At 63.0% G+C, this 56,226-nt stretch carries 54 protein-coding genes and 1 pseudogene (1 of these 55 only partly in view); 25 read left to right on the top strand and 30 right to left on the bottom strand.

The window, feature by feature from the left end; translation table 11 throughout:
• Positions 1-715 carry the 3' portion of a cryptochrome/photolyase family protein gene (locus tag ABEA12_RS13360; protein WP_345468597.1) on the top strand. The gene continues 689 nt to the left of window position 1, outside the view, so only the last 715 of its 1,404 coding nucleotides appear in the window; its start codon lies beyond the left edge, outside the window; its stop codon occupies positions 713-715.
• Positions 716-761: 46 nt separating this feature from the next.
• Here ABEA12_RS13360 and ABEA12_RS13355 read toward each other — a convergent pair.
• The 9 genes and pseudogenes from ABEA12_RS13355 to hemE all read right to left on the bottom strand — a co-directional run bounded on the left by ABEA12_RS13355 (position 762) and on the right by hemE (position 11,908).
• Positions 762-2,237, bottom strand: a pseudogene (locus tag ABEA12_RS13355) (APC family permease).
• A gap of 365 nt (positions 2,238-2,602) precedes the next feature.
• Positions 2,603-3,916, bottom strand: a complete 1,314-nt coding sequence (gene hemL, locus ABEA12_RS13350; protein WP_210100307.1) for a glutamate-1-semialdehyde 2,1-aminomutase — start codon at positions 3,914-3,916, stop codon at positions 2,603-2,605.
• Complete coding sequence (gene hemB, locus ABEA12_RS13345) at positions 3,916-4,899, bottom strand: porphobilinogen synthase (protein WP_210100306.1); 984 nt, start codon at positions 4,897-4,899, stop codon at positions 3,916-3,918. Before hemB ends, hemL begins: the two co-directional genes overlap by 1 nt.
• 68 nt (positions 4,900-4,967) lie before the next feature.
• Complete coding sequence (locus tag ABEA12_RS13340; protein WP_210100305.1) at positions 4,968-5,870, bottom strand: uroporphyrinogen-III synthase; 903 nt, start codon at positions 5,868-5,870, stop codon at positions 4,968-4,970.
• Positions 5,871-5,876: 6 nt separating this feature from the next.
• Entirely contained in the window at positions 5,877-6,851 is a 975-nt protein-coding gene (hemC, locus tag ABEA12_RS13335) for a hydroxymethylbilane synthase (RefSeq protein ID WP_210100304.1), read from the bottom strand.
• The gene (locus ABEA12_RS13330; protein ID WP_210100303.1) at positions 6,848-8,053 is read right to left on the bottom strand and encodes a ferrochelatase; all 1,206 of its coding nucleotides are present in this window, start codon (positions 8,051-8,053) and stop codon (positions 6,848-6,850) included. Before ABEA12_RS13330 ends, hemC begins: the two co-directional genes overlap by 4 nt.
• A complete protein-coding gene (gene hemQ, locus ABEA12_RS13325; RefSeq protein WP_210100302.1) occupies positions 8,050-8,763 on the bottom strand; it encodes a hydrogen peroxide-dependent heme synthase in 714 nt (237 codons plus the stop codon). Before hemQ ends, ABEA12_RS13330 begins: the two co-directional genes overlap by 4 nt.
• Before the next feature lie 120 nt (positions 8,764-8,883).
• On the bottom strand, positions 8,884-10,704 hold the full coding sequence (locus tag ABEA12_RS13320) for a protoporphyrinogen/coproporphyrinogen oxidase (RefSeq protein ID WP_345468593.1): 1,821 nt from the start codon (positions 10,702-10,704) through the stop codon (positions 8,884-8,886).
• A gap of 133 nt (positions 10,705-10,837) precedes the next feature.
• Positions 10,838-11,908 carry a uroporphyrinogen decarboxylase gene (gene hemE, locus ABEA12_RS13315; RefSeq protein WP_210100301.1) on the bottom strand — a complete coding sequence of 357 codons (1,071 nt, stop codon included), beginning with the start codon at positions 11,906-11,908 and terminating at the stop codon, positions 10,838-10,840.
• A 136-nt stretch (positions 11,909-12,044) separates the two neighbouring features.
• Between hemE and ABEA12_RS13310 the strand changes: the two genes are divergently transcribed.
• Positions 12,045-13,376 carry a glutamyl-tRNA reductase gene (locus ABEA12_RS13310; RefSeq protein WP_210100300.1) on the top strand — a complete coding sequence of 444 codons (1,332 nt, stop codon included), beginning with the start codon at positions 12,045-12,047 and terminating at the stop codon, positions 13,374-13,376.
• A 129-nt stretch (positions 13,377-13,505) separates the two neighbouring features.
• Here ABEA12_RS13310 and moeB read toward each other — a convergent pair whose 3' ends face one another.
• The gene (moeB, locus tag ABEA12_RS13305; protein WP_210100299.1) at positions 13,506-14,729 is read right to left on the bottom strand and encodes a molybdopterin-synthase adenylyltransferase MoeB; all 1,224 of its coding nucleotides are present in this window, start codon (positions 14,727-14,729) and stop codon (positions 13,506-13,508) included.
• 164 nt (positions 14,730-14,893) lie between these two features.
• Between moeB and ABEA12_RS13300 the strand changes: the two genes are divergently transcribed.
• Positions 14,894-15,475 (top strand): TetR/AcrR family transcriptional regulator, encoded by a 582-nt coding sequence (locus ABEA12_RS13300; RefSeq protein ID WP_210100298.1) that lies wholly within the window; start codon positions 14,894-14,896, stop codon positions 15,473-15,475.
• A gap of 70 nt (positions 15,476-15,545) precedes the next feature.
• A complete protein-coding gene (locus tag ABEA12_RS13295; protein ID WP_210100297.1) occupies positions 15,546-15,767 on the top strand; it encodes a DUF3107 domain-containing protein in 222 nt (73 codons plus the stop codon).
• Between the two features lie 76 nt (positions 15,768-15,843).
• Here ABEA12_RS13295 and ABEA12_RS13290 read toward each other — a convergent pair whose 3' ends face one another.
• Positions 15,844-16,527, bottom strand: coding sequence for a 4a-hydroxytetrahydrobiopterin dehydratase (locus ABEA12_RS13290; RefSeq protein ID WP_210100296.1), 684 nt, complete (start codon positions 16,525-16,527; stop codon positions 15,844-15,846).
• Positions 16,528-16,606: 79 nt separating this feature from the next.
• Complete coding sequence (locus tag ABEA12_RS13285) at positions 16,607-17,287, bottom strand: ferritin-like fold-containing protein (RefSeq protein ID WP_210100295.1); 681 nt, start codon at positions 17,285-17,287, stop codon at positions 16,607-16,609.
• A gap of 74 nt (positions 17,288-17,361) precedes the next feature.
• Between ABEA12_RS13285 and ABEA12_RS13280 the strand changes: the two genes are divergently transcribed.
• From ABEA12_RS13280 to ABEA12_RS13260, 5 genes are all read left to right on the top strand, one after another.
• Positions 17,362-18,810: an RNB domain-containing ribonuclease gene (locus ABEA12_RS13280; RefSeq protein WP_210100294.1), complete on the top strand. Its 1,449-nt coding sequence runs from the start codon at positions 17,362-17,364 to the stop codon at positions 18,808-18,810.
• A gap of 337 nt (positions 18,811-19,147) precedes the next feature.
• Positions 19,148-20,803, top strand: a complete 1,656-nt coding sequence (locus ABEA12_RS13275; RefSeq protein WP_345468589.1) for a DEAD/DEAH box helicase — start codon at positions 19,148-19,150, stop codon at positions 20,801-20,803.
• A 5-nt stretch (positions 20,804-20,808) separates the two neighbouring features.
• Positions 20,809-21,786, top strand: a complete 978-nt coding sequence (locus ABEA12_RS13270; RefSeq protein ID WP_345468587.1) for a DNA-methyltransferase — start codon at positions 20,809-20,811, stop codon at positions 21,784-21,786.
• Positions 21,787-22,130: 344 nt separating this feature from the next.
• A complete protein-coding gene (locus ABEA12_RS13265) occupies positions 22,131-22,790 on the top strand; it encodes a DUF6318 family protein (RefSeq protein WP_210100292.1) in 660 nt (219 codons plus the stop codon).
• Positions 22,791-22,804: 14 nt separating this feature from the next.
• Positions 22,805-23,743, top strand: a complete 939-nt coding sequence (locus tag ABEA12_RS13260) for a hypothetical protein (RefSeq protein ID WP_210100291.1) — start codon at positions 22,805-22,807, stop codon at positions 23,741-23,743.
• Between the two features lie 249 nt (positions 23,744-23,992).
• Here the strand turns inward: ABEA12_RS13260 and ABEA12_RS13255 are convergent, their stop codons facing one another.
• The 3 genes from ABEA12_RS13255 to ABEA12_RS13245 form a co-directional block, all read right to left on the bottom strand.
• Positions 23,993-24,124, bottom strand: coding sequence for a putative transporter small subunit (locus ABEA12_RS13255; RefSeq protein WP_210100290.1), 132 nt, complete (start codon positions 24,122-24,124; stop codon positions 23,993-23,995).
• A gap of 22 nt (positions 24,125-24,146) precedes the next feature.
• Positions 24,147-25,829 (bottom strand): sodium:solute symporter family protein, encoded by a 1,683-nt coding sequence (locus ABEA12_RS13250; protein ID WP_210102499.1) that lies wholly within the window; start codon positions 25,827-25,829, stop codon positions 24,147-24,149.
• A 635-nt stretch (positions 25,830-26,464) separates the two neighbouring features.
• Positions 26,465-27,325 carry a PHP domain-containing protein gene (locus ABEA12_RS13245; RefSeq protein ID WP_210100289.1) on the bottom strand — a complete coding sequence of 287 codons (861 nt, stop codon included), beginning with the start codon at positions 27,323-27,325 and terminating at the stop codon, positions 26,465-26,467.
• A 219-nt stretch (positions 27,326-27,544) separates the two neighbouring features.
• Between ABEA12_RS13245 and ABEA12_RS13240 the strand changes: the two genes are divergently transcribed.
• Positions 27,545-29,095 (top strand): aminopeptidase P family protein, encoded by a 1,551-nt coding sequence (locus ABEA12_RS13240; RefSeq protein WP_210100288.1) that lies wholly within the window; start codon positions 27,545-27,547, stop codon positions 29,093-29,095.
• A gap of 174 nt (positions 29,096-29,269) precedes the next feature.
• On the opposite strand, the gene ABEA12_RS13235 is transcribed toward ABEA12_RS13240, so the two are convergent.
• The gene (locus ABEA12_RS13235) at positions 29,270-30,181 is read right to left on the bottom strand and encodes a YflT domain-containing protein (protein WP_210100287.1); all 912 of its coding nucleotides are present in this window, start codon (positions 30,179-30,181) and stop codon (positions 29,270-29,272) included.
• A 150-nt stretch (positions 30,182-30,331) separates the two neighbouring features.
• On the opposite strand from ABEA12_RS13235, the gene ABEA12_RS13230 reads away from it, so the two are divergent.
• Genes ABEA12_RS13230 through ABEA12_RS13220 form a run of 3 tightly spaced genes read left to right on the top strand, consistent with a single transcriptional unit; the run spans position 30,332 to position 33,382 of the window.
• Positions 30,332-31,657, top strand: coding sequence for a magnesium transporter MgtE N-terminal domain-containing protein (locus ABEA12_RS13230; RefSeq protein ID WP_345468583.1), 1,326 nt, complete (start codon positions 30,332-30,334; stop codon positions 31,655-31,657).
• Positions 31,650-32,276 (top strand): DUF1003 domain-containing protein, encoded by a 627-nt coding sequence (locus ABEA12_RS13225; RefSeq protein ID WP_210100285.1) that lies wholly within the window; start codon positions 31,650-31,652, stop codon positions 32,274-32,276. Before ABEA12_RS13230 ends, ABEA12_RS13225 begins: the two co-directional genes overlap by 8 nt.
• Entirely contained in the window at positions 32,273-33,382 is a 1,110-nt protein-coding gene (locus ABEA12_RS13220) for an Mrp/NBP35 family ATP-binding protein (protein ID WP_210100284.1), read from the top strand. The genes ABEA12_RS13225 and ABEA12_RS13220 overlap by 4 nt, the downstream gene beginning before the upstream one ends.
• Before the next feature lie 75 nt (positions 33,383-33,457).
• Here the strand turns inward: ABEA12_RS13220 and ABEA12_RS13215 are convergent, their stop codons facing one another.
• From ABEA12_RS13215 to sigE, 3 genes are read right to left on the bottom strand one after another with little or no spacing between them, the layout of a single operon-like run.
• Positions 33,458-33,835 carry a sec-independent translocase gene (locus tag ABEA12_RS13215; protein WP_210100283.1) on the bottom strand — a complete coding sequence of 126 codons (378 nt, stop codon included), beginning with the start codon at positions 33,833-33,835 and terminating at the stop codon, positions 33,458-33,460.
• A gap of 42 nt (positions 33,836-33,877) precedes the next feature.
• The gene (locus ABEA12_RS13210) at positions 33,878-34,786 is read right to left on the bottom strand and encodes a zf-HC2 domain-containing protein (RefSeq protein WP_210100282.1); all 909 of its coding nucleotides are present in this window, start codon (positions 34,784-34,786) and stop codon (positions 33,878-33,880) included.
• A 3-nt stretch (positions 34,787-34,789) separates the two neighbouring features.
• The gene (sigE, locus tag ABEA12_RS13205) at positions 34,790-35,398 is read right to left on the bottom strand and encodes an RNA polymerase sigma factor SigE (protein WP_210102498.1); all 609 of its coding nucleotides are present in this window, start codon (positions 35,396-35,398) and stop codon (positions 34,790-34,792) included.
• Between the two features lie 228 nt (positions 35,399-35,626).
• Between sigE and ABEA12_RS13200 the strand changes: the two genes are divergently transcribed.
• Positions 35,627-36,262 carry an O-methyltransferase gene (locus tag ABEA12_RS13200; protein ID WP_210100281.1) on the top strand — a complete coding sequence of 212 codons (636 nt, stop codon included), beginning with the start codon at positions 35,627-35,629 and terminating at the stop codon, positions 36,260-36,262.
• 124 nt (positions 36,263-36,386) lie between these two features.
• Here ABEA12_RS13200 and ABEA12_RS13195 read toward each other — a convergent pair whose 3' ends face one another.
• From ABEA12_RS13195 to ABEA12_RS13185, 3 genes are all read right to left on the bottom strand, one after another.
• Positions 36,387-36,554 (bottom strand): DUF3117 domain-containing protein, encoded by a 168-nt coding sequence (locus tag ABEA12_RS13195; RefSeq protein WP_210100280.1) that lies wholly within the window; start codon positions 36,552-36,554, stop codon positions 36,387-36,389.
• A gap of 112 nt (positions 36,555-36,666) precedes the next feature.
• Positions 36,667-37,023, bottom strand: a complete 357-nt coding sequence (locus tag ABEA12_RS13190; protein ID WP_345468578.1) for a DivIVA domain-containing protein — start codon at positions 37,021-37,023, stop codon at positions 36,667-36,669.
• A 38-nt stretch (positions 37,024-37,061) separates the two neighbouring features.
• A complete protein-coding gene (locus ABEA12_RS13185) occupies positions 37,062-37,787 on the bottom strand; it encodes an LOG family protein (protein WP_345468633.1) in 726 nt (241 codons plus the stop codon).
• Here ABEA12_RS13185 and ABEA12_RS13180 point away from each other — a divergent pair.
• The 5 genes from ABEA12_RS13180 to ABEA12_RS13160 all read left to right on the top strand — a co-directional run bounded on the left by ABEA12_RS13180 (position 37,698) and on the right by ABEA12_RS13160 (position 41,358).
• A complete protein-coding gene (locus ABEA12_RS13180) occupies positions 37,698-37,919 on the top strand; it encodes a hypothetical protein (protein WP_345468639.1) in 222 nt (73 codons plus the stop codon). The two genes, ABEA12_RS13185 and ABEA12_RS13180, sit on opposite strands and share 90 nt — an antisense overlap.
• Before the next feature lie 67 nt (positions 37,920-37,986).
• Positions 37,987-38,763 (top strand): amino acid ABC transporter ATP-binding protein, encoded by a 777-nt coding sequence (locus ABEA12_RS13175; RefSeq protein WP_345468576.1) that lies wholly within the window; start codon positions 37,987-37,989, stop codon positions 38,761-38,763.
• Between the two features lie 70 nt (positions 38,764-38,833).
• Positions 38,834-39,691, top strand: a complete 858-nt coding sequence (locus ABEA12_RS13170; protein ID WP_210100278.1) for a glutamate ABC transporter substrate-binding protein — start codon at positions 38,834-38,836, stop codon at positions 39,689-39,691.
• A gap of 87 nt (positions 39,692-39,778) precedes the next feature.
• Complete coding sequence (locus ABEA12_RS13165; protein ID WP_345468573.1) at positions 39,779-40,459, top strand: amino acid ABC transporter permease; 681 nt, start codon at positions 39,779-39,781, stop codon at positions 40,457-40,459.
• Complete coding sequence (locus tag ABEA12_RS13160; RefSeq protein ID WP_210100277.1) at positions 40,456-41,358, top strand: amino acid ABC transporter permease; 903 nt, start codon at positions 40,456-40,458, stop codon at positions 41,356-41,358. Before ABEA12_RS13165 ends, ABEA12_RS13160 begins: the two co-directional genes overlap by 4 nt.
• Positions 41,359-41,480: 122 nt before the next feature.
• Here ABEA12_RS13160 and dapE read toward each other — a convergent pair whose 3' ends face one another.
• A complete protein-coding gene (gene dapE / locus ABEA12_RS13155; RefSeq protein ID WP_210102494.1) occupies positions 41,481-42,644 on the bottom strand; it encodes a succinyl-diaminopimelate desuccinylase in 1,164 nt (387 codons plus the stop codon).
• 37 nt (positions 42,645-42,681) lie between these two features.
• Here dapE and dapD point away from each other — a divergent pair, with 37 nt between their 5' ends.
• Both dapD and ABEA12_RS13145 read left to right on the top strand, forming a co-directional pair.
• Positions 42,682-43,644, top strand: a complete 963-nt coding sequence (gene dapD, locus ABEA12_RS13150) for a 2,3,4,5-tetrahydropyridine-2,6-dicarboxylate N-succinyltransferase (protein WP_210100276.1) — start codon at positions 42,682-42,684, stop codon at positions 43,642-43,644.
• Positions 43,634-44,551, top strand: coding sequence for a hypothetical protein (locus tag ABEA12_RS13145; RefSeq protein WP_210100275.1), 918 nt, complete (start codon positions 43,634-43,636; stop codon positions 44,549-44,551). The genes dapD and ABEA12_RS13145 overlap by 11 nt, the downstream gene beginning before the upstream one ends.
• Here ABEA12_RS13145 and ABEA12_RS13140 read toward each other — a convergent pair.
• The 4 genes from ABEA12_RS13140 to fdxA form a co-directional block, all read right to left on the bottom strand.
• A complete protein-coding gene (locus ABEA12_RS13140) occupies positions 44,548-45,165 on the bottom strand; it encodes a hypothetical protein (RefSeq protein ID WP_210100274.1) in 618 nt (205 codons plus the stop codon). The genes ABEA12_RS13145 and ABEA12_RS13140 overlap by 4 nt on opposite strands.
• A 234-nt stretch (positions 45,166-45,399) precedes the next feature.
• A complete protein-coding gene (locus ABEA12_RS13135) occupies positions 45,400-46,683 on the bottom strand; it encodes a citrate synthase (RefSeq protein WP_210100273.1) in 1,284 nt (427 codons plus the stop codon).
• A 103-nt stretch (positions 46,684-46,786) separates the two neighbouring features.
• Complete coding sequence (dapC, locus tag ABEA12_RS13130; protein ID WP_210100272.1) at positions 46,787-47,896, bottom strand: succinyldiaminopimelate transaminase; 1,110 nt, start codon at positions 47,894-47,896, stop codon at positions 46,787-46,789.
• Positions 47,897-47,907: 11 nt separating this feature from the next.
• Positions 47,908-48,231 (bottom strand): ferredoxin, encoded by a 324-nt coding sequence (gene fdxA, locus ABEA12_RS13125; protein ID WP_210100271.1) that lies wholly within the window; start codon positions 48,229-48,231, stop codon positions 47,908-47,910.
• A 201-nt stretch (positions 48,232-48,432) separates the two neighbouring features.
• Between fdxA and ABEA12_RS13120 the strand changes: the two genes are divergently transcribed.
• Together ABEA12_RS13120 and ABEA12_RS13115 are read left to right on the top strand one after the other, a co-directional pair.
• Positions 48,433-48,675, top strand: coding sequence for a putative acetyltransferase (locus ABEA12_RS13120; RefSeq protein ID WP_210100270.1), 243 nt, complete (start codon positions 48,433-48,435; stop codon positions 48,673-48,675).
• A 77-nt stretch (positions 48,676-48,752) separates the two neighbouring features.
• Positions 48,753-49,247: a helix-turn-helix domain-containing protein gene (locus ABEA12_RS13115; RefSeq protein WP_210100269.1), complete on the top strand. Its 495-nt coding sequence runs from the start codon at positions 48,753-48,755 to the stop codon at positions 49,245-49,247.
• Positions 49,248-49,333: 86 nt separating this feature from the next.
• On the opposite strand, the gene ABEA12_RS13110 is transcribed toward ABEA12_RS13115, so the two are convergent.
• Positions 49,334-49,774: a hypothetical protein gene (locus ABEA12_RS13110; protein WP_210100268.1), complete on the bottom strand. Its 441-nt coding sequence runs from the start codon at positions 49,772-49,774 to the stop codon at positions 49,334-49,336.
• A complete protein-coding gene (gene typA, locus ABEA12_RS13105; RefSeq protein ID WP_210100267.1) occupies positions 49,755-51,665 on the bottom strand; it encodes a translational GTPase TypA in 1,911 nt (636 codons plus the stop codon). Before typA ends, ABEA12_RS13110 begins: the two co-directional genes overlap by 20 nt.
• A gap of 1,111 nt (positions 51,666-52,776) precedes the next feature.
• Between typA and ABEA12_RS13100 the strand changes: the two genes are divergently transcribed.
• Positions 52,777-53,271, top strand: coding sequence for a nucleoside deaminase (locus ABEA12_RS13100; RefSeq protein WP_210100266.1), 495 nt, complete (start codon positions 52,777-52,779; stop codon positions 53,269-53,271).
• 418 nt (positions 53,272-53,689) lie between these two features.
• Here the strand turns inward: ABEA12_RS13100 and ABEA12_RS13095 are convergent, their stop codons facing one another.
• Entirely contained in the window at positions 53,690-54,526 is an 837-nt protein-coding gene (locus ABEA12_RS13095) for an endonuclease/exonuclease/phosphatase family protein (protein WP_210100265.1), read from the bottom strand.
• Positions 54,527-55,312: 786 nt separating this feature from the next.
• Between ABEA12_RS13095 and ABEA12_RS13090 the strand changes: the two genes are divergently transcribed.
• On the top strand, positions 55,313-56,068 hold the full coding sequence (locus ABEA12_RS13090; RefSeq protein ID WP_210100264.1) for a YqjF family protein: 756 nt from the start codon (positions 55,313-55,315) through the stop codon (positions 56,066-56,068).
• Positions 56,069-56,226: the final 158 nt, after the last annotated feature.

Genomic DNA, 56,226 nt, shown 5'->3' with positions numbered 1-56,226 from the left:
CGAGGGACGCAACCGCCCCGATGTTGACGGCACCTCAAGGCTTTCCCCCGCCTTGCGGTGGGGCCACTTGAGCCCGGTGCAGGTCTGGGAGTCACTCAGTGCCACCATCGCGGCGTATCCGGAGCGGGCCGAGGGAGCCCGTGCGATGATGCGCCAGCTGGTGTGGCGGGACTTCTGCTGGAACCTGCTTTACCACCACCCTGATCTGCCGACCCAAAACCTGCGCCCCGAATTTGACGCCTTCGACTGGGCGTGGCCCGCAGAGGGCGCCGGCCAGGATGCCTCGGAAGCGCTCCTGGTGCAGCACCTGGCGGCCTGGCGCGGTGGCGAGACGGGCTACGGGATGGTAGATGCAGGGATGAAGCAGCTGTGGGAGACCGGTTGGATGCACAACCGGGTGCGCATGGTCACCGCAAGCTTCCTGATCAAGAACCTCGGAATCCATTGGCGGATCGGCGAGGAATGGTTCTGGGACACGTTGGTGGATGCCGACGCCGCATCCAACCCCGCCAATTGGCAGTGGGTTGCCGGGTGCGGAGCCGATGCCTCCCCGTTCTTCAGGGTCTTCAACCCCGAGCTGCAGGCCAAGAAGTTCGACCCGCGCGGATCCTACATATCGCGCTTCGCTCCGCTGCCGTCCCCGGATCCCGTGGTGGATTTGAAGATCTCGCGTGCCGCGGCGCTGGAGACCTATGCACAGATGAAGGAACGCTGACCGCTGCGAAGCTCTCGCACCACGGGCCGGCACCGGTGCCGCTGGGCTACTTGGTCTTCAGGAGTTCGGCCTCGGCCGGCTCCTGGAAGCCCTCCATCCGTGGAGCAAGATTCTGGTTCAAGCGCGAGTGGCTGCGTCCGTACCCGAAGTAGATCTCCACACCGAAGAGAAACCAGACCCCGAAGAAGAGCCAGGTCTCCACGGCAAGGTTGAGCATCAGGATAGGTGCACAGAAGTGCCGAGATGAGCGGCCCGAACGGCACACGGAACAGCGGCTGGAGGTCGGGACGCTTGCGGCGCAGCACGATGATTCCACAGCTCACTACCCCGAAGGCGGAGAGGGTCCCGATGTTGATCATTTCCTCGAGCACGTCCAGGCGGGTGAAGCCGGCGGCCACCGCCACCAGGGATCCACACGGGATCTGGATCCGCACCGGGGTACCGCGGCTCGGACCGGTCACCGAGAGCTTGGGCGGCAGCAATCCGTCCCGGCTCATCGCCAGCACGACCCGTGAGAGTCCCCTCAACAGCACCATCACAACGGTACTCAGCCCGATGAGGGATCCCACCGTGATGACCGAGGCCGCCCCCTCGTTGCCCACCAGAGAAAACGCGGTGGCCAGGTTCGGGTTTTCGACGCCGGCCAGGTCCTCGTAGGAGGGCATTCCGCCCAGGGCCAGCGAGACCCCGACACAGAGCACGGTGGTCAACGCCAGGCCGGCAAATATGCCTCGTGGCAACGTTTCGTTCGGGTCCTTGACTTCCTCGGCACTGGTGGCCACGACATCAATAACCAACGAAGGCAAAGAGCGATTGCTTGAGCACATCGGTGGTGTCCTGCCCCGAAGCCGGGATGGTTTCGGGGATGCAGGGCGCATATTTTTCGGCCATCACATAGGAGAAACCGGCCACGATCACGAAGAGTACAACACCGATGTTGATGACGGTGACGATGTTTCCGACGGTTGCGGACAACTTCGCGCCTCTGACCAGCAGGATCGTGAACAGGGCCACGATCAGCAAGGGCCCCCAGCTCATGGTGACGATGCCTAAATCAATAGTGGGTGAAAGGTGTACTCCCACGAGCTGGAAGAATTCGGTGAGGTAGATACCCCCAATATTTTGCGATCACTGCCACCGCGGTGAACAGCTCGAAGATCAGGTTCCATCCAATGATCCACGCGCCCAGTTCGCCCATTCTTGCCTGGCTGAACACGTAAGGCGAGCCTGCAACGGGGATGGCCGTGGCAAATCCGGCGTGACACATGATCGCCATCGCACACGTCAACGCGGCCATCACGAATGGCAACGTGACAGTCGGGCCCGAGAAATTGGCGGCGGCCCGTGCCCCCACGGAGAAACTGCCGGCGCCAACGGCAACCGCCCCACCCATGATCATCGGATCCCAGGTGGTCAGCGACCGATCGAGAGCCCGAGCGGGCTCCGCGGCGTCCGCCAGGAAGCTCTGCACGGGTTGGCACAAAAATTTCCCGCTGGATTCCTCGGCGGCAACGAAATACAAAAACTCACCGACCCAGACTAGCCCCGTTGCCTTGTGGGCCCCACGGGCCACGTAGTGCCCCGTGGGATCGTTCCGGCGAAGAAATCATCACCGAAACACCCCCGGACCAACGCTTGACTAACTTCCATAAACAAATCCTGACGTGGCTTTATGCACTGAATCGCATAAGCGTCCAGGAACAATCACACGATCCCCAGGGCCCCGGCCGCACGAAGGAAGCGAACGTGTCAAAAGTGGCTTAGCCCTCACCAAGTCGTTCGCGGGCAAGCCGAAACAGGTCGCCGGCGAAGCCAAATGGCCTTCATCCGTGCCCCATCAAGCTGCTGAGGCGGCACGGATCGAGGGCCAAGAACTTCCTTGCGAAGCTATGCGGAAGGAACTGCGGAGGCTGCTGCGCGTGCTGCGCCCGGAAGCGCATCGAAGATCTTGTTCATCGCCGCGTCGTCGTGCGCCGAGGAAATGAACCAGGCCTCGAAGACGCTCGGCGGCAGGTAGACCCCGGAGTCCAGCATCTGGTGGAAGAACGGTGCGTAGCGGTACGCTTCCTGCCCCTGGGCCTGGGCGTAGTTGTGCACTCCGTGCTCGGAGGTGCCGAAGGCCACCGAGAACAGGTTGCCGGCAACCTGGATCGAGTAATCCACCCCGGCGGCGGTCAGCGCATCGGCCAGTGCGCCCTGCAATGCCAGCGACTTCTCGTCGATGTGCGCATAGACCTCGTCGGTGGCATGGGAAAGCTGCGCGATCCCGGCGGCCATCGCCACGGGGTTTCCCGAGAGGGTGCCGGCCTGGTAGACCGGGCCCAGCGGTGCGAGGTAGTCCATCACCTCGGCGCGGCCGCCCAGCGCGGCGGCGGGCAGTCCACCGCCGATGACCTTGCCGAAGGTATACAGATCCGGGACCCAGCCCTCGGTGCGGCCGGTCAATCCCCAGTAGCCGGCATCGGATGCACGGAAGCCGGTGAGCACCTCGTCAAGGATCAGCAGGGAGCCATGCGCGGTGGTGGTCTCGGAAAGGAACTTGTTGAAGCCGGCCTCCGGAGTGACCACGCCCATGTTGCAGGGAGCGGATTCGGTGATGACTGCGGCGATCTTGTCTCCGTGCCGGGCGAACGCGGCGGTGATGGCCTCGGGGTCGTTGTAGGGCAGCACCAGGGTCTCGGCGGCGGTGGCCGCGGTGACCCCTGCGGAGCCCGGCAGCGACAGCGTCGCCAGGCCGGAACCGGCGGCTGCGAGCAGCCCATCGAGGTGGCCGTGGTAGCAGCCGGCGAACTTCACGATCAAATCGCGTCCGGTGTAGCCGCGGGCCAGGCGCACCGCGGTCATGGTGGCCTCGGTACCGGTGGAGACCATGCGCATGCGCTCGACCCCGCCGAAGCGGTCCATCACCAGCTGGGCGAGCTTGCCCTCATCCGGGGTGGAGGCCCCGAAGGACAGTCCGCGGTCCACCGCCGCGTGCACGGCATCCTGGATCGCGGGGTGGGCGTGGCCCAGCAGCGCCGGGCCCCAGGAACACACCAGGTCGACGTAGTCGTTCCCGTCGGCGTCGTGCAGGTAGGGGCCCTTGGCGCCGACCATGAACGGGGGCACCCCGCCGACCGAGCCGAAGGCGCGCACCGGGGAGTTCACCCCGCCGGGCATGAGCTTTTGGGCGGTGGCAAAGAGTTCAGCTGAGCTGGTCATTATTTTCCTTCTTTCAGCCACTGGGCCAGTTCAGAGGCCCAGTAGGTCAACACGGTGTCTGCGCCGGCGCGGCGGATGCCCAGTACTGATTCGGTGATGGCACCGCGGCGATCGATCCAGCCGTTGGCGGCGGCGGCCTCGATCATCGCGTACTCCCCGGAGATCTGGTAGGCGGAGACGGGAACAGGGGACATGGCGGCCACGTCGGCCAGTACGTCGAGGTAGCTCATGGCCGGCTTGACCATGACCATGTCCGCGCCCTCGGCCAGATCGAGTTCGACCTCGAGCATGGCCTCGCGGCGGTTCGCTGCATCCATTTGGTAGGTGCGGCGGTCCCCGGTGAGCTGGGAATCCACTGCCTCGCGGAAGGGGCCGTAGAACGCGGAGGCGTACTTCGCTGCGTAGGCCAGGATCGAGACGTCCTGGTGCCCCGCCTCGTCCAGGGCCTGGCGGATCACCGCCACCTGGCCGTCCATCATGCCCGAGGGGCCGAGCATGTGCGCCCCGGCATCGGCCTGGGCAACGGCCATCGCACCGTAGATTTCCAGTGTGGCATCGTTGTCCACGCGACCGTGCGCATCAAGCACGCCGCAGTGGCCGTGGTCGGTGAATTCGTCCAGGCAGACATCGGACATGATCACCAGTTCATCGCCCACCTCCGCGCGCACGGCCTCGATGCCGCGGTTCAGGATCCCGGCCGGATCCACACCTGCGCTGCCGCGTGCGTCGCGGGTCTCGGGGACGCCGAATAACATGATGCCGCCCAGGCCAAGCTCGACGGCCTCGGACGCGGCGGCCTTGAGGCTGTCAAGGGTGTGCTGGAAGACCCCGGGCATGGAGGTGATCGGGTTCGGCTCGGTGATCCCCTCGCGCACGAAGGCGGGGAGGATGAGCTGTTGCGGGGCCATGGTCAGCTCGGCAGAGAGCCGGCGCATGGCGGGGGTGGTGCGCAGGCGCCGGGGCCTGCGGGCGGGGAATGACATTGATGGCTCCTTGTGAAGCTCGTAAGCGGTGGTTCGAAAAGGATCGGGGGACGGACGGAATCGCTGGGTCAGGTCGGTGCATGCGGTGCGGCACGCCGGGAATCCTCCCAGGCTGAGACCATTCCCTCTGGCGTCGGGAAGCGGGCAATTGCTGTCGGTGGATGTCCGGCCGTACGCAGGCGGGCCGCGGTGCTGTCACCGATCGCGACCAGTCCAAGGTCCGCCGCCGGTTCCGGGACCGCGGCCAGGAAGGCGTCAACGGTGCTTGGGGAGCTAAAGAAGACGGCGTGCAGCCCGGGCATCGCAGCGGGCAACTGCGCCGGGGCCAGCATGAGGGTATCGGCCCGGAGGAGGGGATCGGGCAATCCGGCGCCGGTACCTGCTGCCCGGCGCAGGGCCCGGTCCGGGTCCGCCGGGGCCCGGACGGTGTTGTATGCGACCTCGATGCGGACGTGCCAGCCGCGGGCGGCGAATCCTTCGCGCAACGTGGCCGAGGCGATGTCCGCCTGCGGCATGAAAACGGTTTGGGTCCCCGGCGTCCCGGTGCCCGAGGCGTCGCGCCCGTTGAGTTCGTCCCATTCGGCGAGCATGCCGCGGGCCGAGTGGTCGTGCACCGGCATGAAAGCGATTGGCGCCCCCAGCTCGGTGAGCGCCCGAGCGGTGGCCTCCCCGACCACCGCGACGCGGGTTGTTGCCGGTATCTCCAAGTCCAGGTCCAGTGCCACGGCACGCAACCCCAGGGCGCGAACGGTGTTCACGCTGGTGAGCACGAGCCAGTCGAACCCGCCGGCCAGCAACATGCGCAGCGAATCGTCAAGACCCTGTGTGCCCACCGGCAGCTCGAAGTCGATGAGACGGCACACCGAGGCGCTCGCGCCGCGGGAGGCCAACGCCGCCACGGTGTCCGCGGCCCGCGCGGGGTCGCGCAGCACTAGGGCCCTGCGGCCGGCGAGCACTGAATCCTTCTCCATGTTTCCCTAGAGTCCGGCCAGCTCTGCGGCGCCTTCGCGCAGCAGCTGTTCGGCCAGGGCGACGCCCAGTGCGTAGGCGCCGTCAACGGTGAGCCTCGAGGTGCGTGCGCTGCGGCGCATGGTGTCGGCGCCCGTCGGATGGCATGCCACCGAATCGAGCACCAGCTCGTGACCGCGCACCGTGCCCAGCGCGCCGATGGGTGCCGCGCAGCCTGCTTCCAGCCGTGCCAGCAGCGCGCGTTCGGCGGTGATCGCCAGGCGCGTGTCGGTGTCATCCATCGCGACCAGGGCCGCATCGACTCCCTCATGTCCGCTGCCGCCGGTGCGGACCTCCACGGCGAGCGAACCCTGCCCGGGCGCCGGGAGCATGATCTCCGGGTCCAGGTACTCGGTGATGTGCGAGCCCATGCCTAGGCGTTCCAGACCGGAGGCGGCCAGCACGATGGCGTCCAAGTCGCCCTGGGCGGTGCGCCCCACTCCCCCGTCGTCCTTTTGCAGGGGTGAGCCCTTGACCCTGCCCAGCCGGGTTCCGACGTTGCCGCGGATGTCCACGATCTTAAGGTCGGGGCGGAAGGCCAGCAGTTGGGCGGCACGCCGCGGCGAGCCGGTTCCCACCGAGGCGCCCTCGGGCAACTCGGCCAGGAACAACCCGTCGCGGGCGCACAGTGCATCACGGAAGTCCGCCCGAGCCGGGGTTGCGGCAATGACCAGGCCCGTCGGCTGTGTGGTGGGCAGGTCCTTGAGCGAGTGCACCGCCAGATCGCAGGTGCCCTCATACAGCGCCTGGCGCAGGGCCGCAGCAAACACACCGGTCCCGCCGAGTTGCGAGAGCGGGCCGGTGGTCACATCGCCCTCGGTCTTGATCAGCACGGTGTCGTAGGGCACCGCGCAGCGCTCCTGCAACTCGCTGGCCACGGTCCCGGTCTGCGTGGTGGCTAGTGCCGAGCCGCGGGTCCCAATGGTGAACAGGGACTGGCTCACGGCGCCGGCACCCCGACCGTTGAATCAACGGCGGCAATGGTGGGCTTTGTGGTTCCGTCGCGCATGACCTTGACGCAGCAGTTGGGCCGGCACACATCGAACCAGGGGCCCAGCTTGGCGGCCGAGACGCGGCCTTCTTTCACCGCTTCCCCCTCGGAGGTTGCCAGGCGCTCGGAGAGCAGGTCGACGAGCCCGGAAACGAACGTGGTGTGGGTCCCGGGGGTCGGCGCGCGGTGGAAGGCCAGGCCCAGCTCGGCGCAGGTTTCCTTGGCTTCGGTGTCCAGGTCCCAGAGGACCTCCATGTGGTCCGAGACGAAGCCGATGGGCATCACCACGACCCCGGCGACGCCGGATTCCTTGTACTTAGCGAGCGCATCGTTGATGTCCGGCTCCAGCCACGGGGTGCCCGGGGCACCGGAGCGCGACTGGAAGACCAGGCAGTGCTCGAGCCCTGCAGCGGAGGGAACCCCGGCCAGGATGGCTTGCGCAACAGCCAGGTGCTGGGCCGAGTAGATGTCGGTGTCCAACGTGGCTGCCAAGTCACGCGGGCCGGCCGCATCGGCATCGGTGGTAGGGATGGAGTGGGTGACGAAGACGATCTTGATCTCCCCGTCGGGGTTTGATGCATCCGCCAGCTGGGAGCGCACCTGGCGAAGCGAGTTCTCCAGTCCTTCCATGAACGGGTTCACAAACCCGGGGGTGTCGAAGTACTGGCGCACCTTGTCCACCTCGAGCTTGCCCTCAAGCCCGGTCTCGCGCAGCGCAACTCCCAGGTCCTCGCGGTACTGGCGGCAGCTGGAGTAGCACGAGTACGCGCTGGTGGAGAGCATCAAGACCGTGCGGTGGCCCGCGGCGTAGATCTCTTCGATGGTGTCGTTGACGTACGGTGCCCAGTTGCGGTTGCCCCAGTACACCGGGACCTCGAGGCCGCGGGAGGCGATCTCGGCTTCCAACGCCGCCTTCAGCGCACGGTTCTGGGCATTGATCGGTGACACGCCGCCATTGGTGCGGTAGTGCACGGCGACTTCTTCGAGTCGCTCGTCGGGGATGCCGCGGCCTGCGGTGACATTGCGCAAAAACGGGATCACGTCGTCCTGTCCTTCGGGCCCGCCGAAGGATGCCAGCAAGATCGCGTCGTAGGCCTTGGGGGCCATCCGGCCCTTTTCGTCGTATCCGGTACGGGGGTCAAATGCCTGGCTCATCGCAGGACCTCTGCAATCTCCGAAGCGGAGATCCGCCGTCCGGTGTAGAAGGGGGTTTCCTCGGTGACGTGGTTGCGCGCCTCGGTGTAGCGCAGGTGGCGCATCATGTCCACGAGGTCGATCATGTCCGGGGCCTCGAGGCAGATCTGCCATTCGTAGTCGCTGAAGGAGAAGGCGGCGACCGTGTTGGCCAGCACCATCGGGAAGTCGCGGCCCAGGATTCCGTGGTCGCGCAGCATTATGCCGCGTTCGGCCGGGTCCAGCAGGTACCAGTCGGTGGAACGCACAAACGGGTAGACGGTCATCCAGGCCGCGGGCGCCTCACCTCGGGAGAAGGCCGGGGAGTGGCTCTTGGAGAATTCGGCCTCGCGGTGCACGCCCATGGTGGAGTACACGATGGAGGTCTCAGCGAAGAGGAAGGAGCGGCGGATCTTGCGCACCGCCTCCTGCAGGGCCTCGGGGGTGGGACCGTGGACCCAGGTCATCACGTCGGCGTCCGCGCGCATGGCGGAGACGTCATAGGTGCCGCGCAACGTCACGCCTGCTGCCGCGAGTTCGGTGACGAGCGACTCGAACGCCTCGACGCCCTCGGTGCGGTCCAGGTCCGAATCACGCTTGAAGACGGTCCACAGGGTGTAATACATGGTCGCGTCCGCGCCTGCTGCTTCGCGGTCGCGGATCACGGGTGAGTTGGATTCCACTGCACTCATGGGTTTCTTCTCCTGCTTTCTTTGCGTTCACTTCGAGTGTGGGCGAAGTGGTTCTGAAGGTGAAACGAGTCTTTGTTGGCCGCCGACGCGGGTCTGCCTCGATCCGGCGGGACGGCGGTGTCAGCTGGCGGTGACCCGCAGCCGTTTGGTCGTGTCGGCGATGACCGAGGCCAGCCCGGTGCCCGCAAGCCATGCACCGACCACATCGAGGCCCGGGTGGGTGGCGAGGAGCCCGCGGATCTTCACCACGGACTTGGCATGCCCGGCGGTGGCGAAGGGCAGTGCACCGCCATAGCGCACCACGTCGAAGCCGAGAACGTCCCCGGCGTCAATCTCGATACCCAGCAGCACCGAGGCATCGGCCAGTGCGGCGTCGCGCAGCGTGGCGTCATCGGCATTCACCAGGGAAGCGGTAACGTCGTTGAGCCGGCCGTAGGACAGGCGCACCACGTGGGATCCGGGGCCGGACTCGTCCCCCAGCCACTGCCACTTGGCGGTGCCGTGGGTCAGTGCCTTGGCACCGACGCCCGTGACGGTGGGCGCCACCAACAGCCCGGTGCCGCGCGGGGCATCGTCGAGCTCGGGCTTGTCGATGACCAAGGTGACCAGGCTGATCCCGGCACCCTTCGCCGGCAGGTACTCCCCGAAGCCTGCATCGATTCCGGCCAGCAGATCCACGGCGGGCCGGCCGCCGGTGGCGATGACCACGCGATCCGCCTCGATGCGCAGCGCCCGTTGCGCCCCCGCGTCCTTCGCCACGCCCCGTTCACGAACCGGGCTTTCTTTCTTCGCCGGTGCGCGAAGTGGTGTTTCGGGCGCCAGGCCCACCAGGAATCCGCGGGCGTCGGCCCCGGCGGACAACGTGGCCACCTGGCTGTTTGGATGCAGCTGGACCCCGGCCGCCCGCAGGTCCCCCAGCAGGGCTGTCACGAGCCTGTTCATGCCCCCGCAGATCGAGCCCACTGCCGATCCGGCCGGGGCCGCGGCCCGCATCGAAGCCACTGCGCGCGCCAGCGAGCCATGCTTGAGCACCGAGGCACGCAGGCCCGGGGATATCGCGTCGACGTCAAGGGTGTCCGGGTCCGCTGAATAGACCCCGGAGACCACCGGGGTCACCAGGTTTTCCAGTACCGCCGATCCCATCCGGGAGCGCACCAGTGCGCCCAGGGACATCTGGCCCTCAAGGAGCTTTTTGGACACCGGGGTGATCAGGTCCGCGGCGGCCCGCAGGGCACCGGCCCGTCCAATGGCGCCGCGCACCTCATCGGCCCACGGATCCCCGGGGATGCCCAGGATGCCGGTGGCCGGAAGGGGCAGCGCGAGGTTTTCGCTGCCCCGTTTCAGGTATAGCCAAGCACCGCCGGGCGCTGGTGTGACGATGTCCTCGCCCAGGCCCAGTTCGGCGATCAAATCAGCGACGGCGGTGGAGCGGGTGGCGAAGGATTCGGCGCCGGCATCGAGCTTCAATCCGGCTACCTCATGCACACCGACGCAACCGCCAAAGGCAGCGGAGGCCTCGTGGACCTGGACACGGTGCCCGGTGGCAGCCAGTTCGCGGGCAGCGACCAGTCCGGAGATCCCGCCGCCGATGACAACCGCGAGCGGGCCTGAAGCAACCGGTGGAAGTGTTTGTGCCCCCTCGGCACCCCGGGCACGGGCCAGCAGGCGCATCGCGTGGGCGGCGGCGTTCGAGGCCACCGGGGCGCGCCGGGCCTTGGCCGGGGCCTCGGGCTTGTGCGTCACGGGCACCGCGCCGGTTGCGCCCGCCTGCTGCGGAGCGGCATTGGCCACCGCGTGGCTACCGGGGGCTTCGGCGGTCTCGGCACTGCCGGCGGCATCACGCTTTTGGTCCTCGGCGGCAAACGGGGCCGGGGACCGCTGGGCGGATCCGGTCTCGTGGTTCCCACCGCGGCGTGGCTGCTCTTCGGGGTTTGGCACCATCAACTCTTTTCACAAAAACGAATGTGTCACTGCGCTGTGCCCGGACACGGTTCGCATTCACCACCCGAGCGCGGGCTCTCGGCCCGTTTGTTCGGCTGTGCCCCGTGTCCGGGGCAGTACTGCTTCTTCTAGCTTAACGCCCTGCCACGGGGATGGAGTGAATGAGTTCCACCACACGCGTGAGGGTTTCCGGGTTGGTCTCCGGCGGAACGCCATGGCCAAGGTTCGCCACGTGGGACAGTGCGGTGTCGCCGGCGGCAAGCACCTGGCGCACGTGGGCTTCAAGGACCTCCCACGGGGCGCAGAGCAGGGCCGGGTCGATGTTGCCCTGCAGCGGGATGTTCCCGCCGAGGCGGCGGTTTGCCTCATCCAGCGGAAGACGGTAGTCAACGCCCATGACGTCGACCCCCACATCGCGCATCGCACCGAGCAGCTCGGAGGTGCCGGTGCCGAAGTGCACCAGCGGAACACCGAGGTCACGCACGGCGTCAAGGGCGCGGGCCGAGGCCGGTGCGACGTGATCGGTGTAGTCGGCGAGCGAGAGTGATCCGGCCCAGGAGTCAAAGAGCTGCCCGGCGGAGGCGCCGGCCTCGATCTGGGCGCGCAAAAACGCGCCGGAGGCATCGGCTGCCCAGTTGGCCAGCTCTTCCCAGACCCCGGGCTCGGCGTGCATCATGGTGCGCGGTCCCATGTGGTCGCGCGACGGACGTCCCTCGACCATGTAGGCGGCGACGGTGAACGGGGCCCCGGCAAAGCCGATCAGCGGGGTTTTGCCCAACTGCTCCACGGTCATCGCCACGGCCTCGCGGATCGGGTCAAGTGCCGCGTCGTCCATTTTCGGCAGCGCACGCACGTCGGCGGCGGTGCGCACCGGGGTGCCCAGCACCGGGCCGACGCCCGGGACGATGTCCACTTCGATGCCCGCAAGCTTGAGCGGGATGACGATGTCGGAGAAGAAGATCCCGGCGTCCGCGTCGTGGCGGCGCACCGGCTGCAACGTGATTTCCGATGCCATATCCGGGCGCAGGCACGATTCAAGCATTTCAGTGCCTACGCGCAGCTTGCGGTATTCGGGCAGCGAGCGGCCTGCCTGGCGCATGAACCACACTGGTCTGCGCTCGGGCTTGCGGCCACGGTAGGCGGTAATCAACGCGGAATCGGCGGTACGGCCGTCCATCAAGGGGTGGTTCTGGCTCAACGTCATGCCTTGTATTCTGCCAACATTGCGCCCCGAACCGTAATCCGCACGCCGCCAGCGAACACCGGTTACCCGGTCGCCGGGTCGAACCGGTCACACCCGGTGCTCTACGGGAGGTAGAAGGGCTACCATGGGAGGCACTGTGGTTTTACTTTCTCTCGTTGCCTCCCATTCAGACATCGACCTCGAGACCGTGGCAAAGATCAGTGCCGACGCCTCCCAGGTCGCTTCCGTTGTGCTCGCTTCGGCCAGCCCGATTGCCGGAGCCATCACCTTGGCTACCTGCAACCGCTACGAAATCTATTGCGAAGTCCCGCAATTCGAGGACGTACCTGCAGCGCGCTCAGAGGTGATCACCCATATTTCCGCCAGCACCGGCCTCTCGGAAGCCACCATCTCCACCGCCCTGGTTTCCAAGACGGAGACCGATGTCATCGAGCATCTCTTCACCGTCGGCGCCGGATTGGATTCGGCCGTCATCGGCGAACGCGAAATCGCAGGCCAGGTGCGGAGGGCGTTGAACGAGGCCCAGACCGCGGGAACCGCGACCGGTTCGCTGGTCCGCCTCTTCCAGAGCGCCTCGCGCACCGCCAAGGACGTCGGCTCGCGCACCTCGCTGGGCTCGCGCGGGCTCTCTGTGGTCTCCGTGGCCTTGGACCTGGCCACGGACCTGAGCTCCGAGTCCGACTGGGGCACCAAGAAGATCGTGATCTTCGGCACCGGCGCCTACGCCGGGGCGACGATGTCGCTGTTGCGTGAACGCGCCGCCCACAACGTTTCGGTCTTTTCCTCCTCGGGACGCGCCGAGGCGTTCGTCGCTTCCCGCGGGGGCAGTCCCCTGGATGAGGAAACCTTGGAAGCCGCCCTTGAAACCGCCGATGTGATCATTGGCTGCAGCGGCTCGGACCACCGGCTGATGGCCGCGGACATTGCCGTCCTTGATCGCGGTGCCCGCCCGCTGATCGCCATCGACCTGGCCCTGACCAACGACTTCGACCCGGAAATCGGCACGCTTGAGTCGGTGGAGCTGATCAACCTGGAATCGGTGCGCATGGCCGCCCCGGAGGAGCAGTCCCAGTCCCTTCGCGAGGCCCGTTCGATCGTGCTTGACGCCGCGCATTCCTTCGCCGCCGAACAGCGCGAACGTGCCGCCGATGCCGCCATCGTTGCCCTGCGCCGGCACACCCAGGCCGTCCTGGAGGCCGAGGTCCAAAAGGTGCGCGCGCAACATGGCTGCACCGCCGCGGCCGAGGAGGTCGAGTTCGCCATGCGCCGGATGATGCGCCAGCTATTGCACGTGCCAACGGTCCGCGCCCGTGAACTGGCCGCTGAGGGCCGTGCCGGGGACTACATCGAAGCACTTCAAACCCTCTACGGGCTCGAGGTAGAGGTGCCTGTGGCACCCTCGGTGAAGCGCAAGGAATCCTGCCCCGCCACCGAGGCACCCGCAAAGGCCGTCCGGCAGGCAGGCTAAGGCCAGGCCGAACCACGATTCCAGAAAGCAGAAGGCACCCTCCGGAAGGAATTTTCCCAGGGGGTGCCTTTTCATCTGCTCGGCAAATCGATACGTTCCGGGCCTCGGGACGGTTTAACGGACCCTGGGCTAGTATCCGGGCAGCTGCGGATCCACGTCGTGGATCCAGGCCAGGATCCCGCCCGAAACATGACGCACCTGGACATAATCCTGCTCGAGCAGGTAGGCCAGCACTTCCCCCGAGCGGCCCCCTGACTTGCAGTGCAGGATGATCCGGCGGTCACGCGGCAACTCGATTTCGCCGCCCAGGATCGCCCCGCGCGGAGCCAGCAGCGCACCGGGGATCGAAACGATTTCCGCCTCACCGGGTTCCCTGACATCGACCAGCAAAAAATCCTCCGTGCCTTGGCCGCGGTTTGCGAGCAGCCTTTCCAGTTCCCTGGCGTCGATGCTGTGAGCGGCGATGCGTTCGATCCCGGCGGCGTCCAGTGCGGGAGCAGAACAGAAATCGTCGTAGCTGGGCAACAGCGCGGTGATCGGCGGCACCTCGGGATCCGGGTGCAGGGCAACCTCGCGCCAGGTCATCTCAAGGGAATCAAGGACCAGCAGGCGTCCCAGCAACGACCGGCCCACCCCGGTGATCAGCTTGATCGCCTCGGCGACCATCACCGAGCCGATCTGGGAGCACAGCACCCCGAACACCCCTCCCTCGGCGCAGGAGGGCACCATCCCGGGCGGCGGCGGGGTCGGGTACAGGTCGCGGTAGTTCGGGCCCTTGGCATCCCAAAAGACGCTCACCTGCCCGTCGAAGCGCAGGATCGATCCCCAGATGTAAGGCTTGGCGGCCAGCGCGGCGGCGTCGTTGACCAGGTAACGGGTGGCGAAGTTGTCCGTCCCGTCCAGGATCAGGTCGTATTGCCCGAAGAGCCCGACGGCGTTGGAGACATCCAGGCGTTCGTTGTGCTTGATGACGGTGACCAGCGGGTTCAGTTCCTTGATGCGCGCCGCGGCCGATTCGGTCTTGGGCTGACCCACGGTGTTGGTGGAGTGGATGACCTGGCGTTGCAGGTTGCCCAGATCCACCACGTCGTCGTCGATGATCCCCAGGGTCCCGACGCCGGCGGCAGCCAGGTAGAGCAGCGCGGGGGCACCCAGGCCCCCGGCCCCGATGACCAGCACCCGGGCATTCTTCAGCCTGCGTTGGCCGCTGATCCCGATCTCCGGGATGATGATCTGGCGCGAGTAGCGCAGCAATTCCTCGGGCAGCAGTTCATCCCCGGGCGCCACCAGCGCCGGTTGGCGGCCGCTGTCGTTGCCCCGGTTCCCGGGCTTGGGCTCACTAGCGTGGATCATGTATCCACCATAGTGCTTGGGCGCCGCGAGGCACCGCGTCCGCCATCCTTCGTTACCCAAGAGTAGACTGGTGCGAAATCTCTCCCGCATACCCCCGGGTGACCAGTTTTCGCGAAAGGGCCGATGTGACCACTCCTACAAACCGCGCGGGCAGGACGCAACGGATGCCGCGCGAAGCCCGTCGCCGCCAGCTGCTCAACGCGGCCCACCAGGTCTTTGTCGCCCATGGCTTCCACGGCGCCTCGATGGATGAGATCGCCGAGGTGGCCGAGGTTTCCAAGCCGGTGCTTTACCAGCATTTCCCGGGCAAGCGGGAGTTGTACATCGCGTTGCTCGATGCCCACATGGACGAGTTCAGCGATCTGTTGCAGCAGGCGATCAATTCCACCTCGGACAACAAGCTGCGCGTGCGTGCCACGATCCGCACCTACTACGAGTACATCGCCCGGGATTCGCAGGCCTTCAGGCTGATCTTCGAATCCGATTTGCTCAACGACGCAGAAATCGGCGGTCGCATCGAGGCGTTCAACGCGAAGTTCGCCCGGCGCATTGCCGACGTCGTTGCCGAGGACACCAAGCTTCCCCCGGCACAGGCCTTGCTGATGGGCCGCGCGATGGCCGGGATGGCCCAGGTCTCGGCACGTTACTGGGTGGATATGGCCGACGAGGTGTCCATGGAGGAGGCCGGTGATCTGGTCTCGCGTTTAGCTTGGCGCGGAATCGGTCGCTTCCCCAAAGAATCCTGACGTAAATTCAAGGTGAGATGTTGGTCGGTGCCACCGGGCCCCGACACATGCAACAAACCAGGAGGGCCCCATGGACGTTCGCATTGGAATTCAGAATGTTACCCGCGAGATCGTAATCGAGTCCGCCGAGGACGCAGAGGAGCTGGGCAAGCGCGTTTCCGACGCCTTGTCCGCCGGCGGGGAACTGCGCCTTACCGATGCCAAGGGCCGCCTGATGCTGGTGCCCGTGGCGGGCATCGCTTATGTGGAAATCGGAGTCGAGGAAGCACGCCGCGTAGGATTCGCGCACTAGGCATTTCGCCCATCAGCAGCTGGGGCAGGGACGTTTCCACGTCCCTGCCCCAGCTGCTTAAGCTTCCCCGGTGCCCCTACTGGAAGTCCGGGGTTCCTTCGCGAACTTCGGTGCACAGGATGACGCTGTTGCCTTCGGAGTCGGAGTAGCTGCTGCGCCCCGGACGGCGGACCATGCCCCGGTCATTGCTGTGGCTCTCCAGCAATCCCTGGAGATGCTCCAGCTCGGAGTCGCAGATGTGCTTTTCGATGCGGACGCTGTTGACGTTCGATGTCGCTGGCTGCTGGAAGCGGATCCGCGGATTGCGGCCCTCGGGGTCCACCAGCACTCCGTCCGGGTCCCTGATGTATCCCATGACCTCAAGCCAGAAGCCCTCAAGTGCAGCGGCACTGTTGGTCGCGATCTTCAGGTGCACGTCCTGGTGGCGGTTCGGCACGGCCACCGCTGCCGAGTCGGCCGCGGCGAATTCGAGCAGCCGGGCCAGGTCCACATCGCGGGAAGTGATTTCATCGCCGGCGTCGTGGGACGTGGTGCGCAGGAAGATGGTGTCGTGGCGCCAATCGACATCCGGGTGGTGGCCCTGGTGCTCGGCGGCCTCGGCAACGATCGCCAGAAAATCGATGGCCTCGCGTGAATCCAGGAACGTCCAGGCGCACACCAACGCACCCTGGCGTTCCCTCCAGGAGGGCAGTTCCTTCAGCGCTCGGGCAATCTCATAATCGCTCAGCACCCGGGTGGGTGAATCCTTGTCGATACCCATACGTAGTCCTCGTTTCTCATGGTGAAATCGGTCTTTGGCGCGCAAAACCAAGGGTGCGCCGCACCCCTTGCGACGCTTCCTAGGCGGTCATGCCCAACTCGCGCATGCGACGCGAGTGGTTCTCCACGAGCCGGGCGAAAAGCCGTGTCATCTCCTGGCCGCGGGTATCGGTGCCGGCGGAGTGCAGCGAACCCCAATAGTCGTATCTCTCGCCGATTTCTCGCGCCTGGGTGAGCGCCTCGCCCAGCAGCCTGCGCCCCCAAAGGGCAAGGCGGGAGGCCCGTTCGGGGTGCTCGTCTATGGCCAGCTGCAGCCGCTGACGCAACCAGTCGGTGTTCACCGCAGAGGTCTTCACCTCGCTGAGCAGAAACCGGATCTGCGGCTCCAGGCCCGATGCGATCAGTGCGTAGAAGTCGGCCGCGACCCCGTCGATCACATATGCCTTGGTCAGCGACTCGTACCAGTCCCCCGGCTTGGTGCGGCGGTGCATCTCATCCAGGGACTCCATGAACGGCGTGATGACTTCCTGCGGGTCCAGCCCCCGTGCGGCGATGAGTTCGCGCGCCATTTCGTAGTGTGCGAACTCCGTCACGGCCAACCGGCCCAGGGTTTCGCGGTCCACAAGCGTCGGCGAGAGGCGCGCATCGGAGGACAGGTGTTCAAAGGCCGTGAGCTCTTGGTAGGCGATCAGCCCCAGCAGGGCCATCTCCGCATCATCGGCGTCGGCCCGGGAACCAAAAGTCAGCGGTGTATCGGTCATTGCTTCAGCCTACTCGGGGCCAACACACGTGGCACATCGGGCTTCGGGCACCGGTCTCTCGTTATGCTGGGGCGGTGAGCCACCAAAAGATCGCACTGACCCCGGAAGCCCGAAGCACAGCCCTGGCCCAGGCGCTGATCGCCCTGGAAACGGAATTCGAGTTACGCACCGAGTTCCCCTCCGAGGTCCTGGCCGAAGCCGAGCGTGCCATCGCGGACTTTGAGCTGCCACCGATCGACCGGCGTGAGATCGAGTTGGTCACCATCGACCCGGCAAGCTCAACCGACCTGGACCAGGCAGTGCACCTCTCGCGCAGCGATGACGGATACCTGGTGCACTATGCGATCGCCGATGTGCCCGGCTTCGTTGCCTTGGGCGGCAACCTCGATGCAGAAACCCGGCTGCGCGGCCAAACCGTCTACCTGCCGCACCGGCGCATCTCCTTGCACCCGGAGGCCATCGCCGAGGACGCCGGCTCGCTGCTGCCCAACCAAGACCGCAGCGCCTACCTCTGGTCCTTTTCGCTGGACGCTTCCGGGGAGCTGATGCACACGGCGCTGGAACGTGCCATGGTCCGCAGCCGCGAAAAGCTGAGCTATACCGGGGTCCAGGCCTCGATTGATTCGGGCCAAGCCGGTCAGATGCTGCAGCTGTTGCGCGAGGTCGGGCTCAAGCGCATCGAGCTGGAACGGCTGCGCGGAGGCGCCAGCCTGCGCATTCCGTCCCAGGATGTCGAATGCGTCGAGGGAACCTACCAGCTGGTCTCCGACGCCCCGCTGCCGGTGGAGGACTGGAACGCGCAGATCTCTCTGATGACGGGCATGGCCGCTGCCGGCATCATGCTCAAGGCCAAGGTCGGGCTGCTGCGCACCATGCCTGCCCCGGCGCAGAAAGACATCGATATCTTCCGCCTCCAGGCACAGACCCTGGGCGCAACGTGGGCACCGGAGCAACCCTATGGTGAGTTCCTGCGCTCCCTGGATTTGGAGGATCCACGCCAACTCGCCCTCATGCACCATGCGACGAGCCTTTTTCGCGGCGCCACTTACAGCGCCTTCGACGGCGAGCTGCCGCAGGAAACCGTGCAGGCCGCCATCGCCGCACCCTATGCGCACACCACCGCCCCCTTGCGTCGGCTTGTTGACCGTTTTGCCTTGCTGGTCTGCTCCTACGCCGCAACAGGCCAGGAAGTGCCGGCCGCGGTACGCGAAGTACTCCCGTCGCTGCCCGAGTTGATGAACGATTCCAACCGCGTCGTGAACAAGATCGAGCGTGCCGCCATCGACACTGTCGAGGCGGCGTCCCTGGCCCACCGTCTCGGCGAACGTTTCAGCGCGGTGACGCTGACCGGATCCACGGAGGAAAACGGCAACGGCAAGTCCGGCGGGATCCTTCAGCTGGACTCCCCCGCGGTCACCGCGCGCTATGAAGGCTCGGTGTCCCCGGGCACCCGCGTCGAGGTGGAACTGCTCGATGCGGACTTGGATACCCGCAAGGTGCGCTTCCGGATCCTGGACTCCTGACCCACCCCTTCCGGTCTTCCCCCGCGGGGCTCGGGGAAAAGCGGAAGTCCTTCTCACCGGGAACCACGGTGGGAAATACGTGGTTTCGCCCGGGTGCACGATATGCTTGAAGGGTATAAGGATGCCCGGTCGCATACCTTGAAAAGAATTCAAGCGGGATCACCCAGCGACTTCCGCGCCCCACGTGGTCAGAACCATTTGACCGCGAGCTATGCCTGCGATCGGCTCCGCTGGAAGCACCCCGAATGTGGTGGACCTCCGACCCCATCTCCCCGGTTTGACCGAGGACGGTCGTCGAGCACCCCGTGAGGCCGTGCCTAAACGAATGAGACCCCCTGTGTTGAATACAGAAAACCTGCTCACCGCTGACTCGGCGTCTGAGGCCGTGGACATCGAAGAAACCCTGTCCACCGAAGAAACACCGCACGAAATCCCCCAGTTGTCCTTCTCGGACTTCGGGGTCCGCGCCGACATCGTCGAATCGCTGACCGCTGCGGGCATCACCCACCCCTTCCCCATCCAGTCGATGACCCTTCCGGTCGCACTGGCCGGGCACGACATCATTGGCCAGGCCAAGACGGGCACCGGCAAGACCTTCGGTTTCGGCATTCCCGCCCTGCAGCGCGTGGTCGGTCCCACCGATCCGGGCTACGACAAGCTCCCGGTCCCCGGCGCACCGCAGGCACTAATCATCGCCCCCACGCGTGAACTGGCAAACCAGGTCGCCACGGACATCGGCAAGGCAGCCACCAAGCGCAACGCCCGCATCGCCACGATCTACGGCGGCCGGGCCTATGAACCGCAGATCGAACAGTTGCAGCAGGGCGTGGAGATCGTTGTGGGCACCCCCGGGCGCCTGATCGACCTTCACCGCCAGCGCCACCTGAACCTCAAGAACGTGCGCATCGTGATCCTCGACGAGGCCGACGAGATGCTCGACCTTGGCTTCCTTCCCGACGTCGAGACACTGCTGGGTGCAACCCCGGAGGTGCGCCAGACGATGCTCTTCTCGGCCACCATGCCCGGCCCGGTCATTGCCATGGCGCGGCGCTACATGACCAAGCCGACACATATCCGCGCAGCGGACCCGGATGATGACTCCATCACCAAGAAGGACATCCGCCAGGTCATCTACCGCGCCCACCAGCTGGACAAGGACGAAGTCGTCGCCCGCATCCTGCAGTCAGAGGGCCGTGGCCGGACCATCATCTTCACCAAGACCAAGCGTTCGGCGGCCAAGCTGACCGACGAACTCATTGACCGCGGCTTCGCGGCCGGCGCCATGCACGGCGACCTTGGCCAGGGTGCCCGCGAGCAGGCACTGCGCGCCTTCCGCAACAACAAGGTCGACGTGCTGGTCGCCACCGACGTGGCCGCGCGCGGCATCGACGTCGATGATGTCACCCACGTGATCAACCTGCAGTGCCCGGAAGACGAGAAGACCTACCTGCACCGTGTGGGCCGCACCGGCCGCGCCGGCAACAAGGGCACCGCCGTGACCTTCGTGGACTGGGACGATGTCCCGCGCTGGGGATTGATCAACAAGGCCCTGGGCCTGAACGTCACCGATCCGGTGGAAACCTACTCCTCCTCGCCGCACCTCTTCACCGATTTGAACATCCCGGCCGGCACCAAGGGCCGCCTGCCGCGCCATGCGCGCAAGCTCGAGGGCCTTTCCGGGGAAAAGCTCGAGGACCTGGGCGAGACGGGCAAGAAGAACGCTTCACGCTCCCCCCGTTCCTCCGAGGGCAACCGACGCGGCGAACGCTCGGACCGCGGCGCCAATAGCGCAGAACGCGGCGGACGCCACGGCCATTCCCATGGCCGTTCGGACCGCCCGGCGCGCGAAGGCGAACGCCACCGCGAAACCGCGGTCGCTCCGGAGCCCGGCGAGAGTGCAGCTCCGGCCGCCGAGCGTCCGGCACGCAACCGTAATCGCAGCCGTACCCGCCGCCGCGACGGCGAAACCGTGAATCGCAACGACGCCGAGTAGCAGGCATGACGCATATCGAACCCCGCGCCGGCCTGCTCTTTGAACTTGCCCCGGAGACCGGGGAAGAGCAGCAGGCGCTCACCGTTGCATCGCAGAGGGGGGCAACGGTGGATCCCTCGGTGACGCAGTGGACGCCGACGGGCCCGAACCTGCTCGTTCACGGCGAAAACGCAACATTCCTGCCGACGTTGCCGGACGGTTCCTTCACCCTGATCTATGTTGATCCGCCCTTCAACACCGGGCGGACGCAGAAGCGCCAGGTCATGACCTCGGTCCGCGCGGCCAAGGGCGAAGGCGACCGGATCGGGTTCCAGGGCCGCAGCTACTCGACCCTGCGTGGGGACCTACACAGCTACGATGACGCGTTTGACGACTACTGGTCGTTCCTGGAACCTCGCTTGCGCGAAGCCTGGCGCCTGCTGGCCGACGACGGCACCCTCTACGTGCACCTGGACTACCGCGAGGTGCACTACGCCAAGGTCATGCTCGATGCCATCTTCGGGCGCGAATCGTTCCTGAACGAGATCATCTGGGCCTACGACTACGGCGCACGGGCCAAGTCCCGCTGGCCGGCCAAGCATGACAACATTCTGGTCTACGTCAAGAACCCCAAGACGTACCATTTCGACAATGCCGAGGTCGATCGCGAGCCCTACATGGCTCCGGGACTCGTCACTGCCGAGAAGCGCGAGCGCGGAAAGCTGCCCACCGATGTTTGGTGGCACACGATCGTCTCGCCGACCGGCAAGGAGAAGACCGGGTATCCCACGCAGAAGCCCGAAGGTATCCTGCGCAGGATCATCAACGCGAGTTCCCGCGAAGGTGATTGGGTCTTGGACTTCTTCGCAGGGTCCGGCACTACCGGAGCTGTCGCCGCCAAGCTGGGGCGCCGGTTCGTCTGTGTGGATGAAAACCCACAGTCACTCGCCGTGATGTCCAAACGAATACCCACGGCCACCGTGTTGGAAACGCTGAACGGCTGATATCCGACAGCACGCTGGAAGCTGCCGACTAACGGCACAGCAAGCGCCGGCATCTTTCTCGTAGAAGGCCACATGTTCACACCCGGGATTGTTTCGAAGATTCTGCCCGGATCTTTGCTTCTCTCAGGCGTTCCTCGAAGAAGTATCCTCCCGGCCCATGTCAGCTCGACAGGAAGCCCTTGGCCGGTGTTGGTCCCAGACCTGCAGTATTTCCCTGCAGGCTGCAAACGATCACGACTACCTCGCAGAACGTGCCACCTGCCTGTGGAAAACCTCTCCCAATGATGCGGCAAGGGGGTTAGTATGTCTGCTAATTGACTCCAACCGAATCGTGGGACCTTGGCATGTTTGCGAAGTTCAAGAGCGTCATCGGCATCCTCTGCGCCAGCGCGCTCATGCTCATAGCGGCGGGATGCAGTTCGAATCCAGATCCGACTGAGTCCAGCGGTCAATCTTTGAGTCCGACCACAACCTCGTCCGGTTCACCGTCGACGCCACCTCCGTCTGCAACCGTAGAACCAACTCCGACGCCAGTTCCAGCCAGCTCCAAGGGACCCGCCAAGAACTGGCCGGTCCCGAAGCTACCCGAAGCGGCAAAGGAGAAATCGAAGGAAGGTATTGCTGCGTTTACAAAGTACTACTTTGAGCTGGTCGACTACACGGTACTGACATATGACACCAAACCCATCAAGGCAGTCACAGAGCATTCTTGCTACCTTTGCGCGAAACAGATTATCGATCCCGGCGATAGCAATCGAGGCCAGGGCAACTGGCATGTTGGCGGAAAAACCGTAATATCTGTAAATTTCGTCAAACTCGTGGATTCGATTGGAATCTCCGGTTTTACGTTCGAGCGAGAAAGAACATCGATCTATCTCCCAAATGGGGACCTTCAGTCTGAGATACCAGCAACTAAAAGTTCACAACCCGGCACGCTTCACTTGTCGTACGTCAAAGGATGGAAAGTCGTCGACGTAGAGTTCGTGGATATCAAGGGAAAGTAATCAAAATGTTTCGGATGACTGCCGTACTCATTGCTTTCCTTGCGGTCGTATTGTCACCTATTCGGCCAGATGCGGTTCCGCTAGCCTTGCTCCCCTGTGCTGATGAGATGTATATGGGCGGAGATAGCGGGCACACCGGAGAAGGCCGGTGTCAGGAGCATGAAGCCCCGGATTCGCCTCCCTCTTCGTTCTTTCGCGATGGAACGAAAAGCAAACAGGTCAAGTACGGGCCAAAGCTAAAGTACCGCATTGAGTATTACCGGCAATGCGAGCCTTCCCTCACCGTTGAGTTGGGATGTGACGCCAACCCCGACGCCCCTTGTGCAGATGGCAGCTATCCCTTGCTTCGTCTGATATACGCGGTCAATGGGCCACGAAGAGGCGAACTTGTCGGGAGAAGCTCGTATTGCAGCACCGAACCGAGCATCGAGATCCCCGGCGCTGAGCAGGACATCGCAAAAGTAACACCAGAGAGATTCCGTGATTTGCCACTACTTGCTTCGACAATTATCAGCCAGCCGGAGAACTTCTCCCTGCGCAACGGCCACGCGCACATGTATGCGAATTCCAAGTCTCAGTCTTTCAACGTGACGATCTTCGATCAGGATGTCAGGATCCGCGCACTTCCAGTGTCATACGGATGGAACTACGGAGACGGAACGACACGGCAGCTGAGCTTTCCAGGAACAGCCATGGCGAAACGCGGGTTCGACGAGCCTACAACCAGCAGCCATGTCTACAAGGAAACGGGAGACTTCGGTGTTGGGCTAACCACTAGGTTCCGTGGCGAATACTCAACCGAGGGTGGTCCCTGGACCCCGATTCCCGGTGTTGCCAATGTTCCGAGTGAACCCATCACGATGAGTGTATGGAGAACGAAGAAGATCTTGGTTGCTGAAAACTGTAACCAGGATCAAAACTCACCGGGTTGCGCTACCATTTTCACAGAGTAAGTCCGGGGCAGCCCACGTGTTCGAGCCAGTAGTCCGAAATCACCAGTACAGTTACGGGTTGCTCACTTCAGGAACTTCAAGGCTTCGCCGTTGTCACCTTGGCGCTGAAGCCTGCAGCCAATCGCCCAACCCAAACATTGCTCCTAAAAACAATGAAGGCCCAGGGCGTCGTCATTTGTGACGGCCCCGGGCCCTAATCATTCGGATCACCGGTTCCGCAAACTGAACCGGCGATCCATCAGAAGCTACCTAGACCAAGCTTCGATCCTCGGCGCGTGCCTGGCGCCATTCCCTGAGAAACGCACGCACGATCACGAAGAGTGTTCCGGCCACGATGACCGGCCAGACCAAGACGTAAACGGTTAACCAAAAGATATCCACAACAGTCTCCTTTTCTAATTCTCTACTTGCTGGCGGATGTGCGGTCGGAGGCTCTCTTGATCGTCTCGACAGGGTCAAAGTCCCCGACGCGGTCCTTAATGGTTGAGAAATCGAAGTTCTGCTTCGATCGCACCGACATGGCGTAACAGACAATGGTCGAAACGGAATAGGCAACCAGCGATCCGCTAAGAACCGCATACTCGTGCAGCGCCCCCATAGCGAACGGCGCAGAGACCACGATGGCCACCAACCCTACTATCCGAGCAATTTTCAGCCCGAAGAAACCGAAGGCCATGAGTCCCAGAACGACACCTATTCCAACGATGCTCAGTGCATCGACAACGATGCCGGTGACACCCGAAAGAGCGATCCATTCGAAACGCACTGGCAGGAACAGCGCCAACGCGGCCAGCGTCGAGACGGTGAAGGCCTTGTTGGTGACCTTCTTCCAGTAGAAGCTGGCAATGACAGGGAAGACCAAGGCACCCCAGAGGGCGCCCACAAAGACCAACAGATCAAGGATGTTCATTTGGCCACTGGCAAAGAACAAGCCCGCCCCGGTCGCCAGGATCATACTGATGCGACCAACCAGCAGCATCGTCTTGGGGTTAACGTTCTTCTTTCCCACTGATTGACCGTAGAAGTCGGCCATCGCGATGGATGACAACGCAGACAGGTCCGAGTCAGCCGTGGAAGATAGTGATCCGATAATCATGATGAAGAAGAGACACAGCAAAACTGGTCCGAGGTATGTAACGGCCATCTGCGGGATCAGGTTATTCATGTCCCCGTCCAATGGAGTAATGCCCGCGTACAAGGCCATAACTCCAAGCATGCCGATTCCGATAACTGTCGCCGCGTAACCCACGCTGGCAGTGATGAAAGTCGGCTTGATCAGGTCTTCACGGACGGCGAACAACCTCTGCGCAATCGTCTGGTTGCCAATTGCATAGGCCAGGACGGCCGCGATATACGGGGCACCCTGGTTGAGGAACGCCTCGGAGGAGAAGAAGTTGGCTTGCTGGGGGGTTAGGTTGGATGCGCCTGATTCAAAGAGGCCCGGCCCCCCGGCAGCGAAGAAGACCACGGGAATGATGATGACCACGGCACCAAGCATGGCAACGACTTGAGCGAAGTCCGTCAGCACCGAAGCGCGGAAGCCCGACCACAGGGTGTATAGCAGGACACCTGCAGCAACAGCGATGATGCCTTGGCTGAAGCTAAAGGGCGAGAGCAACGCGATCAAGGCTCCGCCTGCAATGAAGTTCGAGGTCAAGGAAATTACGCTGCCAAGGATGTTGGAACCTGCGAGCATGAGCTGGCTGGACCGTCCGTGGCGGGCATACATAACTTCGGCAAGGGTGTGTGCCTTTGGCGCAACCGCGCGGATTCTCCGGCCAAAGGGGTAGATGAATAGAATCATCAAAGCGCCCCAAAGGCCGTAATGGATCGGTCCGGAAATACCATAGGTATAGCCAGATGTAGCCGAGGCATACATCGAAGATGCCCAAATCCACGTCGCTGTCATGCTCGCCGCGGAGACTCCGAAACCTATCTTGTTTCCGGCCGTCATATATCCGTCGGCATTCTCTTTTTTCTTACCAATAAAGAGAGTCATTACAAAAGTGCCACCATAAAAAAGCACCAACAACCCCAGGACTAACCATCCCGCGAGAAGTTGATATTCTCCATTTTGGAGATCCATATCCATCCTCTCATCATAGGAATCCCGCCGGAAAACAATTCCTACTACCTGCGCGCTGGCCAACGAGGGCACAATTAGTCGACTCCGCATACACGAGTCGATCAGGCATCCGACGTGGACGCATTCAGAGCGCGCAAAACCACCCTGACTTAGAGTCGGATCCTGGACATCAGGTACTCATCGCGGGACTTCATACTCACCAGCGCGGCCGATTCATGTCCAATTAGATGGCTAAACTCACGCCATCGTGGTTGTGGGCTGCTTCGTGAAACGTTGGAACTAAGCTCGACAAAAATGTTTCAATACTCGAAGCAACCAGATTGATAATAACAGGTAACCAACGAGCCTGCTCGTGACTGGGATAACATTCCGATACCGTCTCGCATGATGAATCGGCAACTTGACTTTGCCCGGATCTTTCTTGAATTCGATGCTGCATCTAACGCAATCAAGGATCAGCATTGGATTACAGTCTGAACAACCGAATAATGAATATAGTTCAGAGAACCTTCATGCTCAGGTCAAAAATCCTATCGTTTCCATCTCAGCGGTACCGTTCTGAAGCCCACCGAGCCGCAGCTGTGGCTATCGCGATAAACTCCGCGCTCAACATTCGAACTGATACGGCCGACGGTCTAGAACGATTCAGGCATCCCCATCGGAGAAGAACCGGTTCCAGCGGCAATGATGCGCTTGAGCATTTCCACTGAAGTGGTGTTTTCGCCGAATGTATTCGGCTTTCCCGTCCCGTGGTAATCCGAGGAACCAGTGACGATCAAGTCATGCTCCTTGGCCAGCGCGCGCAGGTACTGGCGGCCTTCCTCAGGGTTGTCGCGGTGATTGATTTCCAGGCCTAGCAAACCTGCTTCGATCATCTGTTCGAAGGTGTCCTGTCCCACCACTCGACCGCGGGCCGAAGCAACCGGGTGTGCGAAGACCGGGACACCGCCGGCATCGCGCACAAGCTTGACGGCCTTGACCGCATCCACGGCGTAGTGCCCGACGTAATAGCGTGAGCGTGTAGTCAAGACCTGGGAAAACGCCTCTGTACGGGTCTGCACCACTCCGGCGGTCACCAAGGCATCGGCAATATGCGGACGGCCGATTGTTGCGCCAGGAGCCGCATGCCTGGCGATCAGGTCCCAGTCCACCGGATAGTCCTCAGCCAGCAGCTCCACCATGCGACGAGCACGAATGATGCGCGCATTCCGTGCCTTGTCGATTTCCTCAAGCAGTCCGGGGTGGTGTGGATCGTGGAGGTAAGAGAGCAGGTGGACGCTGACGCCGGCCCCGGATCTGCAGGATATTTCCATCCCGGGGATTAGCCCGATGCCTAGTGCCAGGGCGGCTTCACCGGCTGCTTGCCATCCTGCCGTCTGGTCGTGGTCAGTCAAGGCCACCACGTCGAGGCCGGCTGCCTTGGCAGAGGCAACCAAAACAGCAGGAGGCTCAGTCCCGTCGGATACATGTGAATGAGCATGAAGGTCGATCCGCATAGCTGACAGCGTATCCCTCTTCGCATCGGCGAAGTGGCTGATCCCTCCGTGTTCTTCCCACGACGAACAAGCCGGTTGGAGGGGCCGATCGCATCCTCCTGTGCCGGCATGCGCAACGCCCGGCCCACGCGGCGAAAAGCGGTGTTTGGGTCCACTGCAAAATAGCGCCGTGTGATGGGCGCCTTGGCGTATCCCTCCAGGCTTTGAGACGATTGGATAATGAGCACTGAAGCAACCACCACCACCGGCAGCAACCAGCCCCTAGAAGAGCGCGTGAACAACCGTTCCCAGCGCCCCAGTTCCGAGGCTTTCAAGGCGTTCATGGCGTCGTCATGGGCCACAGACACATCTGCCCTCCCCGGGCCGGACGACGTCGCACCGTACGCGGCCAAGCGCCGTGCCGCGATCTCCTCCCGTTTCTCCGGTGAGCGCCTAGTGATTCCGGCCGGGCCGCTCAAGGTCCGTTCCAACGACTGCGACTACCGTTTCCGTCCGCACTCGGGCTTCGCCCACCTCACCGGCCTTGGTCTTGACCACGAACCGGACGCAGTCCTGGTCATGGAACCTGTCGCTGAGGGCACGGGTGACAACGAGTCGAACCACAACTCAACGTTGTACTTCACCCCGATGGCCGGTCGCGATTCCGAGGAATTCTACGCCAGCGCCCGCAGCGGTGAGTTCTGGATCGGCCCGCGCCCGACCCTTGCCCTGCTCCAGGCACGTTTGGGACTGCCGACCGCAGATGTCACCGGCCTTGAATTCGCCATCACCACCAATGCCGGCGCGGTCGAATTCGGCGGTATGCGTATTCGCCTGCTGCGTGAGGTCGACGTGAACTGCGACGCATTGGTCGACACTTCCCGCATCAACACCAGTGTTGACCTTGAAGCATCCGATGCCCTCGACGGGGAACTCACCGAGGCCTTGAGCGAGATCCGGCTGGTCAAGGACGCCTGGGAGATCGCGGAAATGAAGAAGTCGGTGGCCGCCACGGTCAACGGTTTCCACGACGTGGTCAAATCGCTGGACCGGGCAATGACCCACCATCGCGGCGAGCGCGTGGTCGAAGGCGCATTCTTCGCCCGCGCCCGGGAAGAAGGCAACGACCTGGGCTACGACACCATCGCTGCCTCGGGCAACAACGCCACGGTGCTGCACTGGATCAACAACAACGGCACCGTCGATGACGGGGACCTGCTGTTGCTCGATGCCGGTGTCGAAGCCGAATCGCTGTACACCGCCGATATCACCCGCACCCTGCCGGTGAACGGCAAATACACGCAGGTCCAGCGCAAGATCTACCAAGCCGTGCTCGACGCCGCGGATGCCGCGTTCGCCGTGGCCAAGCCAGGGCGCAAGTTCCGCGACCTGCACACCACCGCCATCACCGTGCTCGCCCAGAACCTCGAGGCATGGGGCCTGCTGCCGGTGCCGCTGGAAGAGGCGTTGTCCCCCGAGGGCCAGCAGCACCGCCGTTGGATGCCGCACGGCACCAGCCACCACCTCGGCCTGGACGTGCACGACTGCGCCCAGGCCAAGGCCGAGCTGTACCTGGACGGAGTGCTTGAAGAGGGCATGGTCTTCACCATCGAGCCCGGACTGTACTTCAAGAACGAAGACCTGGCCGTACCGGAGGAATACCGGGGCATCGGCATTCGCATCGAGGACGACGTCCTGGTCACCGCCGATGGATGCGTGAACCTTTCCGCGGCCCTGCCACGCACCCCCACCGAGGTCGAGGCCTGGATGGCCGAAGTGCGCAAGGGCTAGACCCTCCTCCTCGCCGGCGTCTGACCCCGCCTGCCGGAACAACGGCGAAGGACGGCCTCCATCACCTGATGGAGGCCGTCCTTTGCACTTAGGCGATAAACGGGCGCGGGGGTCGGTGTTCCGCCGCGGCGATTGCCTGCTGGCGTTTGAGACCAGAGGGGGAACCTGACTGCGCTAGGCCTGCTTGCCGCTCTGCGGATCGTGAGGGGTTTCCGTTGCAGGGGCTTCATGGGCGCGATCCGTCCCGCCGCTTTCGTTGCGCCGCCCGTCGTGGTCGTCGGTGTGCGCGTCCGTGCCGGAGCTGGTCGGGGCCTGTGCACTGGCTTCGGGATGCGCTGCAGGTGCCGCAGGCGGAACTGGATCCTGGGCCGGGGCCGCGTCGGACTCCTGTTCAGCGGCGGGCGGATTGTCTTGGACTCGGATGCCGAACTGCGGGCGTCCGTCAGGCAAGTCGGAGTAGCTGCCCGTCGAGGGCTTCGGGGCAACGGGTGCCACTGGGTCGGTTGTTGCAGGGCCGTGCTGTGCGAGGGGTGGTTGTGCTTGTGGCTGCACCGGTGGGTGGTGTGCACCGACCCCGTTGTCGGCCGCCACGCGGCTCATCGGCAGCTTCGCCGCCATTGCCCGTGCGGCGTGTGCATGGGAGAACGCCACCACGACGTCATAGCTAGTGGCAAGGACCTGTGATTGGGAGGCAAAGTCCCGCTTGCCGCGCCGGAAGGAATAGCTCACCACTCCCACCAGCATCCAGATGGCCATGCCGATGCCTACCGAGGACAGGATCTGTGCCACGGCGTTGGACCCGGGGCTAAAAATGGTCAGCACCAACCCCACGAAGACACCGAACATCGCACCCTGCGCGGCCCCGGCGGCGGCGACCTTCGGGTAGCTGAGCTTCGCGGTGACCCGCTCCACCGATTTGAGGTCGTTGCCCACGATCGTGATGTTAGCTACGGGGAAGTCGTTGTCCGCGAGGTAGTCCACCACCTTTTGTGCGTCCAGGTACGTGTTGTAGCGCCCCAGGAGCTCGCCGCGGGGCAGGCCGAGCACGGTCGGGTTGGATGGGGACGCACCAAGTGGGGAAGACATATATCCATTGTGCACGTTGCGGCACCGGAACCACTGGCTTGATCGCTGAAGGTGAAAGCCACGCGTCCATCCGGAGCCCTTCGGGCAGGTCGTGATCGCCACCGCGGCCAAACCATCATGGGCCACAGCGCAGGCAGTAGCCTAGAGAGCGTGAGCAGCAATTCAACGAAGGTCTTCATTGCACGACTACTGGGCCTGGATGTCTTTGACCCGATGGGCGACCGCCTGGGCCGGCTACGCGATGTCGTGGTGATTTCACGCGTGAGCGACAAGCCCGCCCAATGTGTTGGTGTGGTGGTCGAGGTTCCGGGCAAGCGCCGGGTGTTCGTCCCGATGACCCGCATCAGGGCCATGGAAGCCGGGCAGGTCATTTGCACCGGCCTGGTGAACATGCGCCGCTTTGTCCAGCGCGGCGCGGAGATCCTCGTGGCCGCAGAGCTTCTGGACCGGCGGGTCGTCTTCGCCGACGGCAGCGGCCAAGCAGTGGTCGAGGACATCGGCCTGGCCCTGGAACGCAGCGGAGACTGGATCATTTCCGATTATTACGTGCGCCGCGGAGATCCCGCCGGCGGCCTACTGGGCCTGCGCCGCTCCCGCGGGGAACGGCTGCTGGTGTCCTGGGACGCCGTCGTGCACGCTGCCCTGCACGAGCCCCAGGCAGCCAACACCTACGTTGCAGCCCACGACGAGATGAAACCGGCGGACTTCGCCGACGCGCTGCACGAGATGAACCTCAAGCGCCGGGTCGAGGTCGCCAGCGAGCTGCAGGACGACCGGCTGGCAGACGTGCTCCAGGAGATGCCCGACGAGGAGCAGGTGCAGATCCTCTCCGCCCTGGACATGGAGCGCGCCGCCGACGTACTCGAGGAAATGGACCCGGACGACGCCGCCGACCTGCTCAACGAGCTCAGCGAAGACACCCAGCACGCGCTGCTGGAACTGATGGAGCCAGAGGACGCCCGGGACATGCGCCGCCTGCTTGAATACGCCGAGGGCACCGCCGGGTCGATGATGACCCCGGTGCCGGTGATCCTGTCCCCGGAGGCCACGGTCGCCGACGCGCTGGCTTCGGTGCGCCGCGAGGAGTTGAGCCCCGCGCTTGCCTCAACGGTCTTCGTGGCCCGTCCCCCGCTGGAGACACCCACCGGTCGCTACCTGGGCCTAGTGCACATCCAGGCTCTGCTGCGCACCCCGCCGCCGGAATCCCTGGGCAACATCCTGGATTCCGCCGTCGAGCCCATCGACGACATGGCGCAGGTCGCCGAGGTCGCCCGCACCCTGGCCAGCTACAACCTGACCTCGCTGGCCGTGGTGAACGACGCCGGCCGGCTGGTCGGGGCGGTGACCGTCGATGACGTCCTTGACCACCTGCTGCCCGATGACTGGCGCACCCACGACGAACATCCCGAGCCCGAGGCCCTCCCCCTTGCAACGGGCACCGTGCAACCACCAGTGACCGGAGGACCCCATGGCTGAAAAACGCCAATCGACGACAGGCCTGGACACCCCCATGTCGGCCCGCGCCCGGTTCTTCCCGCGCCGTTCGCCTAACCCCGACATGTTCGGCTCCAGCACCGAGAAGTTCGCACGATTCATGGGCACCCCGCAGTTCCTGCTGTACATGAGCATCTTCTGCGTGTTCTGGCTGATCTGGAACACCTGGGCCCCGCTGGATTGGCGCTTTGACTCCGCGGCGCTGGGGTTCACCGCACTGACCCTGATGCTCTCCTTGCAGGCCTCCTACGCCGCCCCGTTGCTATTGCTGGCCCAAAACCGGCAGGATGACAGGGACAGGGTTTCGCTCTCCGAGGACCGCGGCCGTGCCGAGCGCAGCCTCTCGGACACCGAATACCTCACCCGCGAACTCGCCGCCCTGCGCATCGCCCTGCGCGATGTGGCAACCCGCGACTACGTACGCAGCGAATTACGCTCGGCGCTCGAGGACCTGCTGGAAACCGCCGACGGCGAGGAACTGAATCTGCGGGCCAGGAACCCGCGGCGCCGCGAACGCAGCGCCACCAACACCGGACTGATCCCCCAAGTCCCCCGGGGCCCGGGCAATCAGCCGCGCAGAGCAAGGAACGACAACCCATGAACATCGAGCCTCGGCTCCAAGAAGCACTGGCCACCGTCCAGGACCCCGAAATCCGCCGGCCCATCACCGAACTGGGCATGGTCGAATCGGCGTCATTGGACGATGGCACGGTACGCGTGAAGGTCCTGCTGACCATTGCCGGCTGCCCCATGCGCTCGAGAATCGAAGACGATGTCAAAGCGGCACTGGCAGCGGTGCCCGGGGTACGCGAGGTGGACCTGGAACTTGGCGTGATGAGCCCCGAACAGCGCGCGGAGCTGCGCTCCTCGCTGGTTTCGCGCACCACCCCCTTCTCCGATCCCGCCTCGCTGACACGGGTCATAGCCATCGCCAGCGGCAAGGGCGGGGTCGGCAAGTCCTCGCTGACGGCCAACCTGGCCTGCGCCATGGCAGCGGACGGACTGCGGGTGGGCCTGATCGACGCCGATGTCCACGGGTTTTCCATCCCCGGGCTGCTGGGCATCCCCGGCGCCAAGCCAACCCGTGTCGATGAGATGATCCTCCCGCCGGTCGCCCACGGGGTGAAGGTCATCTCCATCGGGATGTTCGTGCCGGACAACAAACCGGTGATCTGGCGCGGTCCCATGCTCCATCGTGCCCTTGAGCAGTTCCTCACTGACGTGCACTTCGGGGACATCGATGTACTGCTGCTGGATTTGCCCCCGGGCACCGGGGACATCGCGATCTCCGTCTCCCAGCTCTTGCCGGGCTCCGAGCTCGTGATCGTCACCACCCCGCAGGCGGCTGCCGCCCAGGTCGCCGAGCGCGCCGGTTCGATCGCCGTGCAGACAGGCCAAAAGGTTGTCGGCGTCATCGAGAACATGAGCGCCCTGGTGTTGCCCGATGGCAGCACGATGGACATCTTTGGTTCCGGCGGCGGCGCGGATCTTGCCCGGCGGTTGTCCCTGGTGCTGGGCAACGACGTCCCGTTGCTGGGCCAGGTGGCATTGGACCCGATGCTGCGCGCCGGAGGGGATGCGGGGGTCCCGTTGGTGCTCTCGGATCCCGGGTCCGCGGCAGCGGAACAGATCATTGCCATGGCCAGGAGACTGGCGCGCCGCCCCCGCGGGCTCTCCGGCAAGAAACTGGGAGTCACCCCGCTCTAGCCCAGGCTGCCACGACAAAAAGAATCAGGGCATCCAGGGTTCCCCGGCCCACAAAAGGGGAATACGCGCTCCGGGCTAGGTCGCTTCGCTATCAAAGGGCGCCGGTTCGTGCGGGGCCAATGGCTTGCTTCGTGTGATCTCCACCGGTCGGTGGGATATTACCGGTTCCTGCTTCGCGGCACTGGCGGCATCGTCGAATTCATCGAGAAGCGCGTCCTTGATGATTCGGCGGGGGTCGTATTGGCGCGGGTCCAGCTTGCGCCAATCCATGTCAGCGATGTCGTCGCCGACCTCTTCGCGCAGCTGCTCCTTGGCTCCCGTGGCCATCTTGCGTAGTTCCTTGACCAGCCGCGCCAGCTGGGACGCGTACTCAGGAAGTTTCTCGGGTCCCAAAATAACGACGGCCAGCACCGCAAGCACCAGCAGTTCACTGCCATTGATTCCCAAAAACACCCTTGAAGACTACCTGCTTTCGAGCGAAGACGAGGCCACTGCCTACTTGAAGTCCAAAACCATGAGGCGGGAGAAACCACGGAGCATTCTCTGCGGGATGTTCTCACTGCCTTGGTCAAAGGACACGATGTGCGTGTGCTCCCCCACGACCAGCCTTTGCAGGATCTGCTCTACATCGGCCTTGGAAAGGTTCGTGCTGACCTTGTATTTTACGTCTTCCATGTTCAACGTGGCCGTACCATCAGCATACGTGACGGCGGCGGCCGCCTTGGCGCCGAGGCGGTGCCCAAGCTCCGTGAGCATCCCCGAGGTCGGATCCGTGGTTGCACCTGCGGACGCGGTCTTCCGGAGACCCACATCCTTGGCCCCGGGCAGTGCACGGGTCTCGGCAAGTTCAACCGTGCGGTGACTATCGGTGTCACTGTCGCTCAGGACCATGGTCACCGTGGCTTCGCCCTTCTTCAGCTGCCCGGATGCCGATGCCAAGGTAAATCCCGCCGCTTCGATAACCGGGCAGGTCCAGCCGGCTTGGCGCAGTTCGCTCAGGGCTCCGGCATCCAGGCTTCGGGCAGTGGATCCCCAAGACTCTGCGGGATCATGTTCCGGTGCCGCATTTGCGGCAGGAGCACCCAGGATCCATGACATTGCCGCTATGGAAGCAACCAACGCGAAGACCAGCAGAAATACGATCATGGGCACGACGCCGATCCCCCGGCGCGTGCCCGCGCCCCGGTCCTGCGGCAGGGAGTAGTGCGCGCCAAGCAACGTTTGTGCGTTCAAGGGTTCGAAGTTGCGCCCGCTGAAAGCAGCGCCTCTTCCCATGCCTTGATCGGACCCGAGTGCGGCCGAGCACGAATCGCAGTACCCCAGGTGTTTTTCAAGCGACTTCCTTCGGCGTCCGCGCAACAGGCCGTCCGCGTAGTCACCTAGCCAACGTTCTTGCTGATGCATTCCCTAGCGCACTCCCGGGATCGTCCGCCGGATAATGGGCAGCGATATCGTTGCCGGGGGCCTGGCTGCCGGGTTGCGGTGCGCCAATTTCTCGCGCAGCATCCCTCGCCCGCGGTGGATCCTGGAACGAACGGTACCGAGTTTCACGTTCAAGGCCTCCGAGACCTCGTCGTAGGAGAGTCCTTCGAGATCGCACAAGACCACCGCGGCACGGAACTCGGGGCTGAGCGCGTCCAAGGCCGCTTGAACGTCGAGATCAAGGTTGTTGTATTCAAAGCTTCGCTCGGGGCCTGGTGCCGTCCCGGGGATCTTCGCTTCCGCGTCCTCGGCAAGCCCGTCAAAACGGATACGTGACTTGCGACGCGCCTGGTCAAGAAACAAGTTCGTGGTGATACGGTGCAACCAACCACCAATGGTGCCAGGGGTGAAGGTATGCAGCGAGCGGAAAACCCGGACAAAGGTTTCCTGCGCCAGGTCTTCGGCATCTTGTCGGTTGCCCGTGAGCCGGTAGGCCAGCCGGTAGACCCGGGGTGAATGGTCCCTGACGATTTCCTCCCAGGTTGGCACCGTAAGCTCGGCAGGCTCGTCGAGGAAGCGTACGTCGCTGGCCATGGACTGAATAGATGCGTTCACGTGACCAAGTCTGGCCCATGCTCCTGAGCGGAAGCTGAAAGTAGTCTGTAACGCCCCTGGTTCGGTTTCTGCCTATCGGGCATCGCTGCGGGGATAGGATGAACCAGCAGGGTTTGTCCACCACGGACGTCGACTCCAACGCACACAAGGTGCAGCGAGCCGAGCCCACCAACCCACTTCGTACCGCAAAGGATTCGCCGAACTCCCATGAACCTGGACATCTTCAGCAGCTGGACATACGCACAGGCTCAGGCTCAAGACGACGAGGTCTTGGAGCGGGCCCGCGAACGCGGGCGCGAACTGGGGGTGGAATCGGTGGGAGCCGCCACGGCCGGATTCCTCACGGTGCTGGCCGCCCTTTCCGGAGCACGGAACATCGTGGAAATCGGAACCGGCGTCGGGGTCTCGGGTACCAGCTTGCTGCGCGGAGCCGGAAAGCATGCCGCGTTGACCACGATCGACATCGATGTCGAGCACTTGGCAGCCGCCCGCGAGGGATTCCACGATGCCGGTGTCGACCTTTCCAGGATCCGGGCCATCTCCGGCCGCGCCCAAACAGTGCTGCCCAGGCTCACCGACAATGCCTACGACCTGGTCTTCATTGATGCCGACAAGTCCCACCTGCTCGAGTACGTCGCCCAAGCCATTCGTTTGGTGAAGGTCGGTGGAATGATCATCATGCACGACGCCTTCGACCAGCATCGCGTGTCCAAGCCAGCCGTGCGCCAACCCAGCACGGTGGCCACTCGCAACGCCTCCCGGCAGCTGCGTGATGACGAACGTTTCCTCACCACGTTGGTCCCCACCGGGTTGGGCCTGCAGCTCGCGGTACGAACAACCTAGAGCAAGCAACGGCGCACCGACCGGCTTCGGGAACCCCGGAACAACGCATCCCCCCGAACATGGCTCGGGGCGGGGGCCCAGCCATTGGCCAGATCCCCGCCCCGAGGCGTTCAAGCACCGCTGACTACTCGGTGGCTCCCACAAGGCATTCACGAAGTGCGGTGGCTTCCTCGACATTGAGTTCAACAACCAAACGCCCACCGCCGTCAATCGGTACGCGCATGATCAGGCTACGGCCTTCTTTTGTGACTTCCATCGGACCATCCCCGGTACGTGGTTTCATCGCAGCCATGAGCGCTGTTCCCTTTCATTTGAGGCAAAGGACCCTTTTGGGCCTTCACCCAGTGGTGAGTTAATTGGCGAGTCCAGGTGTATTTGATTCGCTTTTAACTTGCTACATCCTATTATTCCGAAGAAATGCTCGTGTTGCTAATCACAGGGTCATTTGCGTGTTCCGCGATGACCTCACGTAACCGAGAAATCTCGGTGGAAATCGCATCAAGCACTTCATCGACTTGGTCGCAGCGATAACCACGCAGCGCCAAGGAGAATCGAGCGGAGTCGACATCCGCTGAAGTTGGCTGCTCGGGCAGAAGCACCGGCGGCAAGCTGGCGACGGGCTCCACCAGCCCCTGGATCGGGTCGGCAACCGCTTCGAACCGGCGCCCGGTCCCGCTCGCCCGGGTTCGTGTGGTCCCTATTCCCAGGAACACGGCTGCACCAAGAATGACGATGGCAATCACCAGCAACATGTAGACCATCTATGACTCCTCTAAAATCGTCACGTGCACAACCAGTCTTAGTCCGCCGCAACAAACCCATTGGGCCGTGCCGAGTTGACCATGATATCGACCGCTTCCTCGATGTCGTCGGTGAGCCGGATCAAGTCGAGATCGGGCGGCGAAATCGCACCTTCTTCGACAACCGTGTTTTTCAGCCAATCCAAGAGCGGGGTCCAGTAAGCGGTGCCGACTAACACGATCGGGAACCCCGTGACCTTTTCGGTCTGGACAAGAGTCAGCGCCTCAAAAAGCTCGTCCAGTGTTCCGTAGCCGCCCGGCAAGACAATGAAGCCCTGGGAGTACTTGACGAACATGGTCTTTCTTGCGAAGAAGTAGCGGAAGTTGACGCCCAGGTCCACCCACTCGTTGAGGCCGGTTTCGAACGGGAGCTCAATACCCAGGCCAACCGAAACGCCGCCACCGTTAACCGCGCCCTTGTTCGCGGCTTCCATGGCACCCGGGCCGCCACCGGTGATCACTGCGACACCGGCAGAGGCAATGAGTTCACCGATCCTCTCGGCTTGGAGGTAGCGCTCCGATCCCCGCTTGGTGCGGGCGGAACCGAAGACGCTGATCGCAGGCCCCAGGCCGGCCAGGGCACCGAAGCCCTCAACGAATTCGCTTTGGATGCGCAGCACACGCCAAGGATCGGTATGAGTGAAGTCCTGGTTTCCCCGTTTGCCGCTCTGCCTATCGAGCAAATAGCTGTCCGACTGTTCGGCATCGGCCTGCGCACGACGCAGGACGACCGAGCCCTTCCGGCGAGCCGGGTCCGGCAGCGGATCAAAGTCTTTAGCGTGCGAATTCTGGCGTTGCATGCCCTCAACCCTAACGCCAATACCCGCCCCGACTGGCAACGCAGCGCTTTGATTTGACTACGATTTGGTATCCTCGTTCCGAATAGTAGACGTGAATAGGGTCACGTCGGATAGGGTTCATGTCATGAGCACAGATTCCCACTCGAGTAGCGCTAAGGCGGGCCTGACTCCCATTGTCAAGCTATCTGCCGTTAACAAGCACTATGGACCTCTTCATGTTCTTCAGGACATCAATCTTGAAGTCGACAAGGGTGAGGTAGTAGTCGTCCTAGGTCCATCCGGCTCAGGCAAATCGACCTTGTGCCGCACCATCAACCGCCTGGAAACCATCGATACCGGCACCATCGAAATCGATTCGAAGGTGTTGCCCGAAGAAGGCAAAGCACTGGCGAAGCTCCGTGCCGATGTGGGCATGGTTTTCCAGTCTTTCAACCTCTTTGCGCACAAGACCATCCTGGAAAACGTCACCCTCGGCCCGATCAAGGCCAAGGGGATGAAGAAGGCAGAAGCCGAGAAGCTCGCCATGACCTTGCTGGAACGTGTTGGCGTTGCCAACCAGAAGGACAAGCTTCCGGCGCAGCTATCGGGCGGACAGCAGCAGCGTGTGGCCATTGCCCGTGCGCTGGCCATGCGGCCAAAGGTCATGCTTTTTGACGAGCCCACCTCCGCCCTGGACCCGGAAATGATCAACGAAGTCCTCGACACCATGATCGGCCTGGCCAAGGAGGGCATGACCATGATCGTGGTCACCCACGAGATGGGCTTCGCCCGCAAGGCGGCGGACCGGGTGATTTTCATGGCTGATGGCCAGATCGTCGAGGAAGCGACGCCCGAGGAGTTCTTCACCAACCCGAAGAGCGCCCGTGCCAAGGACTTCCTCGGCAAACTCATTACCAACTAAAACCCAGGCACTTTCTTAGTTCGATGGACGGGGAACTCGCCCTCGTCCTTGATCACAACAAGGAGAAACAATGCGTAAGACTCGTATTGCATCAATAGCAGCCATGGCAGCAGCCGCTGCCTTGGCGCTGACAGGCTGTGGCGGTGGCGGTGGAGACGCCGGCGGCGATGGCGGCGGCGGCGATGGCGGCGGCGGTGGCGACAAAGTGAAGATCGGCATCAAGTTCGACCAGCCTGGTCTTGGCTTCAAGGACGGGGACAAGTTCACCGGCTTCGACGTCGATGTCGCCAAGTACGTTGCCAATGAGCTCGGCTTCAAGGAAGAGAACATCGAATGGGTTTCCGCCCCGTCGGCAAACCGTGAAACCCTGTTGGAGACCAAGCAGGTCGACATGATCCTTGCGACCTACTCGATCACCGATTCCCGCAAGGAGCGCGTTGCCTTCGCCGGACCGTACTTCGTTGCAGGCCAGGACCTGTTGGTCCGCCAGGACGACAGCTCCATCACCGGACCGGACACCTTGAAGGGCAAGAAACTCTGCTCTGTCACCGGTTCCACTTCGGCCAAGAAGGTCTCCGATTCCTACCCAGGCGTCAGCCTGGTTGAGCAGGGCGGCTACGCAGACTGCCTGGGCCTGCTGGAAACCGGCGGGATCGACGCTGTCACCACCGATGACATCATTCTTGCCGGCCTGGCAGCCACCCCAGCCAACAAGGGCAAGTTCAAGGTCGTTGGCAACACGTTCACCGAGGAGATGTACGGCGTCGGCCTGACCAAGGGCAACGACACCTGCGAAAAGATCAACACGGCCATCTCCAAGATGATCAAGGACGGTGAATGGGAGAAGTCGCTCAAGGCCAACACCGAGGGCACCGGCTACACCCCGAACGCCGAGTTGAACCCCCCGACGCCCGAGCCCTGCGCTTAATCGTTGACTGTTTCATTGCGGGACTCATCCGACGCGGGCACCGTGCCGGATGGGTCCCCTTCCAACCGCACCCCAAAGGAGTAGGCCGTGCAAGGCTACCTTTCACTGTGGGATCAGTACGGCGAAGCAATGTTGTCCGCGTTCTGGGGCAACATCCAGCTGACGTTCTGGGCTGCCATCGCCTCGTTCGTGTTGGGCACGATCCTGGCGTTGATGAGAATTTCGCCAGTGCCGAGCTTCCGCGCCTTCGGGACCGCATACGTGAACATCTTCCGAAACACCCCGCTGACGATCATCATGGCCTTCGGCGTGCTGGTGCTCTTCGGCGTCTTCCAAATCCAGTTCAGCTCGGACTTCGACCTGAACTTCTTCCAGATCGCCATCCTCGGATTGTCGATCTACCACGCGGCGTTCTTCTGCGAAGCCATCCGATCGGGTGTCAATACCGTCCCCCTGGGCCAGGCTGAAGCAGCCCGCGCCATCGGGTTGAGCTTCCTGCCGGCGGCCCAGCTGGTCATTTTGCCCCAGGCTTTCCGCGGCGCCATCGCTCCGATGGGCAATGTGCTGATCGCGTTGATCAAGAACACCACGGTCGCCGTCGCCGGCTCCGTGACGGAGATTTCGGGAGTGATGAAGGAAATGCTCGAAATCCGCTCCGACGTCGGGCTGCTGATCTTCTTCACCGTGGCCGTCATGTTCGTGATCGTTGTCATTCCGGTCGGCCTGCTCACGACCTACCTTTCCAAGAAGTTGGCGGTGGCACGATGAAGGCTTCCGAATCCGTACTTTTTGACGCACCCGGGCCCAAGGCGCGGCGTCGCGTCCTGATCGTGAACATCATCGGTGTGCTGATTGCCCTGGCATTGGTTTACTACCTGTACAAGGTGATGAACGACGCCGGACAGTTGACGGCCGAGAAGTGGGCGGTCTTCGGGAAGGGTTCGATCTGGGAGTTCTACATTCTCCCGGGTTTGCTGAACACCCTGAAGGCGGCCGCGGTGGCCATCGTCTCCTCTCTGGTCTTCGGCTTCATCTTCGGCATCGGACGGCTCTCGACCAACAGGGTCATCAACGTGATCAGCTCCGTCGTGGTGGAATTCTTCCGCGCCGTTCCGGTGCTGTTGATGATGATCTTCCTGTGGATCATCCTGGCGCGTACCGGGGTCGTCCCGCCGAGTGATTCCCCGTTCATTGCCGTCGTTGTCGGACTGACGTTGTACAACGGCTCTGTCGTGGCCGAGCTGATCCGCTCGGGTGTCTTCGGCTTGCCCAAGGGCCAGCGCGAGGCGGGCATCGCCATCGGACTGACCCGCAGCCAGTCGTTGCGCAGCATCGAGATCCCGCAGGCGCTGATCGCCATGCTTCCGGCGCTGATCGGGCAGTTCGTCGTGATCCTGAAGGACTCCGCACTGGGGTACATCATCAACTACAACGAGCTGCTGTTCAACGCCAAGCTCATCGGCACCGGCAACTCGAACGTGCTCCAGGCAATCGTGGTTGCGGCCGTCATCTTCATCCTGATCAACTTCGGGCTCTCGAAGTTGGCAGAGATCGTCTCGCGCCGGCTGAGCAGTTCCGGAGTCAGCGCCGCGACGCCGAAGGACCCGGCGATGCCCAATGTCGTCGCGGACGTGGGAACCGCGGTGCCCGGGGATGCCCCGAAGTAACCGGGCTCCGCAGCGCTGCTCCCAGGAGCCAATCCGACCGGCCCGCACCCCCGGTACCTCGTATCATTCGAGGCACGGGGGTGCGGGCCGGATTTTCTTGGCGCGGCGTCAGCCAAGGATGGCTACTGCGCAATCCCGGCGGACCTCGACGTCGTGGATTCCCCGCCCAGCCAGCGGCGCAGGGCGTCCAGGGATTCGTGGATCGCGGCTCGGCTGACGTGTTCGTCATCTGAATGTGCCAGCAGGGGATCTCCCGGGCCGAAGTTCACCGCGGGAATACCCAGCTCGGAGAAGCGGGCAACATCGGTCCAGCCGAACTTCGGCTTCGGTTCGCGTCCCACCGCGGCGACAAATGAGGCAGCTGCCGGGTGCTGCAGCCCGGGACGCGCACCGCCTGCGCCGTCGGTGCGCACCACATCAAAGCCCTCGAACAGCCCAAGGACATGTTCATCGGCACCTTGGATGTCCTTGTCCGGGGCGAAACGGTAATTGACCTCGACTTCGCAGGCATCGGGAATCACGTTTCCGGCGATCCCGCCGTTGATGCGCACCGCGTTCAATGACTCCCGGTAGTCCAGGCCGTCCACCGCGACGGTCCGCGGCTCGTAGTCCGACAAGACCTGCAGGACGCGGGCCGCACCATGTATGGCGTTGGTGCCCATCCAGGCCCGTGCCGAGTGCGCGGCGACACCGTGCGTGTTCACTGCATATCGAGTGGTGCCGTTGCAGCCGCCCTCCACCGTCCCGTTGGTCGGTTCGAGCAGGATCGCGAAGTCCCCGGCCAGCATTTCCGGGCTGTTGCGCAAGAGCCGTCCAAGCCCGGACTTCGGGGCTGCGACTTCCTCGTGGTCGTAAAATATGAAGGTGATGTCCCTGTTGGGATCCTCCAGCGTGGCTGCCAGGGCAAGCTGCACGGCAACGCCGCCCTTCATGTCCGTTGCGCCGCGGCCATAGAGGATCTCGCCCTCCCAACTAATCGGCACCGTCCCCCGGGCTCCGGCAGCGGTGGGCAGCGGAACGGTGTCCAGGTGGCCAGCGAGCACCACCCTCTCCTTCCGCCCCAACCCGGTACGTGCCACGATCGCATCACCGTCGCGATGCACCGCCAGCCAAGGGATCGCGCGCAATGCGGCCTCAACCGCGTCAGCCAGTACCCGCTCGTTGCCCGAGACGGATTCGATGTTTATCAGGGCCGCGGCAAGCCCGGCCACGTCGCCGTGTAAATCGAGTTCGATGGGTGCGCCGGCTTTGGCACCGGACGCTGGGCTGGGTTCGCTTTGCACAATCCAAGTTTAGTTCGGGTTGCCACGCTAGGATTGATTCATGACACCGGTAGATCCATCACTGACACCTGCTTCCGCACAAAACCTCAGGATTGCCTCTGCCCACGGCCTGGCCACCTTCGATTCCGAGGGCGCGGTACTGGATGCCTGGTTCCCGGATCCCAAGCTCGGCACCTTGGAGGACACCCCGCAGATCGCGCGCGACATGGCTGCCGCGGCACGCAACGATGCCCAGCGCGGGACCACCCAAAAGGTCATCGCCCTGGAAATCAACCTCGATGTCGCCCCGGCCGACGCCCCCGATATCTGGCTGCGCCTGCACCTTCTTTCCCACCGCCTGGTGACCCCGAACAACGTCAACCTCGATGGCGCCCTGGACCTGCTGCAAAACGTCGTGTGGACAAACTTCGGTCCCTGTTCCGTCGCCGACTTCGAGCTCACCCGCCTGCGCCTGCGACCGCGCGGCAGCCTCACCGTCTACGGGATGGACAAGTTCCCCAGGATGCTCGACTACGTCGTTCCCACCGGTGTCCGCATTGCCGAAGGCGGCCGCGTCCGCCTCGGCGCGCACTTGGCGCCCGGTACCACCGTGATGCACGAGGGTTTCGTGAACTTCAACGCCGGAACCCTTGGCGTTTCGATGGTCGAAGGACGCATCTCCTCCTCGGTCGTGGTCGGGGACGGATCAGATGTGGGCGGCGGTGCCTCGATCATGGGTACCCTCTCCGGTGGCGGAAAGCAGCGAATCACCATTGGCCGGAGGGTCCTGCTGGGCGCGAACTCCGGTGTCGGTATTTCCATCGGCGACGACTCGGTGGTCGAGGCCGGGTTGTATGTCACCGCCGGCAGCCGGGTCCAGATCGGGGACCGCGTGGTCAAGGCGCTTGAACTCTCCGGTGTCCCCAACCTGCTCTTCCGCCGCAACTCCATCACCGGCGCCGTCGAGGCGCTCCCGCGCGCCGGACAGCACGTCGAGCTGAACGCCACCCTTCATGCCAATTGATGCACACCAACGTGTGCTTTCGCTCGGTGGCACCGCGCCAGAGGAAGCACACGGCCGGCATCGGCGGACCCGCCGCTGGGCCCGAACCCTGTTGGCCCTGACGCTTGCCGTTGCACTCATTGGCGGGGCGCTCCTTGCCGCGGTGAATTTCATCGGCTTGGATACCCCGGTCGTAAAACAAAAATGCACTGCGCTGGTTGGTTCCACGCTGCACACCTTGACCCCCGACCAGGCTTCAAACGCCGCGTTGATCGCCGCCGTCGCCACCCGCCGGGGGATGCCCACCCGTGCCGGCGCCATCGGGATCGCCACCTCGATGCAGGAATCCAAGCTCACCAACATCGACTACGGCGACAACGCCGGCCCCGATTCGCGCGGGTTGTTCCAGCAGCGACCCTCCATGGGCTGGGGCACCGAGGCCCAGGTCTCCGACCCGCTCTACGCCTCGGACCGCTTTTTCGAGGAACTCTCCACCTTTGACTACAAGTCCATGTCACTGACCGATGCGGCACAAAAGGTGCAGCGCTCGGGGTTCCCGCTGGCTTACGCGGCCCACGAGGAAGAAGCCATGGCGTTCGCTTCCGCACTCACCGGGGCGTCCCCCTCGACCCTGAATTGCACGCTGCGTCCGGCCCAAGGGGAAAGCTCGCTAAAGACCGTGGCCACGGACCTGGCAGATGCCACGGGCAAGAAGGCACAGATCCTGAAGGGAAACCGCGTACGGATCCCGGTACGCGGCAAACAAGGCTGGGCCATCGCCCAATGGGCCGTGGCCAACGCCGAAAAGCACCACACCGAGTCGGTATCGTATGCAGGACTGGTCTGGGACAGGCCCGGGGGCCGCTGGGCGCCCCAAACGACAGACGATGGCTACGTGCTTATCACGTTGGCCGGCGCCAAGGGCTAGCGGCCTTCCACGGCCTGGGACAGCAGGTCGACGATGGGTTGCAAGTAGCTGTGAAACAGCGTTGCATCCCTGATCAATTCCTGGCTGAGGATCACGGTGTCCGGTTCCACGAACCAGGCGCGGCGTTCGGCCAACGGCAGTTCGACCAGCTTCAGGTGGAAGTCCCCCGTGTAGGTCCCTTCCAACTCGCGCACGGCAAGCAGCTGCGCCACCTTGGCCACGAGCTCGTTGCTGTCGCCTAGGCACACGTCCCGGTACTCCCCCAGTCGGTTCTGCGTCCAGGTATAGGCGCTGCCGTAGTGGGCACGCAGGAGGTGCTGGAGGCTTGGCGAATCGGAAAAGTCCGCGAAATCCGGTTCCTCGTGGATATCGATGCCCTGGTCGGTTTCCGAAATGATGCGTTCCCACCAGCTCTGCCACTCCTGGCGCAACTCGCCGATCGAGTGACCGGCCATTTCGTGTTCCGACGCCGGCTTCACCTTGGGACTCAACGCAGCCAAGCTCGGACTGCCGCAAGACTCGATCGCTGCCAGATCCCTGATATACAGCGCCAGCAACATCTCTTTGTGCGTATCGGCCGAAACGCTCCAGCCGGAACCTGAATCCTTCACCATCAGGGCACACCCGCTTCTTTCTGTTCCCTCGCCTACTTCAAGGATAAACCCGATCCCGTGGAATGGACCGTTTTTCCACGGATACCGGCTCCCTGGAATGGGGCGGGACAACGAAGGGGGACGGTGCCCTCACAGGAGTTGAATCCTGCGACGGCACCGTCCCCTTTGGAAGTCGCTGCCCCGGACAAGGCGCACGGAACGGTTTCTCGTCCCGGCGGCGATGCGCGGAAGGTTTTAGCGGTTCGGGTAGTTGCGTTCCGGCTCGCCGGTGTAGAGCTGGCGCGGACGCCCGATCTTCAAATCCGGGTCCTGGAGCATTTCGCGGTACTGGGCGATCCAGCCCGGCAGGCGCCCGATGGCGAAGAGCACCGTGAACATCTTCTCTGGGAAACCCATGGCCTTGTAGATCAGGCCCGTGTAGAAGTCCACGTTCGGGTAGAGCTTGCGCGAGATGAAGTAGTCATCGTTGAGCGCGCGCTCTTCCAGGGACATGGCGATGTCCAGCAGTTCGTCGTTTCCGCCGAGCTTGGAGAGGATCTCGTGCGCGGTGGACTTGATGATCTTGGCGCGCGGATCATAGTTCTTGTAGACACGGTGCCCGAAGCCCATGAGCCGGACCCCGTCTTCCTTGTTCTTGACCTTCTCCATGAAATCAGCGGGCTTCATGCCCTCGGACTGGATCTGGCGCAGCATCTTCAGGACTGCCTCGTTGGCACCGCCGTGGGCGGGCCCGGAGAGTGCGTTGATGCCCGCTGAGACCGAAGCGAACATGTTCGCATTCGAGGAACCGACAAGGCGCACGGTGGCGGTGGAACAGTTTTGCTCGTGGTCCGCGTGCAGGATCAGCAGCTGGTCCAGGGCCTTGACGATGACCGGATCCATTTCGTACGGCTCGGCGGCGAGGCCGAAGCTCAATCGCATGAAGTTCTCGACAAGGTTCATCGAGTTGTCCGGGTAGAGCAGTGCCTGTCCGACGGACTTCTTGTGCGCGTAGGCGGCAAGCACGGGCATCTTGGCCAACAGGCGGATGGTCGAGAGTTCGACCTGTTCGTCATCGAACGGATTCAACGAGTCCTGGTACCAGGTCGAAAGCGCAGTGACGGCCGAGGAGAGAACCGGCATCGGGTGCGCGTCGCGGGGGAAACCGCCGAAGAAGCCCTTGAGCTCTTCGTGCAACAGCGTATGGTGGCGAATCTTCTGGTCAAACGCTTCCAACTCGGTGGGAGTAGGAAGGTTTCCGTAGATCAGCAGGTAGCTGGTCTCCAGGAAACTGGACTTCTCCGCCAGCTGCTCGATCGGGTAGCCGCGGTAGCGCAGGATCCCTGCATCACCATCGATGTACGTGATCTCGGACTTTGTTGCTGCCGTGTTCATGAAGCCGGGGTCGTAAGTCACTGCTCCTGTTTCTTTCAACAGGGGCGCGATGTTAAAGCCGTTATTGCCTTCTACCGCGGGCACAACAGGGAGTTCTATGTTGTTGCCGCCGAAGCTGAGCTGAGCAGAATTGTTTTCCGTCATTGTCTCTCCTAACCGGAATGCAGATGAATCCGATGGTCAGTAATCACTGTCACGCTACCGTTTAGTAGGCTCTGGACACCAATTGGTTTGTCACGTTTGTGTATCAGGTAGCCGCGTTCATCCGCTGTACGGCGCTGGTGATCCGCTCATCGCTCTCGGTCAGGGCGATGCGTACATGCTTTGCAGCGGCCTCGCCGTAGAAGGCACCGGGTCCTGCAACGATGCCCAGTTCCGCCAGCTTGCCCATGGTGATCCAGCAGTCCTCATCGGCGGTGCACCACAGGTAGAGGCCTCCGGCCGAATCCTCGATGCGCAGCCCGAAGGCGCCAAGCGCCGGGATCAGCGCTTCGCGACGCGCCCGATACACGTTTTTTTGGGCTTTGACGTGCTCGTCGTCGTCCAACGCCGCAACCATGGCCGCCTGCACCGGAGCCGGCACGATCATTCCTGCGTGTTTGCGGTTGTTGATCAGCGAGGGCATCAAGTTCGGGGCCCCTGCCACGAACGCCGCACGGTATCCGGCGAGATTCGATTGCTTAGAGAGCGAATATACCGACAAGAGGTCGTTGGTGTCGCCACCACAGACGGATTCATGCAGGATGCTGGGTACCCCGGCTTCGTGTTCGCCCCACCCAAGTTCGGCGTAACATTCATCCGATGCAACGACGGCGCCCAGGGAGCGGGCGTCATCGACAAGCACCTTGAGTTCCGCGGCACCGCGGATGGCACCGGTGGGGTTGCCCGGCGAATTGATCCACACGAGCTTGACCCGCGCACGATCCGACTCGCAGAGGTCCGCCAGCGAATCGGCGGCGAGGGATTCGGCACCGGCCAGGCGAGCACCGATGTCGTAGGTGGGGTAGGCAACCAGCGGGCGGACCACCAGGTCTCCGGCACCCAGGCCCAGCAGCAGCGGCAGCCAGGCCACCAGCTCCTTGGACCCGACCGTCGGCATGACATCGTTCGGTCCCAGCCCGTGGACGTCGCGTCGACGCCCGTACCAGCGCACGATCGCTTCGCGGACCGCGGGGGTGCCGTTGGTGGTGGGGTAACCGGGGGCATCGGCTGCCTCGCGCAGTGCCTGCATGATGATCTGGGGCGTGGGGTCCACCGGGGTGCCGATGGAGAGGTTCACTGCCCCTCCTTCGTGCTCGGCGGCACGGGCAAGGTAGGGGGCAACGGCGTTCCACGGATATTCAGGCAATGTAAGCATTGTGGGGCTGATCAGTCCTGGACCTGGGGAGGAAGTGCGGCAATGATCGGGTGGTCGATGCCCATGTTGCCCAGCTTGGCCGCGCCGCCGGGGGAACCTACCTCGTCGAAGAACTCGACATTGGCCTTGTAGTACTCGGCCCATTTCTCCGGAGTGTCATCTTCATAGTAGATGGCCTCGACCGGACAAACCGGCTCGCAGGCGCCACAGTCAACGCATTCGTCGGGGTGGATGTACAACGAGCGTTCACCCTCGTAGATGCAATCCACGGGGCATTCCTCGATGCACGCCTTGTCTTTGACGTCGACACACGGCTGGGCGATGATGTAGGTCACAGTACCCGGGGCCTTCCTTCACTACGGAATCACGATCGGTTGACTCATGAGCCATGCGCAGACGCATGCTTCCCCACCAGCTTAGTACCGTTGGAACTTCTTTGCTCCGTCGAGTCCGGCAACGATGCCCCGATGTGGGCTCCGGCACACCTTGGTGCGCACAAGCCCGGCCCATGCCTTCGGTGTGCTTAGACTCAAGGCATGGCACAGGATTTCTTTTCCACCCTCGTAATGGGCGCTCGCGTGGTCGTGCGCCATCGATTGGAAGCAGCGGACCGCGGAGGCTTCGGCGAACAGTTCAGCGACGCGCTAGGATACGTGCGGGCGGTGGACGAGGCGCACGTCGAAGTGGAAACCCGCGGCGGCACGGTGTCGATCAAACATTCCGCCATCACCCACGCCAAGTCCGTTCCTCCCCCTCCGCCACGCCGGCAGCCCCGCTAGAGGACTGCGGCCGATGGCCACACACCGAGCGATTTGAAAGTTTCAATCAGTACAGGGATTTCCCGTATGCTGTTTCCATGGCCACAGATGAAGAGGTTCAGGCCCGTGCCCGGGCACTTAGCTCACCGCTCAGGCTACGTATCCTGCGCCTTTGCTTGCACGAATCACGAACCAACAAGGAAATCTCCGACATCCTGTCGATCAATCCGGCAACGTCGCTGCACCACGTACGCACCTTGCTCTCCAACGGATTCCTGGCCGCGGAAGAAACCCGCCGGGGCAACCGCGGAGCCAAGGAGGTGCCGTATCGCAGCACGAAGCTCTCCTGGGGAACCAAGCTACCCGACGCGGCGCCCCTGTTGGTCGATACCTTCCTGCAGGAGATAGACGGCCTGGCACCGCAGGAAATGCAGGCCATGCGCGTGGGGCTCAAGCTCAGTGAAACCACGCAAAAAGAGATGATGGACCGTATCCACGCGGTCATCGAGGACTATGCCACCCGCGATTCAGAGCCAGACGGGGTAGCCACCTCGCTCTTCATTGCCCATCACCTTGACTTGAAGTCGGCATAGCAACCCGCACCACAAGAAAACAAAAAGCTCGATCCTGCAAGGTGTCGCCTTGCAGGATCGAGCTTTTTAAATCAGTTCCAGGCAAATTAGCCGCTCGAGCGCGCCATGACGCGCAACTGCTTCGAGACCAACAGTATCGCCGCGATGACAGGAACGATGATGCCGTACACCCATATCCCACCAGCCAGCGCAGGACCCGGCAGCACCTTGAAGAGCTGCGTCGAGACGATCATCTGGTTCTGCTGGTCCAACGAAATCAATGCCACGAAAACGTAGGTCAACAACCCCGTGAGAGCACTGACCCACAGCTTGCCCCGCAGCAGGCCGACCCAATAGGTCAGCGCGCCGGTCAGGACAAGTGCCAGGATCGCTCCCCAGGGAAGCGGAACGTCCCCGGCATATGACACCAAAGCGTGCAGGATCGTACCGATCACCGCAGCCAGTGCCCCGGCCGCCAATGCGGCCAGGACGCTGAGAAGGCTTGCGGCGCCGGCGCCAGGTGCCTTGTTAGGCCTTGGCCCGGGCACGGTGGGCCTTGGCACGGTCGTTGGAGTTCAGGATGAGCTTGCGGATGCGGATCGCTTCCGGGGTGACCTCGACGCATTCGTCCTCACGGGCGAATTCGAGTGATTCTTCCAAGGTCAGCTGGCGCGGAGGTGTCAGGTTCTCGAAGGTATCCGAGGACGCCGCACGCATGTTGGTGAGCTTCTTTTCCTTGGTGATGTTCACGTCCATGTCATCGGCGCGCGAGTTCTCCCCGACGATCATGCCCTCGTAGACCTCGGAGGTCGGCTGAACGAAGAATGAACCGCGTTCCTGCAGGTTGATCATGGCGAATGGGGTGACGGTACCTGCGCGGTCGGCGATCATCGATCCGTTGGTGCGGTATTCGATCGGGCCGTGCCACGGCTCGTAGCCCTCGGCCAGCGACGCAGCAATGCCGGCGCCACGGGTGTCAGTCAGGAACTTGGTGCGGAAACCGATCAGCCCACGGGCCGGAACGATGAATTCCATGCGGCACCAGCCGGTGCCGTGGTTGGCCATGTTGACCATGCGGCCCTTGCGGGCTGCCATCAGCTGGGTCACGTTGCCGAGATATTCCTCGGGGACGTCGATGGTCATGTGGTCCATCGGCTCGTTCACCTTGCCGTCGATCTCCTTGGTGACGACCTGGGGCTTGCCCACCGTCAACTCGAAGCCTTCGCGACGCATCTGCTCAACGAGGATCGCCAGGGCCAGCTCGCCACGACCCTGGACTTCCCAGGCATCCGGACGCTCGGTCGGCAGGATGTGCAGCGAAACGTTGCCGATCAGTTCGCGGTCCAGGCGGTCCTTGACCTGGCGCGCGGTGACCTTGGCTCCCTTGACCTTGCCGGCCAGCGGCGAGGTGTTGATACCGATGGTCATCGAGATCGCAGGCGGGTCGACGGTGATCATCGGCAGCGGCTTCGGGTTCTCCAAATCAGTGAGGGTTTCACCGATCATGATGTCTTCGATGCCGGCAACTGCGACGATCTCGCCCGGACCGGCGGATTCGGCAGGAACACGGGACAAGCCCTTGGTGGCCAGCAATTCCGTGATCTTAACCGTCTTGATGGTGCCGTCCTGGCGGGCCCATGCAACCTGCTGGCCCTTGCGCAGGGTGCCGTTGAAGATGCGCAGCAGTGCCAGGCGGCCCAGGAACGGTGAGGCGTCAAGGTTGGTGACGTGTGCCTGAAGGACTTCGCCCTCGGTGTAGGTCGGGGCCGGAACGTGCTTGATGATGGTCTCGAACAGCGGCTCGAGATCCTCGTTGTCCGGCAAGGATCCATCGGCGGGCTGGTTTTTCGATGCGTAGCCGGCCTTGCCGGAAGCGAAGACGATCGGGACGTTGAGGATCTTGTCCAGGTCAAGGTCCGGCGCTTCGTCGGCAAGGTCCGAGGCCAGGCCCAGGAGCAGGTCCATGGAATCGGAAACGACGCCGTCGATGCGGGCATCGGGACGGTCGGTCTTGTTGACCACGATGATCACCGGCAGGTTTGCGACCAGTGCCTTGCGCAGCACAAAACGGGTCTGCGGCAGCGGGCCCTCGGAGGCGTCAACGAGCAGCACCACGCCGTCGACCATGGATAGGCCGCGCTCTACTTCGCCACCGAAGTCGGCGTGACCCGGGGTATCAATGATGTTCATGGTCATGTTGTGACCGTTGGCGGCCGGGCCGGTGTAGAACACTGTGGTGTTCTTGGCCAGGATGGTGATGCCCTTTTCGCGTTCAAGCTCGCCGGAGTCCATCACACGATCTGCGGTCTCGCCATGGCTGTCGAATGCACCGGTCTGCTGGAGCATTGCGTTGACCATGGTGGTCTTGCCATGGTCAACGTGCGCAACGATAGCTACGTTGCGCAGGTCTTCACGACGAATGGTGGTGGTATCTGACATACGAAAAGGCTCACTTCTTCTAGAGAATTTTGGGTCTCGGGGTCGGGGCCACGACTGACCCAATTAACCATTCTAGTACTAATGCGAAAACTAGTGTAAAACGTGCCCCAACTCACGGAAAAAATCTTTGCCTTTCCAGTATCTTCACTGCGGGAAAACTGGGCCGCCGACCGGTCTGCTCGGCATCCCCGCTGGCGGAATTCACCGTGGACTTCCTTGTTTGCCGGCTCAGTCTCCGTGCTTTCACGTATCCGGCCACCATCGCCAGCCCAGAGCTGGCTGGATGGCTATTCGTTCCGTGCTGGGCGCATGGGGAAACTCAGCGACGAGGTCCAAGCCAAGCCGTCCATCATTTGGATCGTGGGTAGATCATGGTGCAGCGTGGAGGTGCCAGCGAACCAATCCCTGGTGCGCGGTGCTCCAGGTGCCTTCGTACAGGATTCACAGGCCGCCTGCATCGAACGACTGCCGATGGTGGATCGAATGGCAGGGCCAGAACGCTTACGGATGCCCAGGTACTGCTTCAACGGCGGGGCAACCACTTCTGGTTGCCAGGTCGCTTGCATTGGGAATGCTGGCCCCAGGTGGTGACCAATAGACGCGGCAACCAATTACCTTCGGGCCTTCTCTATCGGACGGACGCGACTGGTGGCTTGACGATGGCGCCGGAGAGCCGGGGCTACCAGCTTGAGGCTGTGCCTGACGCACTAAATCCCCGACATCCCAACGCCGAGCAACCCGCACAACGGAGGGAAATACGACACGTCAAAGCAGGCGCAAACGAGTTCCCGTTCAGTTTTAGCAGCCTGGCCCGACATGTTGATCACGACGCCATTTGCTGCCTCGCCGTACAGAGCGTCCATGAGAAGGGCACTCCCTCAATGCCTGGACCTTGCTAAAGCCGCACCCGAAGATCTGCGCCGCTTGGATCCCTGGCTGCCCTGCTTGCTCTCGGTCCACCGGATAGCCCAAACCTTTCTTTTCGTCGTCGGATCCATGATCTCCCCTTCCCGCCAGGCAATACCGTTCGAATGCCATGCCGGTCGCGCCGGATGGTGAAACATGGCATATCTGCTGCACCCCGCACATCCCGGGACGTAGGGTGTGATGCATGGATAGCTATGACCCTCAGGGCACCACAGACAGTCGCTTCATCGAGCGTTCCGTTGAACTCGCGTGTGAGAACGTCGATGCCGGCGGCAAGCCGTTCGCCTGTCTGCTGGTCCATCAGGGAAACGTGGTCATCGAGGCGACCAACCAAGTGGCGCAAACGGGGGATGTCACAGCGCATGCCGAAATCCAGGCCCTTCGCCTGGCCGCCGAGCAGGGCCTGACCGATTTCAGTGAATTCGACGTGTATATCACCGCCCATCCATGTCCCATGTGCTTGGGCGCACTTTACTACGCGGCACCCCGCGCCGTCATCTATGCAGCCACCCGGGAAGAAGAAGCCAGGCACTACGAAGACGGCAACAAGTACATGGAGTTGGCTTCGTTTTACGATGAATTCGACAAGGATCCAGCTGAGCGTTCCCTGCCCATGTATCAGGGTTCGCATCCTGATCCTGCAGCTTCATTCCGCTATTTTGCGCAAAAGAACGCTTAGCGCAACAGATCTCTTCCCGCGGTTCAAGGCCGTGCTGACAGCAACCCAAGGTGCTGATAGGCGAATCCGGTGCACTATATCGAGGCAGCCATCCGGTGGCCAGCTGCGAGGTGGATCCCCAGGAAGGATCCCAGGGCTTGCACTCGTGGCGCACGCTTCGGAAGCCCCGGTCTGGCGCTCCGACGGCACAGATGCTTATCGGGTTCAAGTCGCATCCGGCCTAGCTTGCGGTCATGCGAAGCCGAGCACATAAGCCGGCAACCCGATCCACGGGAATTGCGGGCAACAACTGACTCGATTCAGTGTCCGTGGGCATGGAACCGCGGTGGCACCAGAGCTCTGGGCCTTATGGGTCCTTGCATTCGCGCTGGCATATCCTCGGGGCAGTCCCCAAGGGATGCAGGGAAGGTGTCTGCGATCACCGGTGTGGAGGGTTCCCGGATAGAATCAAGACCGCTTGAACTGGCAGGTGGTCAGATGCCCACGCATCCGCATTCCGCTGCTGGTTGATCGCGGCTCGATCGACCCGGAAGGCCGGCGAGGCCAAAATCCAGTCCAGCCTGTCGATACCGCTACGCGGTGTTTGGTAGTTCGAATAGGTGCCCCATTCCTCGCTGTCATGGCTCTGTGCCTTGGCCCAGGTTTCAGCGAGCAAACCGCTACCAAGCAGCTTGCGCAAAGGGACGCTGCCTGCTCCTGCATTCATGTCCCCCATAACGACAGCGGGTAGAACCGCTGTGGAGACGACGTCGCGAATAGCTTGTGCCGAACGCAGGCGTGAACGCGCGGACAGGTGGTCCAGATGAGTATTGAGCACCATAAACTGTCTGGAGGTCGCGCGATCCTCGAACGTCGCTGAAACCAGGATGCGCGGAAGAATGTTTCCCCATGAGGTCGAACCGGGGCGGGTCGGCCGGTTTGAGAGCGCCAACTGTTCCCAGTCTCTCAGCTGGAGCCTTTCAGCGTCGTAGTAAATGGGGCAACCTTCGCCGCGGCCATCGGCTGCCCTGCCGTGGCCGACCTGCCGGTAGCCATCTCCCAAGGAATCCCCGACAAATCTGGCTTGATCCGGGAGGGCTTCTTGCACTCCAAGCAGCGTGGGACGCTCTGCTTGGAGAAGTTCCCTCAGCGCCGGAGCCCTGCGGTCCCACCGGTCAACGGCCTTGGGGATGAGGTGCCTGACTCGCCGACGGATATTCCAGCTCATCACGTGCACAGAGGGCTCCACCACGTAGCCAATCAGTGGATCTACCACCTGTGAAGCCGCTGCCATGGGTCCAGCGCCGGAATCATGGTCTTTGAATTCACGGGCCGCTTCGGAATTTCCAGGTCCGGGTACCCAAGTGCGAGCACCACCCTTGATCCCTGGAGGAAAGAATCCCGGCCCGCCTGCACAGGGGCGTTGCCAAAGCACCTGCGGATGCCGTGCGGGCAGAATCGCGCGCTACGGAAGATCTTCATCGCCATTGCGAAATTTTGGCTCTGAAGTACAGAGCTTTATGGTCTTCGACGTTGTGGCATGAACAGCTGGGATACGCAAGCAACGCCGGCAAAGGCCGGTACGTCGATTTCCGTACCGGTTCACGGACCCCCCGGGGCGATGATGCAATGCAGCGGGAAAGTTCCGCCCCGCCATCCCATATCGGCAATGCCACGAAATCCGCTGGGCGACAACGATCCCGATCCAGAGCGTGGTTCTCAGCCTGCATGGTTCTTCCCTTACTCTTCTACCGCTAACCCATACACTAGCGCGCTGGCTCAGGTTCCATCAGGGTCCCCCTCCCGGCAGATGGGAATGGTTTCTTTGCCGGGAATGGCTCCCGCATCTGGAGGCCATTGCCGCGGCCGGAGCGCGCAGACTGCTTCGGCTCCGTTCACGCTGTAACGTGAAGTCCACGAGCAGGCGAAGGATGAGGGATTGGTGGATGCAAATGATGTATGTGTATGCCGGCACAACTGGTCAAGGACGGTCCGTTGTTACCCGAAATCCCGGTGGGTTGATCCCCAAGTCGGGCATCGGACGCGATCGACAGGGTTCACGATGAGCTCCCCCGCATCGCCTGGACAGGCTCCGCCGCTGGGTAGCACCGCAGTCCTGAAGCAACGCTGGAGCGAGGTGACGTTCCTTCATTGGAAGGTCGATCCGGCACTGGTTGCGCCCTATATGCCCGCGGGGTGCTCACCTGATGTGATTGACGGCAGTACCTGGGTAGGACTCATAGCGTTTCAAATGTCCAAGAGTTCATTCTTTGGAGGCCCAAGCATCCCGTGGCTCGGCGACTTTCCGGAAGTTAACGTTCGGCTGTACTCGATTGATGGACGTGGTCGTCGCGGGGTGGTCTTCCGCAGCCTTGAGGCCTCACACCTCATCCCGGTGCTCGTTGCCCGGGCTGCATTCGGCCTGAAATACCAATGGGCTGCCATGAAGTTGGAAAAGCACGATGGCAAGGTCGCTTATCTCACCAAACGGCACGGTCAACCCGGTGCCTCATCCCATCTGATCGTTCGTCCGGTGCAAGAACCTGCGGCGAACCTTGGACTTGCGGCAGATCCGGTGTCAACGTTTTTGACCTCACGCTGGGGTTTTCACGAAAGCCATCTCGGGCACACCATTTACTGCCGCAATCACCACGAACCTTGGCCACTTCAACATGCCGAGGTCGTGTATCTGAACGACGGGCTACTGGCTGCTGCGGGCTTCGAAGGACTGGCTGATCGGGCGCCCGACTCGGTGTTGTACGCCGCCGAGGTCACGACGGTTTTCGCTGCGCCGCAGAAGCGCAATCGCACTCGTTAGCCATCACTAAACGACCTTGGGGTATAAATGAGGCTCTACTGACTCTTCCGTGGGTCATCCCCGTCCCGGGAGTACCGGTTTCCGGCCTCCGAGGCTGAGCATCGCCAGGCCGATGAGGGCTTCGGGAGCTTTGAATCCGAAGGCCACCCGGGTGATGA

It is taken from the genome of Paeniglutamicibacter antarcticus (assembly GCF_039544305.1).
Lineage (GTDB): Bacteria > Actinomycetota > Actinomycetes > Actinomycetales > Micrococcaceae > Paeniglutamicibacter > Paeniglutamicibacter antarcticus_C.
This window is presented reverse-complemented; position numbering and strand designations above follow the sequence as displayed.

Excerpts from the sequence above, each read along its gene's own strand:
- ABEA12_RS13120 (WP_210100270.1), top strand. The coding sequence starts at position 48,433 with ATGGCACAGGATTTCTTTTCCACCCTCGTAATGGGCGCTCGCGTGGTC.
- ABEA12_RS13190 (WP_345468578.1), bottom strand. The coding sequence starts at position 37,023 with ATGGTCTACATGTTGCTGGTGATTGCCATCGTCATTCTTGGTGCAGCC.
- ABEA12_RS13195 (WP_210100280.1), bottom strand. The coding sequence starts at position 36,554 with ATGGCTGCGATGAAACCACGTACCGGGGATGGTCCGATGGAAGTCACA.
- moeB (WP_210100299.1), bottom strand. The coding sequence starts at position 14,729 with ATGATCCACGCTAGTGAGCCCAAGCCCGGGAACCGGGGCAACGACAGC.
- hemB (WP_210100306.1), bottom strand. The coding sequence starts at position 4,899 with ATGTCATTCCCCGCCCGCAGGCCCCGGCGCCTGCGCACCACCCCCGCC.
- ABEA12_RS13245 (WP_210100289.1), bottom strand. The coding sequence starts at position 27,325 with ATGCGGATCGACCTTCATGCTCATTCACATGTATCCGACGGGACTGAG.
- ABEA12_RS13290 (WP_210100296.1), bottom strand. The coding sequence starts at position 16,527 with ATGGGTATCGACAAGGATTCACCCACCCGGGTGCTGAGCGATTATGAG.
- ABEA12_RS13285 (WP_210100295.1), bottom strand. The coding sequence starts at position 17,287 with ATGACCGATACACCGCTGACTTTTGGTTCCCGGGCCGACGCCGATGAT.
- ABEA12_RS13140 (WP_210100274.1), bottom strand. The coding sequence starts at position 45,165 with ATGGTGAAGGATTCAGGTTCCGGCTGGAGCGTTTCGGCCGATACGCAC.
- hemE (WP_210100301.1), bottom strand. The coding sequence starts at position 11,908 with ATGACGTTGAGCCAGAACCACCCCTTGATGGACGGCCGTACCGCCGAT.
- ABEA12_RS13240 (WP_210100288.1), top strand. The coding sequence starts at position 27,545 with ATGAGCACTGAAGCAACCACCACCACCGGCAGCAACCAGCCCCTAGAA.
- hemL (WP_210100307.1), bottom strand. The coding sequence starts at position 3,916 with ATGACCAGCTCAGCTGAACTCTTTGCCACCGCCCAAAAGCTCATGCCC.
- ABEA12_RS13260 (WP_210100291.1), top strand. The coding sequence starts at position 22,805 with ATGACTGCCGTACTCATTGCTTTCCTTGCGGTCGTATTGTCACCTATT.
- ABEA12_RS13210 (WP_210100282.1), bottom strand. The coding sequence starts at position 34,786 with ATGCATCAGCAAGAACGTTGGCTAGGTGACTACGCGGACGGCCTGTTG.
- ABEA12_RS13340 (WP_210100305.1), bottom strand. The coding sequence starts at position 5,870 with ATGGAGAAGGATTCAGTGCTCGCCGGCCGCAGGGCCCTAGTGCTGCGC.
- ABEA12_RS13220 (WP_210100284.1), top strand. The coding sequence starts at position 32,273 with ATGAACATCGAGCCTCGGCTCCAAGAAGCACTGGCCACCGTCCAGGAC.
- typA (WP_210100267.1), bottom strand. The coding sequence starts at position 51,665 with ATGTCAGATACCACCACCATTCGTCGTGAAGACCTGCGCAACGTAGCT.
- ABEA12_RS13115 (WP_210100269.1), top strand. The coding sequence starts at position 48,753 with ATGGCCACAGATGAAGAGGTTCAGGCCCGTGCCCGGGCACTTAGCTCA.
- ABEA12_RS13330 (WP_210100303.1), bottom strand. The coding sequence starts at position 8,053 with ATGAGCCAGGCATTTGACCCCCGTACCGGATACGACGAAAAGGGCCGG.
- ABEA12_RS13135 (WP_210100273.1), bottom strand. The coding sequence starts at position 46,683 with ATGACGGAAAACAATTCTGCTCAGCTCAGCTTCGGCGGCAACAACATA.
- ABEA12_RS13180 (WP_345468639.1), top strand. The coding sequence starts at position 37,698 with ATGAGTGAAGTCCTGGTTTCCCCGTTTGCCGCTCTGCCTATCGAGCAA.
- dapD (WP_210100276.1), top strand. The coding sequence starts at position 42,682 with ATGACACCGGTAGATCCATCACTGACACCTGCTTCCGCACAAAACCTC.
- ABEA12_RS13100 (WP_210100266.1), top strand. The coding sequence starts at position 52,777 with ATGGATAGCTATGACCCTCAGGGCACCACAGACAGTCGCTTCATCGAG.
- ABEA12_RS13300 (WP_210100298.1), top strand. The coding sequence starts at position 14,894 with ATGCCGCGCGAAGCCCGTCGCCGCCAGCTGCTCAACGCGGCCCACCAG.
- hemQ (WP_210100302.1), bottom strand. The coding sequence starts at position 8,763 with ATGAGTGCAGTGGAATCCAACTCACCCGTGATCCGCGACCGCGAAGCA.
- ABEA12_RS13235 (WP_210100287.1), bottom strand. The coding sequence starts at position 30,181 with ATGTCTTCCCCACTTGGTGCGTCCCCATCCAACCCGACCGTGCTCGGC.
- ABEA12_RS13160 (WP_210100277.1), top strand. The coding sequence starts at position 40,456 with ATGAAGGCTTCCGAATCCGTACTTTTTGACGCACCCGGGCCCAAGGCG.
- ABEA12_RS13225 (WP_210100285.1), top strand. The coding sequence starts at position 31,650 with ATGGCTGAAAAACGCCAATCGACGACAGGCCTGGACACCCCCATGTCG.
- ABEA12_RS13250 (WP_210102499.1), bottom strand. The coding sequence starts at position 25,829 with ATGGATCTCCAAAATGGAGAATATCAACTTCTCGCGGGATGGTTAGTC.
- ABEA12_RS13090 (WP_210100264.1), top strand. The coding sequence starts at position 55,313 with ATGAGCTCCCCCGCATCGCCTGGACAGGCTCCGCCGCTGGGTAGCACC.
- ABEA12_RS13145 (WP_210100275.1), top strand. The coding sequence starts at position 43,634 with ATGCCAATTGATGCACACCAACGTGTGCTTTCGCTCGGTGGCACCGCG.
- ABEA12_RS13170 (WP_210100278.1), top strand. The coding sequence starts at position 38,834 with ATGCGTAAGACTCGTATTGCATCAATAGCAGCCATGGCAGCAGCCGCT.
- sigE (WP_210102498.1), bottom strand. The coding sequence starts at position 35,398 with ATGGCCAGCGACGTACGCTTCCTCGACGAGCCTGCCGAGCTTACGGTG.
- ABEA12_RS13270 (WP_345468587.1), top strand. The coding sequence starts at position 20,809 with ATGACGCATATCGAACCCCGCGCCGGCCTGCTCTTTGAACTTGCCCCG.
- dapC (WP_210100272.1), bottom strand. The coding sequence starts at position 47,896 with ATGCTTACATTGCCTGAATATCCGTGGAACGCCGTTGCCCCCTACCTT.
- ABEA12_RS13200 (WP_210100281.1), top strand. The coding sequence starts at position 35,627 with ATGAACCTGGACATCTTCAGCAGCTGGACATACGCACAGGCTCAGGCT.
- ABEA12_RS13320 (WP_345468593.1), bottom strand. The coding sequence starts at position 10,704 with ATGGTGCCAAACCCCGAAGAGCAGCCACGCCGCGGTGGGAACCACGAG.
- ABEA12_RS13175 (WP_345468576.1), top strand. The coding sequence starts at position 37,987 with ATGAGCACAGATTCCCACTCGAGTAGCGCTAAGGCGGGCCTGACTCCC.
- ABEA12_RS13295 (WP_210100297.1), top strand. The coding sequence starts at position 15,546 with ATGGACGTTCGCATTGGAATTCAGAATGTTACCCGCGAGATCGTAATC.
- ABEA12_RS13265 (WP_210100292.1), top strand. The coding sequence starts at position 22,131 with ATGTTTGCGAAGTTCAAGAGCGTCATCGGCATCCTCTGCGCCAGCGCG.